Annotated in this window: 58 protein-coding genes, 2 pseudogenes and 1 riboswitch (1 of these 61 running past the window's edge); of the genes and pseudogenes, 24 read left to right on the top strand and 36 right to left on the bottom strand. The window is 64.2% G+C overall.

Annotated elements, in window-relative coordinates:
• The 3 genes from A5791_RS23590 to A5791_RS23580 form a co-directional block, all read right to left on the bottom strand.
• Positions 1-503: the 5' portion of a glutathione S-transferase family protein gene (locus A5791_RS23590; protein ID WP_067242343.1), read on the bottom strand. The gene continues 502 nt to the left of window position 1, outside the view; the window shows 503 of its 1005 coding nt (coding positions 1-503); the start codon lies at positions 501-503; its stop codon lies beyond the left edge, outside the window.
• 27 nt (positions 504-530) lie between these two features.
• Positions 531-2480, bottom strand: coding sequence for an acyl-CoA dehydrogenase family protein (locus A5791_RS23585; protein WP_067242119.1), 1950 nt, complete (start codon positions 2478-2480; stop codon positions 531-533).
• 126 nt (positions 2481-2606) lie between these two features.
• Positions 2607-3014, bottom strand: a complete 408-nt coding sequence (locus tag A5791_RS23580; protein WP_067242116.1) for a cold-shock protein — start codon at positions 3012-3014, stop codon at positions 2607-2609.
• Between the two features lie 164 nt (positions 3015-3178).
• Here A5791_RS23580 and A5791_RS23575 point away from each other — a divergent pair, with 164 nt between their 5' ends.
• The 4 genes from A5791_RS23575 (at position 3179) to A5791_RS23560 (ending at position 6244) form a co-directional block, all read left to right on the top strand.
• Positions 3179-3583, top strand: coding sequence for a YccF domain-containing protein (locus tag A5791_RS23575; protein ID WP_067242112.1), 405 nt, complete (start codon positions 3179-3181; stop codon positions 3581-3583).
• The gene (gene moaA, locus A5791_RS23570) at positions 3580-4662 is read left to right on the top strand and encodes a GTP 3',8-cyclase MoaA (RefSeq protein ID WP_067242109.1); all 1083 of its coding nucleotides are present in this window, start codon (positions 3580-3582) and stop codon (positions 4660-4662) included. The genes A5791_RS23575 and moaA overlap by 4 nt, the downstream gene beginning before the upstream one ends.
• Before the next feature lie 6 nt (positions 4663-4668).
• Entirely contained in the window at positions 4669-4947 is a 279-nt protein-coding gene (locus A5791_RS23565; protein ID WP_067242106.1) for a MoaD/ThiS family protein, read from the top strand.
• A 205-nt stretch (positions 4948-5152) separates the two neighbouring features.
• Positions 5153-5365, top strand: a riboswitch (cyclic di-AMP (ydaO/yuaA leader).
• 6 nt (positions 5366-5371) lie between these two features.
• Complete coding sequence (locus A5791_RS23560; protein WP_067242102.1) at positions 5372-6244, top strand: transglycosylase family protein; 873 nt, start codon at positions 5372-5374, stop codon at positions 6242-6244.
• A 150-nt stretch (positions 6245-6394) separates the two neighbouring features.
• Here A5791_RS23560 and A5791_RS23555 read toward each other — a convergent pair whose 3' ends face one another.
• From A5791_RS23555 to A5791_RS23540, 4 genes are read right to left on the bottom strand one after another with little or no spacing between them, the layout of a single operon-like run.
• On the bottom strand, positions 6395-6823 hold the full coding sequence (locus A5791_RS23555) for a molybdenum cofactor biosynthesis protein MoaE (RefSeq protein WP_067242099.1): 429 nt from the start codon (positions 6821-6823) through the stop codon (positions 6395-6397).
• On the bottom strand, positions 6820-7302 hold the full coding sequence (locus tag A5791_RS23550) for a molybdenum cofactor biosynthesis protein B (RefSeq protein ID WP_067242095.1): 483 nt from the start codon (positions 7300-7302) through the stop codon (positions 6820-6822). The genes A5791_RS23555 and A5791_RS23550 overlap by 4 nt, the downstream gene beginning before the upstream one ends.
• Complete coding sequence (gene moaC, locus A5791_RS23545; RefSeq protein ID WP_082967099.1) at positions 7299-7847, bottom strand: cyclic pyranopterin monophosphate synthase MoaC; 549 nt, start codon at positions 7845-7847, stop codon at positions 7299-7301. Before moaC ends, A5791_RS23550 begins: the two co-directional genes overlap by 4 nt.
• Before the next feature lie 9 nt (positions 7848-7856).
• The gene (locus A5791_RS23540; protein WP_197504765.1) at positions 7857-8057 is read right to left on the bottom strand and encodes a hypothetical protein; all 201 of its coding nucleotides are present in this window, start codon (positions 8055-8057) and stop codon (positions 7857-7859) included.
• Positions 8058-8199: 142 nt separating this feature from the next.
• On the opposite strand from A5791_RS23540, the gene A5791_RS23535 reads away from it, so the two are divergent.
• Together A5791_RS23535 and A5791_RS23530 are read left to right on the top strand one after the other, a co-directional pair.
• Entirely contained in the window at positions 8200-10455 is a 2256-nt protein-coding gene (locus A5791_RS23535; RefSeq protein ID WP_067242085.1) for a helicase-associated domain-containing protein, read from the top strand.
• Positions 10456-10505: 50 nt separating this feature from the next.
• Entirely contained in the window at positions 10506-12155 is a 1650-nt protein-coding gene (locus tag A5791_RS23530) for a DNA repair helicase XPB (RefSeq protein WP_067242082.1), read from the top strand.
• Between the two features lie 500 nt (positions 12156-12655).
• On the opposite strand, the gene A5791_RS23525 is transcribed toward A5791_RS23530, so the two are convergent.
• From A5791_RS23525 to A5791_RS23520, 3 genes and pseudogenes are all read right to left on the bottom strand, one after another.
• Entirely contained in the window at positions 12656-13801 is a 1146-nt protein-coding gene (locus tag A5791_RS23525) for a thiolase family protein (protein ID WP_067242079.1), read from the bottom strand.
• Between the two features lie 23 nt (positions 13802-13824).
• Positions 13825-13923 (bottom strand): annotated as a pseudogene (locus tag A5791_RS27805) (2-isopropylmalate synthase); the annotation flags it as partial.
• On the bottom strand, positions 13923-14336 hold the full coding sequence (locus A5791_RS23520) for a Zn-ribbon domain-containing OB-fold protein (protein ID WP_067242075.1): 414 nt from the start codon (positions 14334-14336) through the stop codon (positions 13923-13925). The pseudogene A5791_RS27805 and the gene A5791_RS23520, both read right to left, overlap by 1 nt.
• A gap of 150 nt (positions 14337-14486) precedes the next feature.
• Here A5791_RS23520 and A5791_RS23515 point away from each other — a divergent pair, with 150 nt between their 5' ends.
• Entirely contained in the window at positions 14487-14780 is a 294-nt protein-coding gene (locus A5791_RS23515) for a putative quinol monooxygenase (RefSeq protein ID WP_067242072.1), read from the top strand.
• Here the strand turns inward: A5791_RS23515 and A5791_RS23510 are convergent.
• Positions 14777-15760, bottom strand: a complete 984-nt coding sequence (locus A5791_RS23510) for an LLM class F420-dependent oxidoreductase (RefSeq protein WP_067242068.1) — start codon at positions 15758-15760, stop codon at positions 14777-14779. The genes A5791_RS23515 and A5791_RS23510 overlap by 4 nt on opposite strands.
• A 202-nt stretch (positions 15761-15962) precedes the next feature.
• Positions 15963-16232 (bottom strand): metal-sensitive transcriptional regulator, encoded by a 270-nt coding sequence (locus tag A5791_RS23505; protein WP_067242065.1) that lies wholly within the window; start codon positions 16230-16232, stop codon positions 15963-15965.
• Positions 16233-16766: 534 nt separating this feature from the next.
• Here A5791_RS23505 and A5791_RS23500 point away from each other — a divergent pair.
• On the top strand, positions 16767-17195 hold the full coding sequence (locus A5791_RS23500) for an MmpS family transport accessory protein (RefSeq protein WP_067242061.1): 429 nt from the start codon (positions 16767-16769) through the stop codon (positions 17193-17195).
• 35 nt (positions 17196-17230) lie between these two features.
• Positions 17231-20166 (top strand): annotated as a pseudogene (locus A5791_RS23495) (RND family transporter).
• Positions 20167-20240: 74 nt separating this feature from the next.
• Here the strand turns inward: A5791_RS23495 and A5791_RS23490 are convergent.
• Positions 20241-20660 (bottom strand): DUF302 domain-containing protein, encoded by a 420-nt coding sequence (locus tag A5791_RS23490; protein ID WP_067242057.1) that lies wholly within the window; start codon positions 20658-20660, stop codon positions 20241-20243.
• A 175-nt stretch (positions 20661-20835) separates the two neighbouring features.
• Between A5791_RS23490 and A5791_RS23485 the strand changes: the two genes are divergently transcribed.
• From A5791_RS23485 to A5791_RS23470, 4 genes are all read left to right on the top strand, one after another.
• On the top strand, positions 20836-21210 hold the full coding sequence (locus A5791_RS23485) for a carboxymuconolactone decarboxylase family protein (protein ID WP_067242054.1): 375 nt from the start codon (positions 20836-20838) through the stop codon (positions 21208-21210).
• Positions 21211-21260: 50 nt separating this feature from the next.
• Entirely contained in the window at positions 21261-21635 is a 375-nt protein-coding gene (gene trxA / locus A5791_RS23480; protein ID WP_067242050.1) for a thioredoxin, read from the top strand.
• Positions 21636-22016: 381 nt separating this feature from the next.
• Positions 22017-22760: a peroxiredoxin gene (locus A5791_RS23475; protein WP_231995992.1), complete on the top strand. Its 744-nt coding sequence runs from the start codon at positions 22017-22019 to the stop codon at positions 22758-22760.
• Complete coding sequence (locus tag A5791_RS23470; protein ID WP_231995994.1) at positions 22747-23490, top strand: PIG-L family deacetylase; 744 nt, start codon at positions 22747-22749, stop codon at positions 23488-23490. Before A5791_RS23475 ends, A5791_RS23470 begins: the two co-directional genes overlap by 14 nt.
• On the opposite strand, the gene A5791_RS23465 is transcribed toward A5791_RS23470, so the two are convergent.
• Positions 23433-23969: a TetR/AcrR family transcriptional regulator gene (locus A5791_RS23465; protein WP_067242040.1), complete on the bottom strand. Its 537-nt coding sequence runs from the start codon at positions 23967-23969 to the stop codon at positions 23433-23435. The two genes, A5791_RS23470 and A5791_RS23465, sit on opposite strands and share 58 nt — an antisense overlap.
• A 79-nt stretch (positions 23970-24048) precedes the next feature.
• On the opposite strand from A5791_RS23465, the gene A5791_RS23460 reads away from it, so the two are divergent.
• Together A5791_RS23460 and A5791_RS23455 are read left to right on the top strand one after the other, a co-directional pair.
• The gene (locus A5791_RS23460; protein WP_067242037.1) at positions 24049-25251 is read left to right on the top strand and encodes an FAD-dependent monooxygenase; all 1203 of its coding nucleotides are present in this window, start codon (positions 24049-24051) and stop codon (positions 25249-25251) included.
• 26 nt (positions 25252-25277) lie between these two features.
• A complete protein-coding gene (locus A5791_RS23455; protein ID WP_067242034.1) occupies positions 25278-25880 on the top strand; it encodes a class I SAM-dependent methyltransferase in 603 nt (200 codons plus the stop codon).
• Positions 25881-25952: 72 nt separating this feature from the next.
• On the opposite strand, the gene A5791_RS23450 is transcribed toward A5791_RS23455, so the two are convergent.
• Both A5791_RS23450 and A5791_RS23445 read right to left on the bottom strand, forming a co-directional pair.
• Complete coding sequence (locus tag A5791_RS23450) at positions 25953-28097, bottom strand: 3-hydroxyacyl-CoA dehydrogenase NAD-binding domain-containing protein (RefSeq protein ID WP_067242031.1); 2145 nt, start codon at positions 28095-28097, stop codon at positions 25953-25955.
• Between the two features lie 4 nt (positions 28098-28101).
• Positions 28102-29313, bottom strand: a complete 1212-nt coding sequence (locus tag A5791_RS23445; RefSeq protein ID WP_067242027.1) for an acetyl-CoA C-acetyltransferase — start codon at positions 29311-29313, stop codon at positions 28102-28104.
• 395 nt (positions 29314-29708) lie between these two features.
• Between A5791_RS23445 and A5791_RS23440 the strand changes: the two genes are divergently transcribed.
• Complete coding sequence (locus A5791_RS23440; RefSeq protein WP_067242024.1) at positions 29709-30917, top strand: pyridoxal phosphate-dependent aminotransferase; 1209 nt, start codon at positions 29709-29711, stop codon at positions 30915-30917.
• On the opposite strand, the gene A5791_RS23435 is transcribed toward A5791_RS23440, so the two are convergent.
• From A5791_RS23435 to A5791_RS23420, 4 genes are read right to left on the bottom strand one after another with little or no spacing between them, the layout of a single operon-like run.
• Positions 30901-31338: an SRPBCC family protein gene (locus A5791_RS23435; protein ID WP_067242021.1), complete on the bottom strand. Its 438-nt coding sequence runs from the start codon at positions 31336-31338 to the stop codon at positions 30901-30903. The genes A5791_RS23440 and A5791_RS23435 overlap by 17 nt on opposite strands.
• A gap of 42 nt (positions 31339-31380) precedes the next feature.
• On the bottom strand, positions 31381-31839 hold the full coding sequence (locus tag A5791_RS23430; RefSeq protein WP_082967098.1) for an SRPBCC family protein: 459 nt from the start codon (positions 31837-31839) through the stop codon (positions 31381-31383).
• Between the two features lie 52 nt (positions 31840-31891).
• Positions 31892-32971 carry a CaiB/BaiF CoA-transferase family protein gene (locus A5791_RS23425; protein ID WP_067242018.1) on the bottom strand — a complete coding sequence of 360 codons (1080 nt, stop codon included), beginning with the start codon at positions 32969-32971 and terminating at the stop codon, positions 31892-31894.
• Between the two features lie 5 nt (positions 32972-32976).
• The gene (locus A5791_RS23420; protein ID WP_067242015.1) at positions 32977-33420 is read right to left on the bottom strand and encodes an SRPBCC family protein; all 444 of its coding nucleotides are present in this window, start codon (positions 33418-33420) and stop codon (positions 32977-32979) included.
• 17 nt (positions 33421-33437) lie between these two features.
• Here A5791_RS23420 and A5791_RS23415 point away from each other — a divergent pair, with 17 nt between their 5' ends.
• Positions 33438-35159 carry an alpha-keto acid decarboxylase family protein gene (locus A5791_RS23415; protein ID WP_082967097.1) on the top strand — a complete coding sequence of 574 codons (1722 nt, stop codon included), beginning with the start codon at positions 33438-33440 and terminating at the stop codon, positions 35157-35159.
• An 8-nt stretch (positions 35160-35167) separates the two neighbouring features.
• Here A5791_RS23415 and A5791_RS23410 read toward each other — a convergent pair whose 3' ends face one another.
• The 5 genes from A5791_RS23410 to A5791_RS23390 form a co-directional block, all read right to left on the bottom strand.
• Entirely contained in the window at positions 35168-35353 is a 186-nt protein-coding gene (locus A5791_RS23410; protein WP_067242330.1) for a bacterioferritin-associated ferredoxin, read from the bottom strand.
• 5 nt (positions 35354-35358) lie between these two features.
• The gene (locus A5791_RS23405; protein ID WP_067242012.1) at positions 35359-35994 is read right to left on the bottom strand and encodes a fatty-acid--CoA ligase; all 636 of its coding nucleotides are present in this window, start codon (positions 35992-35994) and stop codon (positions 35359-35361) included.
• Entirely contained in the window at positions 35991-37394 is a 1404-nt protein-coding gene (locus A5791_RS23400; protein WP_067242327.1) for a FadD3 family acyl-CoA ligase, read from the bottom strand. Before A5791_RS23400 ends, A5791_RS23405 begins: the two co-directional genes overlap by 4 nt.
• Positions 37395-37432: 38 nt before the next feature.
• Positions 37433-38623 carry an amidohydrolase family protein gene (locus tag A5791_RS23395; protein WP_067242009.1) on the bottom strand — a complete coding sequence of 397 codons (1191 nt, stop codon included), beginning with the start codon at positions 38621-38623 and terminating at the stop codon, positions 37433-37435.
• A 78-nt stretch (positions 38624-38701) separates the two neighbouring features.
• On the bottom strand, positions 38702-39118 hold the full coding sequence (locus A5791_RS23390) for a lipoprotein LpqH (protein ID WP_067242006.1): 417 nt from the start codon (positions 39116-39118) through the stop codon (positions 38702-38704).
• A gap of 111 nt (positions 39119-39229) precedes the next feature.
• Between A5791_RS23390 and A5791_RS23385 the strand changes: the two genes are divergently transcribed.
• On the top strand, positions 39230-39964 hold the full coding sequence (locus A5791_RS23385; RefSeq protein ID WP_067242323.1) for an enoyl-CoA hydratase/isomerase family protein: 735 nt from the start codon (positions 39230-39232) through the stop codon (positions 39962-39964).
• Between the two features lie 61 nt (positions 39965-40025).
• On the opposite strand, the gene A5791_RS23380 is transcribed toward A5791_RS23385, so the two are convergent.
• A complete protein-coding gene (locus tag A5791_RS23380; RefSeq protein ID WP_067242003.1) occupies positions 40026-40730 on the bottom strand; it encodes a TetR/AcrR family transcriptional regulator in 705 nt (234 codons plus the stop codon).
• Between the two features lie 212 nt (positions 40731-40942).
• Here A5791_RS23380 and A5791_RS23375 point away from each other — a divergent pair, with 212 nt between their 5' ends.
• Entirely contained in the window at positions 40943-42226 is a 1284-nt protein-coding gene (locus A5791_RS23375; RefSeq protein WP_067241999.1) for a cytochrome P450, read from the top strand.
• A gap of 98 nt (positions 42227-42324) precedes the next feature.
• Here A5791_RS23375 and A5791_RS23370 read toward each other — a convergent pair whose 3' ends face one another.
• From A5791_RS23370 to A5791_RS23355, 4 genes are read right to left on the bottom strand one after another with little or no spacing between them, the layout of a single operon-like run.
• Positions 42325-42606 carry a cytochrome C oxidase subunit IV family protein gene (locus A5791_RS23370; RefSeq protein ID WP_067242320.1) on the bottom strand — a complete coding sequence of 94 codons (282 nt, stop codon included), beginning with the start codon at positions 42604-42606 and terminating at the stop codon, positions 42325-42327.
• A gap of 6 nt (positions 42607-42612) precedes the next feature.
• A complete protein-coding gene (locus A5791_RS23365; protein WP_067241997.1) occupies positions 42613-43191 on the bottom strand; it encodes a cytochrome c oxidase subunit 3 family protein in 579 nt (192 codons plus the stop codon).
• Complete coding sequence (locus A5791_RS23360) at positions 43191-44027, bottom strand: hypothetical protein (RefSeq protein WP_067241994.1); 837 nt, start codon at positions 44025-44027, stop codon at positions 43191-43193. Before A5791_RS23360 ends, A5791_RS23365 begins: the two co-directional genes overlap by 1 nt.
• Complete coding sequence (locus tag A5791_RS23355) at positions 44024-44818, bottom strand: hypothetical protein (RefSeq protein ID WP_067241992.1); 795 nt, start codon at positions 44816-44818, stop codon at positions 44024-44026. Before A5791_RS23355 ends, A5791_RS23360 begins: the two co-directional genes overlap by 4 nt.
• Positions 44819-44933: 115 nt before the next feature.
• On the opposite strand from A5791_RS23355, the gene A5791_RS23350 reads away from it, so the two are divergent.
• Both A5791_RS23350 and A5791_RS26920 read left to right on the top strand, forming a co-directional pair.
• Entirely contained in the window at positions 44934-45536 is a 603-nt protein-coding gene (locus A5791_RS23350) for a TetR/AcrR family transcriptional regulator (RefSeq protein WP_067241990.1), read from the top strand.
• A 256-nt stretch (positions 45537-45792) separates the two neighbouring features.
• Complete coding sequence (locus A5791_RS26920; RefSeq protein WP_067242317.1) at positions 45793-46143, top strand: hypothetical protein; 351 nt, start codon at positions 45793-45795, stop codon at positions 46141-46143.
• 30 nt (positions 46144-46173) lie between these two features.
• On the opposite strand, the gene A5791_RS23340 is transcribed toward A5791_RS26920, so the two are convergent.
• Positions 46174-46575, bottom strand: coding sequence for a hypothetical protein (locus A5791_RS23340; RefSeq protein ID WP_067241988.1), 402 nt, complete (start codon positions 46573-46575; stop codon positions 46174-46176).
• Positions 46576-46820: 245 nt separating this feature from the next.
• Between A5791_RS23340 and A5791_RS23335 the strand changes: the two genes are divergently transcribed.
• The 3 genes from A5791_RS23335 to A5791_RS23325 all read left to right on the top strand — a co-directional run bounded on the left by A5791_RS23335 (position 46821) and on the right by A5791_RS23325 (position 48917).
• Positions 46821-47636, top strand: a complete 816-nt coding sequence (locus tag A5791_RS23335; RefSeq protein WP_067242314.1) for a hypothetical protein — start codon at positions 46821-46823, stop codon at positions 47634-47636.
• Entirely contained in the window at positions 47633-48265 is a 633-nt protein-coding gene (locus A5791_RS23330; RefSeq protein WP_067241985.1) for a hypothetical protein, read from the top strand. The genes A5791_RS23335 and A5791_RS23330 overlap by 4 nt, the downstream gene beginning before the upstream one ends.
• Before the next feature lie 130 nt (positions 48266-48395).
• Positions 48396-48917 (top strand): hypothetical protein, encoded by a 522-nt coding sequence (locus A5791_RS23325; RefSeq protein ID WP_067242310.1) that lies wholly within the window; start codon positions 48396-48398, stop codon positions 48915-48917.
• Between the two features lie 54 nt (positions 48918-48971).
• Here the strand turns inward: A5791_RS23325 and A5791_RS23320 are convergent, their stop codons facing one another.
• The 5 genes from A5791_RS23320 to A5791_RS23300 form a co-directional block, all read right to left on the bottom strand.
• Entirely contained in the window at positions 48972-50723 is a 1752-nt protein-coding gene (locus A5791_RS23320; protein WP_067241982.1) for an MCE family protein, read from the bottom strand.
• On the bottom strand, positions 50724-52004 hold the full coding sequence (locus tag A5791_RS23315; RefSeq protein WP_067241980.1) for an MCE family protein: 1281 nt from the start codon (positions 52002-52004) through the stop codon (positions 50724-50726).
• Entirely contained in the window at positions 52001-53431 is a 1431-nt protein-coding gene (locus A5791_RS23310; protein ID WP_067241978.1) for an MCE family protein, read from the bottom strand. The genes A5791_RS23315 and A5791_RS23310 overlap by 4 nt, the downstream gene beginning before the upstream one ends.
• Positions 53428-54546, bottom strand: coding sequence for an MCE family protein (locus A5791_RS23305; protein WP_067241976.1), 1119 nt, complete (start codon positions 54544-54546; stop codon positions 53428-53430). Before A5791_RS23305 ends, A5791_RS23310 begins: the two co-directional genes overlap by 4 nt.
• A partial coding sequence (locus tag A5791_RS23300; RefSeq protein ID WP_231995991.1) for an MCE family protein occupies positions 54546-55169 on the bottom strand: 624 nt, incomplete at its 5' end. The genes A5791_RS23305 and A5791_RS23300, both read right to left, overlap by 1 nt.

The raw sequence follows: 55169 nt of genomic DNA, 5'->3' as shown, positions 1-55169 counted from the left end.
TAGATCCTCTTGCTCACCTCGTCGATCTCGGCCCGCAACTCCGGCGGGTACAACTGCGGTGCTCCCTCGCGGTGGTAGGCGGTCCATTCGGTGGAAAAGTCCAGGGTGATCTGAGCGAAGTCGTTGGTGACCACCGCTCCGGTAGGGATGTCGACGATCGCCGGGACGGTAATGCCCTTCGGATAGTCCGGAAAGCGCTTGAAGTAGGCGTCTTGCAGCCGCGGGATCTTGAGCACCGGGTCCACACCACCCGGGTCGAGGTCGAAAGTCCAACTGCGCTCGTCGTGAGTAGGCCCGCAGAAGCCAATGGAGATAACGCTTTCCAGACCCAGCAGCCGTCTGACAATGATGGTGCGGTTCGCCCAAGGACACGCCCGGGCAACGACGAGCCGGTACCGGCCCGGCTCTACCGGGTAGCCGTCGCGTCCGTCGGCGGTGATGCGAGTGGTGATGTAGTTGGTGTCGCGGGTGAATTCACCTGTCCCGGCAGTGTAAGTGGCCATGACCACCATCCTGCCGCACGCGGCGATTCACAGGGTGGCGTCCGTCGGCGACACCGTCAGGAAGCGGCGCGCCACGTTTTCTTCGGTGGACGGAGCGGGTTCCCAGTGCGTGATCCATGGGCCGGTGCCCGCCGACTGGTCGATGATCCCCTCCTCGAGCCACGTGTAGCGGCCCTCCAGCACCGCGTCGGTGAGCCGAACGTCGCTGCTGTCGGTGTTGGCCCACAACGCATGGAACAACGCCTCGACCCGAAGAGTCGCCTGCTCGCAGAACGTTTCGGCCAGTTCGTAGGCCTGCCGCCCGGCGGCCGGGTCTGCGGCGCGCGTAGCCTCGGCTCGCACGCATGCCGCCGACATGGCGAACAGTTCGGCGCCGATGTCGACGATGCGGCCCAAGAATCCCTGCTTTTCCTCGAGCTTGGCCTGCCAGCGCGCCATCCCGTAGAAGGTATTGCGGGCCAGCTTGCGTGAGGACCGCTCGACGAATCTGAGATGCGACGCCAACGGCCCGAACTCGCTGAACGCCCTTGGGCGTTGACCTTCACCAAACACCAACTGCGGCAACCACTTTGCATAGAATCCGCTGGCACCCACCGCAGCCGAGGCCTTCTGCCGCAGGTCGGCTTTCGGGTTCGCCAGATCACCGGCGGCGCTCAGGTGCGCATCGACGGCCTCGCGCGCGATCAGCAGCCGCATGATCTCGCTGGAACCTTCGAAGATGCGGTTGATCCGCAGGTCGCGCACCGACTGCTCCACCGGCACCGCACGTTCCCCGCGCGCAGCCAGGGATTCGGCGGTCTCGTAGCCACGCCCACCGCGGATCTGCATCAGCTCGTCGCTGATCAGACAAGCCATCTCGCTGGACCACAATTTGGCCAACGCGGCTTCGATCCGGATGTCGTTGCGGCCTTCGTCGGCCATTTGAGCGGACAGTTCGAGCACCGCGTCGAGCGCATAGGTGGTGGCGGCGATAAACGAAATCTTGCTGGCAACCGCTTCATGCTGGCCCAGCGGCTTACCCCACTGCACCCGCTCCTGCGACCATTCCCGCGCAATCTTCAGCGACCACTTGGCGGCCCCCGTCGCGACGGCGGGTATCGACAGCCGTCCGGCGTTCAGGGTGGTCAGCGCAATCTTCAGGCCGTCGCCCTCTCGGCCGATGAGGTTCTCGCGAGGCACCCGAACGCGGTGCAGCCTGGTGACGCCGTTTTCGATGCCGCGCAGACCCATGAACTTGTTGCGGCGCTCGACAGTGATCCCGGGCGAGTCGGCCTCGACCACAAACGCGCTGATGCCGCCTCGGTGTCCTTCGCTTCGCGGCACCCGGGCCATGATCACCAGCAGGTCGGCGACGACGCCGTTGGTGGTCCACAACTTCACGCCCTCGAGTTCGTAGGCCTGCCCGTCCTCGACCGGTGTCGCCGTCGACGCCAGGCGCGCCGGATCGGAGCCCACGTCGGGCTCGGTAAGCAAAAATGCCGAGATGGCGCCGGCGGCACAGCGCGGCAGGAATTTCCGCTTCTGCTCTTCGGTGCCGGCCAGCTTGAGCGGTTCGGGCACGCCGATCGACTGATGAGCCGACAGCAGCGCGCCGAGACTGGGATGGACGGACGACACCATCATCAGCGCGCGGTTGTAGGCAACCTGCGACATCGCCAGGCCGCCGTACTCCGACGGGATCTTCATGCCGAAGCAGCCCAACTCGGCCAGGCCCTTCACGTACTCGTCGGGGATCTGGGCATCGCGCTCGATGACGGAGCCGTCCAGGGTGTCGAGAAATTCTCGGAGCTGCTCAAGGAACGCCCGGATCCGGGCTTCTTGGTCGTCGGACGGCCTCGGGAATGGGTGTATCAGATCCAACGGAAAACGACCGAGGAACAGCTCCTTGGCGAAAGATGGTTTGTCCCAACCACTTTCGCGGGATTCTTCGGCGAGCGCTCGCGCTTGCTCCGCGGTGACCTGGGCTTGCTGCGCCATCGACGCCTCCTCGCTGACGAATCACATTTAGGCATGGGTACCCCGTACCTGCCCGAATGTTACGCGCCAGTAGCTTCGGAGTGCACGCATCGCTGGGGCGCGCCGAATGAGGCGGTCTACTGCCCGTTAAGCCTCGAACTCCCGAGCCACCGCCTTGACCACTTCGGAGACGCGACGAGCCGTCTTGCGATCCGGGTAGCGGCCCTTGCGCAACTCGGGCTGCACCGTGCTCTCCAGCAACGTGATCATGTCCTCGACCATGCCGTGCAGCTCGTCGGGGCTGTGCTTGTGCTCAGCAGGCGTCTCGCGGCGCGTTCTGGAAAGGGTGGGCGGCGGGTCGATCAGCTTCAGACTCAGCGCCTGCGGTCCGCGGCGTCCGGACGCAACTCCGAATTCCACCCGCTGGCCCGTCTTGAGACCTTCGACACCCGCGGGCAGCGCCGACGAGCGCACATAGACGTCCTCGCCGTCCTCCTGCGACAAGAAGCCGAACCCCTTCTCGGGGTCGTACCACTTCACCTTGCCGGTCGGCACTGCTCTCACCTGCTTTGTCTGACGGATCGTTATTATGGGCAACAGAATGAAGCGTCCCGCTTGCGCAGGACGCAATGTGGTTTCCGATCCTACTCGGATGGCCGCGCGCGGAGCACCCCTGTTTACCCCGTACTCGGTAGGGTGGCAGTACCGCTGGAGGAAAGATGCACCTGATCCTGAACGTTATCTGGCTGGTTTTCGGTGGCCTCTGGATGGCCCTCGGCTACCTGATCGCGGCGATCGTCAGCTTCCTGCTCATCGTCACCATCCCGTTCGGCTTCGCGTCGCTGCGCATCGCCTCGTACGCCTTGTGGCCGTTCGGCCGCACGATCGTCGACAAGCCGAGCGCGGGAACACTGACACTGATCGGCAACGTCATCTGGGTGCTGTTGTTCGGCCTGTGGCTGGCGATCGGCCATTTGGTGAGCGCCGCGGCGATGGCGGTCACGGTCGTCGGCATCCCACTGGCGCTGGCTCAGCTCAAGCTCATCCCGGTGTCGCTGTTGCCGCTGGGCAAGGAGATCGTTCCCGTCGGCGCATCGGCTCGAAACGAGCGGGTGCCCGCATGACGTTGACCGCCTTGGGTGTCCCGACGGTCCGCCGCGGGTCAGACCAGCACTCCGCCGGGCTGGAGATGCCCACTTCGGGGCCTTTGCTGGACACATTCGGCAGGGCCGCCACCGACCTGCGGGTGTCACTGACCGACCGCTGCAACCTGCGTTGCAGTTACTGCATGCCGGCAGAGGGGTTGGACTGGTTGCCCCGCGAGCAGTTGCTGCAAACCGACGAGTTGACGCGGCTGATGAATATCGCCGTCACCCGGTTCGGTGTCACCAGCGTGCGCTTCACCGGTGGCGAGCCGCTGCTGGCCCGCCACTTGGAGGAAGTAGTGGCGGCAGCGGCCAGTCTGCGGCCGCGCCCCGAGATCTCGCTGACCACCAACGGCGTCGGATTGGCGGGGCGAGCCGCCGCCCTCGTTGCAGCGGGTCTGGACCGGGTCAACGTGTCACTGGACAGCGTCAACCGCGACCATTTCACCGCCATCACGCGCCGGGATCGGCTCGCCGACGTACTGGCCGGCCTTGCCGCCGCCGGCGCCGCCGGCCTCACGCCGGTCAAGGTGAACGCCGTTCTGGATCCCCACACCGGCCGCGAGGACGTCGTCGAGTTGTTGCGGTTCTGCCTGGACCACGGTTACCAGTTGCGTGTCATCGAGCAGATGCCGCTGGACGCCGGACATCAGTGGCGCCGCGGCGCCGCGCTCAGCGCCGACGACGTGCTGGCCGCGCTGCGGCCGCACTTTCGGCTGCGTCCGGACCCTGCGCCGCGTGGATCTGCTCCGGCCGAACTCTGGCTCGTCGACTCGGGCCCGGGCACTGCGGCCGGGAAGTTCGGTGTCATCGCCTCGGTGTCGCACGCCTTCTGCTCCACCTGTGACCGCACCCGGCTGACGGCAGACGGGCAAATCCGCAGCTGTCTGTTCTCCGCCGAGGAGACCGACCTGCGCAGTCTGTTGCGCAGCGGCGCGGACGATGACGCGGTCGAGGCGGCCTGGCGCGCGGCGATGTGGGCCAAGCCGGCCGGCCACGGCATCAACGACCCCGACTTCATCCAGCCGAAACGCCCGATGAGCGCAATCGGGGGCTAGCCAGCAATGGGTCACGCCCCAGAGGAACCTGCCGGAATACAGGTGACCGTCCGATTCTTCGCGGCCGCGCAGGCTGCCGCCGGTTTCGACTCGGAGACAATGCGGCTGAGTCCTGGCGCCACAGTCGCCGAGCTGATCGACGGCCTGGCCGCGCGGGACGCCGGGCTGGCGACGGTGCTGCGGCGGTGCTCATACCTGTGCGACGGGATCGCCGTGCGGGATGAGACCACAACGTTGCGATCCGGCGACACGATCGATGTACTCCCGCCCTTCGCCGGCGGATGAAAATGTGAAATATCTCACGTAACGGAACGATAACGGCGCGGACACGCTCCGATGTCGGGCGTCAGTGACCTGCGCAAATCGGAAGCGTTCCAGGCGATTTATCAGATGTAATCGCGGAAAACGCCGGGTTTCACAAAAAGTGACGGGACAAACAGAACCCGCTACCGTCTCCCGTGGCTCGCCAAGCTGACCCGTGGCGATCCCCCTGCCTATCGCGCCAAGCTCCATCCAATAGGCAGGGATACCGACCGTGGATGGAGGCGGGGGACCCACCGGTTCACCGTGATCGGACCGGAGCCGACTACCGGCTCCTTGGGGTGAAGCCTGCGTGGTGTCACTTGCGGATACCACGTTGGCCGGGTGGCCTCTCCAACCCGAACCCGACAGCTGACCTCGCAGGCGCGTAGCGAGAGGAATACCCGTTTTGAGTGGACGTCATCGCAAACCCACTACTTCAGGCGTCAGCGTCGCCAAAATCGCCGTCACCGGTGCTGTAATCGGTGGCGGCGGCATTGCATTAGCCGCCCAGGCGGGCGCAGCCACCGACAGCGAATGGGACCGAGTCGCCAGCTGCGAGTCGGGTGGCAACTGGGCGATCAACACCGGCAATGGCTTCCACGGCGGCCTGCAGTTCACCCAGGGCACCTGGGCATCGCACGGCGGCACGCAGTACGCCCCGTCGGCGCAGCTGGCCAGTCGGGAACAGCAGATCGCGATCGCTGAGCGAGTGCTGGCCAGTCAGGGCCGAGGTGCCTGGCCGGTGTGCGGTCACGGCCTGTCGGGCCCGACCCCCCGCAATGTCCTCCCGGAGCCGGCTGGGCTGAACGCTCCGCTCGACGCGCCGGGCCTCAACGGCGAGCCCGCAGCGCAGGCCCCCCAGCCTGCGGCTCCGCCGCCGCCCGCCGAGCCGGCACCGGTGGTGCAGCTGGCCAGCAACGACCAAATCGCACCGCCTCCGGACGCACCGCCGCCGGCCGACGCTCCGCCCCCGGACGCACCACCTCCGGCTGACGTCGCACCCGCGCCGCCTGCGGATGCGCCGCCGCCTGTGGACGCGCCGCCGGCGGACGCGCCGCCTGTGGACGCCGCGGCACCCGCTCCTGCCGACGCACCGCCTCCGGCGGACCCTGCGCCGGCCGACGCACCCGTCACGGCGGATGTGCCCAAGGCGGTCAGCGGTGAGCCAAGGGGAGCCGAAACCGTCGCCTACACCAAGAGGCTGTGGGAGGCGATCCGGGGTCAGGACGTGCACGGAAACGACGCGCTCGACGCGCTTGCTGCGCCGTCGATGGTCTGACGCTCCCTCGCGCTACGAGGACGCTGTCGAACAGCCGCGGAATCGCCCTAACAGCACTTGCTTTAGGGCGATTTTGCGTCTGTTCGCGACCGGCTTAGGCCGATGGTGGCGACCCCGCTTCGCCCGGCTACGCCGCGCTCGCGATCGCCACTACGCCGAGCCCACCCACTCTTCGGTCCCGTCGTCGAAGAACTGGTGTTTCCACACCGGTAGCCGTGCCTTGATCGTGTCCACCAGCTGGGCGCAGGTGGTGAACGCCGCTTGTCGATGGTCAGCTGCAACGGCAACCACCAGGGCCGCGTCGCCGACCTGCAGGACACCGATCCGGTGGCTGGCCGCCACTGCCCGCACGCCGCTGGAGTGCTCGGCCACCTCGGTCACCGTTTCGGCCAGTACCTGCGCGGCCGACGGGTGCGCGGAATACTCCAGCTTGGTCACCCCGCGTCCACCGTCGTGGTCGCGGACCATTCCGTCGAAGCCGACGATGGCTCCGGCCGATTGATGGCTCACCAGGTCCTCGTGTTCGGCCAGTGAGATGGGCTGGTCGGTCAGGGCAGCGCGCAGGACCAGCGGCGTCATTGCTGGTGATCTCCGCCCGCGAGTTGATCCAGCGCGTGGTCCAACACGCCGTCGAGCACGCCCAGGCCGTCGCGGACCCCGCCTGACGAGCCGGGCAGATTGACGATCAAAGTGCGACCGGCCACTCCGCACACCCCGCGCGAGAGCACCGACGTCGGCACTTTCGGCAGGCCGGCGCGACGGATCGCATCAGCCAGGCCGGGGATCATGTAATCCAGCACCGCCACCGTCTGATCCGGTGTGCTGTCCGTGGGCGAAATCCCGGTGCCCCCGGAGGTGATGATCAGGTCGACAGCGGCGCCAAGCGCATCGTTCAGCGCCTCCCCGACCGGGTTGCCGTCAGCCACAACCTGCGGCTCGGTCGGCGAAAACCCACGCTGGCCAAGCCATTCCGCGATGATCGGCCCGCACTTGTCGGTGTACACACCGGCTGACGCGCGGGTCGAGGCAATGATGATCCGCGCGGTTCGCTCGCTCATGACGGTGTCCAGGTTCCGCTGCGGCCGCCTTCCTTGCGGAGCACGCGAATGTCGTCGATGCGCGCGGCCGAGTCAACCGCTTTGATCATGTCGTAAAGCGTGAGCGCCGCTACGCTGACCGCGGTCAGCGCTTCCATCTCCACACCCGTGCGGTCGGTGCTGCGCACCGTCGCGGTGATCTCGATGTCCGCCTCGCCCACGGTGAAGTCGACGTCGACGCCCGTGAGCGCCAACTGGTGGCACAGCGGGATCAGGTCGCTGGTGCGTTTGGCCGCCAGAATGCCCGCCACCCTCGCAGTAGCCAGCGCATCACCCTTGGGCAGCCCGCCGCTGGAGATCAGCGCCACCACATGCGCCGTGGTGCGCAAGGCGCCCGCAGCGATCGCGGTTCGCCGGGTTGCCCCCTTCTCGGTGACGTCGACCATGTGCGCCGCCCCCCGCTCATCCAGGTGCGAGAGCGCGTCGAAGCGGGATTCGCCTGAGCCGTGGGCCCCCGAGACCCCCGGGGGGCCAACCGCACCGGAGGAACCAGCGGCCCGAGCCATCCCGACGACCTACCGGTTGACGACGGTGACCGGGTGAAGATAGGGCAGGTCGTCGGAGGGCAACGGAAACGCCAGCTCGCCAAAGGGTGATAACGCGCCGGTCCGATCCGTCACCAGTTCGCTCACCGCGTGGTCGTCCGGATCCGTCGTCGGCCAGCCGTTGTCGACGTACTTGGTTTTCCGCGCCTTGCCATCAGCAGTGTCAGCCACGAGGTCCATTCTGACAGGTCACTTGCGGGCACAGTACGAGAAGGGCGATTCGGACCGCCGTCGCCGCGATCCGCACCGGTGATCGCGGGCCGTCCCGGCGACCGACTTTTCAGGTTCCAAGACTCAATTACGCTGGTCGGCAATGACTGACAACAGCCCGCATATCCCGCTGGGATCTTGGCTGGCCGAACTGCCCGACGACCGGCTGATCCGGCTCTTGGAGCTACGGCCGGATCTTGCCCAGCCGCCACCCGGGAGCATCGCCGCGCTGGCCGCGCGCGCTCAGGCGCGGCAGTCGATCAAGGCCGCCACCGACGAGCTCGACTTCTTGCGACTGGCGGTGCTGGACGCGTTGCTGGTGCTGCACGCCGACAGCACGCCGGTGCCGACCACCAAGCTGCTGGCGTTGATCGGCGACCGCGCTCCGGAATCCGAGGTCACCGCCGCACTGGACGACCTCCGGCTTCGTGCCCTGGTCTGGGGCGACAGCGCGGTCCGGGTAGCCGGCGATGCCGGCACGGGATTGCCGTGGCATCCGGGGCAGGTCACGCTCGAGGACACCTCGCAGACCGAACAGCAGATGGTCGACCTGATCGCCGGTCTCGACGAGGCACAAACCGACGTGCTGGAGAAACTGCTCGAGGGCTCCCCGATGGGGCGTACCCGCGACGCCGCGCCCGGTGCACCCGCGGATCGACCGGTGCCGAGGCTGCTGGCGATGGGCCTGCTAAGGCGGGTGGACGCCGACACGGTGATCCTGCCCCGCCATGTCGGACAGGTGCTGCGCGGCGAGCAGCCCGGGCCGATGCAGCTGACCGCACCCGATCCGGTGGTGTCCAGCACGACGCCCGAAGACGTCGACGCCACGGCGGCCGGAGCCGTCATCGATTTGCTCCGGGAGCTCGACGTTCTCCTCGAAACACTCAGTGCCGCACCCGTTTCCGAGTTGCGCACCGGAGGGATGGGCATCCGCGAAGTCAAGCGGCTGGCCAAAACGACTGGGATCGACGAGCCGCGGCTGGGCCTGATCCTCGAGATCGCGGCGGTTGCCGGACTGATCGCCAGCGGCATGCCGGATCCGGAACCAAACCATGGTGATCCGCCATATTGGGCGCCGACGGTGGCCGCCGACCGGCTCGCCGCGATGTCGCCGGCCCAGCGGTGGCACCTGCTTGCCAGCACCTGGCTGGACCTGCCGGGCCGGCCGGCGCTGATCGGCAGCCGCGGTCCAGACGCCAAACCATATGGCGCCCTGTCGCATTCGTTGTACTCGACAGCGGCCCCGCTGGACCGTCGGCTGTTGCTGGGCATGCTTGCGGAATTGCCGGAGGGTGCCGGAGTCGACGCAGCCACGGCGGCGGAGGCCTTGGTCTGGCGGCGTCCTCGGTGGGCCAGGCGGCTGCAACCGGGGCCCGTCGCAGACCTGCTAACCGAGGCGCACGCGCTGGGCCTGGTCGGGCGCGGAGCGATCAGCGCGCCTGGGCGTGCACTGCTGGAGGACGTCGCCGATCCCGGAGCCGCGATCGATGCGATGACGCGGGCAATGCCCAAACCGATCGACCACTTTCTGGTCCAGGCCGACCTCACCGTGGTGGTGCCCGGACCGCTGCAGCGCGATCTGGCTGACGACCTGGCCAGCGTCGCCAAGGTCGAATCCGCCGGCGCGGCAATGGTGTACCGGGTCAGCGAGCAGTCGATCCGGCATGCCCTCGACATCGGCAAGACTCGCGACTGGATGCATGCGCTTTTCGCCGACCACTCGAAAACACCTGTGCCGCAGGGGCTGACGTATCTCATCGACGATGTCGCGCGACGGCATGGCCAGCTGCGCATCGGAATGGCCGCGTCGTTTGTGCGGTGCGAGGATCCGGCGCTGCTGGCGCAGGCGGTGGCCGCGCCCGGCGCTGAAGAGCTGCAACTGCGTGCGCTGGCACCGACGGTCGCGGTTTCGCCCGCACCGATAGCCGAGGTGCTGGCCGTGTTGCGCGGTGCGGGATTCGCGCCGGCCGCCGAAGACTCCACCGGCGCCATCGTCGACGTCCGGCCCCGGGGGGCGCGCGTCCCCGTGCCTCAGCACCGTCGCTCGTACCGCCCGGCGCCGCGCCCCGGCAGCGACACACTGAGCGCCGTCGTCGCGGTATTGCGGAAGGTGACCGCCGCGCCGTTCGGCAATACCCGAATGGACCCCGCCGTGACCATGTCGCTTCTGCAGGGGGCGGCGCGCGATCAGGAGACGCTGCTGATCGGCTATCTCGACGCGGCGGGTGTGGCCACTCAACGGGTGGTGTCGCCGATCACCATCCGCGGCGGTCAGTTGGTGGCCTTCGATCCGGCGTCCGGGCGGCTGCGCGACTTCGCCATCCACCGCATCACATCGGTGATGTCGGTCGACGACTGAATAATGGGCGCATGACCCGCGCCGACGACGATAAAGAGGAGTGGCGCTAAATGCCCGACGGGCCGTTGATCGTGCAGTCCGACAAGACGGTGCTGCTCGAAGTCGACCACGAGCTGGCCGGCGCGGCGCGCGCCGCCATCGCGCCGTTCGCCGAGCTGGAACGCGCCCCCGAACACGTGCACACCTATCGGATCACGCCGCTGGCGCTGTGGAACGCCCGCGCCGCGGGCCATGACGCTGAGCAGGTCGTCGACGCGCTGGTCAGTTTCTCCCGCTACGCGGTTCCGCAGCCGTTGCTGGTGGACATCGTCGACACCATGGCGCGCTACGGCCGCCTGCAGCTGGTCAAGAATCCCGCACACGGCCTGACGCTGGTAAGCCTGGATCGCGCGGTGCTCGAGGAAGTGTTGCGCAACAAGAAGATCGCACCGATGCTGGGCGCCCGGATCGACGACGACACGGTCGTCGTGCACGCCAGCGAACGCGGCCGCGTCAAACAGATGTTGCTCAAGATCGGTTGGCCCGCTGAGGATCTCGCCGGCTACGTCGACGGTGAGGCACATCCGATCAGCCTGCACGAGGATGGCTGGAAACTGCGCGACTATCAACAGCTGGCCACGGACTCGTTCTGGTCGGGCGGCTCGGGCGTGGTGGTTCTTCCGTGCGGTGCAGGCAAGACGCTGGTCGGCGCGGCCGCGATGGCGAAAGCGCAAGCGACGACGTTGATTCTGGTCACCAACATCGTGGCGGCCCGGCAATGGAAACGCGAGCTGATAGCGCGTACCTCGTTGACCGACGACGAGATCGGCGAATACTCCGGAGAGCGCAAGGAGATTCGGCCCGTCACCATTTCGACCTACCAGATGGTCACCCGCCGAACCAAGGGCGAATACCGTCATCTGGAACTGTTCGACAGCCGCGACTGGGGCCTGATCATTTACGACGAGGTGCATCTGCTGCCGGCACCGGTGTTCCGGATGACCGCCGACCTGCAATCCAAACGGCGCCTGGGCCTGACCGCCACGCTGATCCGCGAAGACGGCCGCGAAGGCGACGTGTTCTCGCTGATCGGCCCGAAACGCTACGACGCACCGTGGAAAGACATTGAGGCGCAAGGCTGGATCGCGCCGGCTGAGTGCGTAGAAGTCCGGGTCACCATGACCGACAACGAACGGATGATGTATGCCACCGCCGAGCCCGAGGAGCGTTACCGGCTGTGCTCGACGGTGCATACCAAAATCGCAGTGGTCAAGTCGATTCTGGAGAAGCACCCAGGCGAGCAAACCCTGGTGATCGGCGCCTATCTGGACCAGCTCGACGAGCTCGGCGCCGAGCTGGACGCTCCGGTGATCCAGGGTTCGACGAGGACGCGCGAACGCGAAGCACTGTTCGACGCCTTCCGCCGCGGCGAGGTCTCCAGACTGGTGGTGTCCAAGGTCGCCAACTTCTCCATCGACCTACCGGAAGCCTCAGTGGCGGTACAGGTTTCGGGTACCTTCGGGTCGCGCCAAGAGGAGGCGCAACGGCTGGGCCGATTGCTGCGGCCCAAGGCCGACGGCGGCGGCGCCGTCTTCTACTCCGTGGTGGCCCGCGACAGCCTTGATGCCGAGTACGCCGCGCACCGGCAGCGGTTTCTAGCCGAGCAGGGCTACGGCTACATCATCCGCGACGCTGACGACCTGCTGGGCCCGGCCATTTAGGGCGAGCAGACGCAAAAGCCCGTGAAACGGGCTGCTTCCGGGGGCTTTTGCGTCTGCTCGGCGCGGCCCATAGCGAGGGGACGGTCGCCGATGCCGTGCTGGCCGCATCGCCGACATTCCGTGTGAACGGACGGCTTTCGCTGTGAATCCTTGGCTTTGGTTGTGAATCCTTGGCTTTCAGCGTGAACTGACGGCTTTCGGTGTGAATCCTTGGCTTTCAGTGTGCGCGTAGGGCGAGAATCGGCGCGAACTTCCGCCCAGGCTGCACACTCAAAGCCCAGGATTCACAACCAAAGTCAACGATTCACACCCGATGGCAGAGAAAACGACTTCTACGCCGCAAATACCCTCACGAGTACATATACCTTCGCCTCTCAGCGACAAATCAATTGCTGCGCAAGCGCTGTCGCTATGAGTCGGACAATACACACGCGAAGGCGCTGTGACCCCGGGACTAACGATGAACGCTCGAGCTACGAGTCCGCGTCTGCTCGCCGTAACTACAGCGAGAGGATCGTCGCCGACGCCGTGCCCGGTGCGCCGTACACCTGCGCCAGGCCCACGCGCGGGTTGCCGGGTACCTGTCGTTCACCGGCCTCACCACGCAGCTGTCGCACCAGCTCGTGCACCTGTCGCAACCCCGACGCGCCGATCGGCTCACCGTTGGCGATCAGCCCGCCATCGGTGTTGATCGGCAGCTCCCCGCCGATCGCGGTGGCGCCATCGGCCACCAGCTTCTCCTGCTCGCCGTCGGCGCACAGGCCCGTCTCGGCCATGTGGATGACCTCGGCACCGGCGTCGGTGTCCTGCAGTTGCGCGATGTCGACGTCCTCGGGGCCTATGCCCGCGGCCTCGTAGGCCGCTTTGGCGGCATAGACCGTTGGCGAAGCGTCCTCATCCAACGGAGCGAACGTCGCGTGAACTTCATAGGCGCCATAGCGGCGGGTGCGAATTTCGCTGGCGCGCACATACACCGGCTTATCAGTGAACTTCTGCGCCAGGTCGGCACGGCACATGACGACCGCGGCCGCACCCTCGTCGGGCGCACAGAACATGTATTGCGTCAGCGGGTAGTTGAGCACGGTCGAGTTGAGGATCTCTTCCTCGGGAAGTGCCTTGCGACGGAACGCATTCGGGTTCAACGAGCCGTTGCGGTAGTTCTTGGCGGCGACCTTGGCCAGCGTTGCCTGGGAGATGTGGTGATCGTGCAGGTACTTATTGGCCTTCATCCCGAAGAACTTCGTCGTCACGAACTGCCCGTTCTGCGCATACCACTGCGGCAGCGCCAGTTTGGCGGGGTCATCGGTGAAGGCGCCGCGCGGATGCTTGTCGAGCCCGATCGCGATGCCGATGTCGTACTTGCCCAACCGGATGGTGTCCGCGGTCTGCTGAATGGCGCTGGCCGCGGTGGCGCAGGCATTGAAGACGTTGGTGAACGTGATGCCGGTCAGTCCGACCAGACGAGTCACGGCGTCGGGATTGGAGACCTCGTGGCTGCCGCCGAAGCCGAACTGGATGTCCTTCCACTCGACACCGGCGTCACTCAGCGCTGATTGGATAGCCTCGGCGCCCATTTGCATCGCGGTTTTCTCGAACCTGCCGAATGGATGCAGGCCCACGCCGATGATGGCCACGTCGTTACTCATCGCAGACTCCTCTGGGGTAGATGGTGGCGACCCGCTTCACCCGGCTCCGCCGCGCTCGCGATCACCACGGGTAGATGGTGGCGACCCGCTTCACCCGGCTCCGCCGCGCTCGCGATCGCCATTAGACCGGCTGGAAAGCGTAGGTGAGGATCTCGTTGCCATCGCCGTCGGTGGTCAACGGCACCATGGTGAGCTCGACCTCCTGGCCGAATTGCAGTTTGGCCGGGTCGTTCTCCGTCAGCCTGCCCTCCACGCGGATCACGTCCCCGAGCTGGATCAGGCCGATGCCGAACGGCACGAAATCCTTTCCGGTCGGACCAGCGTACGGCGGTCCGGGTGGGAAACCCTGGGTGGTCCAGGCGATGACGGTGCCACGGCGCGGCAACAACACCTCGCTCATCTGCCCGCCGCTGCAACGTGGACACCACTGCTGCACGGGGAAAGCGGTGGCACCGCAGGCGCCGCAGCGACTGCCGATCAGCTGCGGGTTCTCGTCGGGCCAGGTCGAGATTTCGGGGGCGAGTGCCTTCTGCATCGAGCGATCCTCCAGCGATCCTTCACAGCCTGCCAAACCAGATGGGCTCCCCAAAAGGTACAACAGCATTCCATAAAAGTGGAAATCCCGTTCTCGCAGCTGTGTGCCCGATGCTAGGTTTGCCTCCGGACAAGATTCGAGGAGAAAACTATGCCGGTAACGGTCATGCTTGAGCTCAGACTGAAGCCCGACTCCGTGCAAGCGGCCCGCGAGCTCATGCACCGCACGCTCCAAGACACTCGGGCGTTCGACGGGAACCTGCGCACCGACGTGCTCGTCGACGACGACGACGAAGCGCACTGGCTTATCTACGAGCTCTGGCAGACCCTCGAGCACGACGAGGCTTATCGCGCCTTTCGTGCCGGCGAAGGCAAAGTTACCGAACTCCCTCCGCTGCTGGCGGCGCCTCCCGTCAAGACGCGGTATACCACCAGCGATATCTAACTCAGGGCGGGAATCACTTCGCGTTCGAACAATTCGATGCCCGAGCGGTCGTAGGCCGCCTCCGGGAAGTAACAGATCGCATATTCACACCCGAGGTCGCGGATCTTGGCAAGCCGCTCGATCACCTGTTCCGTCGTGCCGGTCGTCGAATCCGGAACACCCGAGGCCATCGAATCAGCAACCGCCTCAGGCACATAACCGGCCAGCCGGTCGCGCACCCGTTTCAGACGATCGTGGACATCGGCCTCAGACGAGCCGACGACGGCGGTGAAGTTGGCCGAGCGCACGATCGCGCCGAAGTCGGTGCCCAGCTTGCTGCAGTGCTGCGCCAGCACCTCCGACTTGTGCGCGAATGCGTCGGGCTCCGGTGTGAAGTTGGTGTATTGCGCGTACTTCGCGGCGATTCGCAGCGTCACCTTCTCTCCACCGCCGGCGATCCACAACGGAATCCCATTATTCTGCAACGGCTTCGGAGCAACAATCGCGCCGTCGACCTGATAGTGCTGACCCTGGAAGGTGACTTTGCCGTCACGCCAGGCGTCACGCATGATCTGCACACCTTCGTCCAGCCGGCCCAACCGAACGCCGGCCGACGGGAAGCCGTAACCGTAAGCGCGCCATTCATGTTCGTACCAGCCGCCGCCGATACCCATCTGGATGCGGCCACCGGAAATGATGTCCGTCGTGGCCGCCACCTTGGCCAGGTAAACGGGATTGCGGTAGCTCATCGCCGTACACATCTGGCCGAGCTTGATTCGCGACGTGGTGGCCGCGTAGGCCGCCATCAAAGACCACGCCTCGTGTGTGGCTTCGTCGCTGGGCAGTGGCACGGTGTGGAAGTGGTCGTAGACCCACAGGGAGTCCCATGCGCCGCCGTCGGCGTAGGTCGCCAGATCCCGCATCACCGCCCAATGCTGCTCCGGTTCGATGCCGACCAGATCCATTCGCCAACCCTGCGGAATGAAGAGACCAAAGCGCATACCTTGGGATTCTAGCCCGGCGGGGATCACTGAACCGCACCGGCCGACTGATCAATGAAGTTATTCGCTTCGATGCGCCAATGCTGGCCCGTTTCCGCCCGGCGCGGATGCAGCCCGGCGCGTCATCACCGCACCGGACCCGAACCACACACGGAGCGGCCACGTTTCGAACTATTGGTGTGCGCGGCTCAGATCCGGCGAGTCAGGCAAGAGCGAGGAAAAGTTTCTCCAGCTCCGCCTCGGTCATCGGCTGGGCTCCCTTTGCCCTTTTCCCTGTAGCGCATTCGCGCAGCCCGGTGGCAACAATCTTGAATCCCGCCCGGTCCAGCGCGCGCGAGACCGCGGCGAGTTGTGTGACGACGTCTTTGCAGTCGCGGCCCTGCTCGATCATTGAGATCACGCCCGCTAGTTGGCCCTGCGCGCGACGCAGCCGATTCAGGACCGCGGCAATGCTGTCTTCGTCACCGACCATCGTGGAACCCCTTCGTAAGTTGTCTCCACATCATATCCCGGGGGGTATGTGAGCGAACCTGCTTGGAGTCCTGCCGAATGCGCCGAACCGCGACCCGCTCGCCGCATCGGTCCGGGACCCGGTTGACGCGCAGCGAATCATTTAACGCCCATCGATCGCCTGTCGAAACTCGCATTGCGTCGAGCCGGCCGGTCCGGCAGACACGGGCGCACAGACAAGCCTTTCCCGGTTCTAATGCCGTACGGGGTAGGGTATATTCGATGGTCGTCACCCCTAGCAATTCGATCCAAAATGACGGAGTTAGCAGTGCGAGCAGCAAAAGATCCTTGGCTGGTCGTCGTAACCCCATCTAGTCCGTTCCGCATGTTTCGGCGCGAAGTCTCGTGGGTTGATGTCCGCAGGCGCGGCCGTAGTACCAAGCCCGCCCTGCGTACCGAAGGCCCTGTTGTCGTGTGCCGAACGGACCTATACGGCTTGGCTGCAACCGGGTGAAAACTACGTACCGACTACAACGAGCCACCAGGAAAAACTTCGATGATCACCTTTCTCAAGCGGGCTTGGGTGCCATTGGTCGTAGTGGTGGCTTTTGCCATCGGTGCGATAGCCGTCGACCGCCTACGCGGCGTCTTCGGCTCCGACGAAATTTTTTCTTCGACCGGCAGTGCTGAAACCATCAGGCCCTTCAATCCCAAGCGCGTGACCTACGAGGTCTTCGGGCCCACCGGCACAGCGGGAAGCGTGAGCTATCTGAACAAGAATGCCGAGCCGGAACAAGCGAACTTCACCAGCCTGCCTTGGACGTACACCCTCACGACGACGATTCCAGCCGTGATCGCCAACGTAGTAGCACAAGGCAATAGTGACAGCATCGGATGTCGCATCACCGTGAACGGCGATGTCCGCGATGAGCAATCCTCCAATGGACACCATGCCCAGACCTTCTGCTTGGTGAAGGCCGCATGAACATCAAGGAAGACAACGACAGCCGTCCGCTTTTCATGCGTATCGTCCGAACGCTTGCGGTGCCGATCATCCTGGCATGGCTGGTGTTAACGATCTCCCTGAACGTTTTCGTGCCGTGGATAGAATTTGTCGCGAGATCGCATGCCGTAACGATGTCGCCGCAAGATGCGCCGGCAATGATCGCCGCGAAGCGCATCGGCGCGAAGTTCCAGGAGTCCGATTCGGACAGCATGGTCATGGTCGTCCTGGAAAGCAATAGAGAACTCGGCCAGGAAGCGCACGCGTACTACGACGGCCTGGTGAAGAAGCTGATGGCCGACACCGAACATGTTCAGCATGTCCACAATTTGTGGGGAGACCGCATCACTGCGGCCGGGTCGCAGAGCGGGGACGGTAAAGCCGCTTACGTCCAACTCAATGTCGCCGGCAACCAAGGCAGCACTTTGGGAAACCAGTCCGTCGACGCGGTTCGCAAAATCGTCGATTCTTCACCCCCACCTGCCGGGATCAAGGCATATGTCACGGGTCCGGCAGCGCTCACGACGGACATGACCGAAGCGGCCGACAAAAGCATGTTCAAAATGATGGGGGTGACGGGCATGGTCATCATGATCATGCTCGCTATCGTCTATCGTTCCGTCAGCACTGTGCTTCTCGTTCTGTTCATGGTCTTCCTCGAGATGCTCACGGCCAGGGGGGTCGTCGCGATTCTCGGCAATTACGACCTACTGGGATTTTCGACGTTCGTCGTTGCCATGCTGTCGTCCCTGGCCATCGCGGCCGGGACGGACTACGCCATATTCCTCATTGGGCGTTACCAAGAAGCACGCCAGGCGGGCCAAGACCGAGAAACCGCCTATTACACGATGTTTCGCGGAACTTATCACGTCATCTTGGGCTCCGGATTGACGATTGCCGGAGCATCGTTCTGCCTTCACTTCGCGCGGTTGTCGTATTTCAAGGCACTAGGCATTCCTTCCGCGCTGGGCCTTCTCATCGTGATCGCGGGAGCGCTGACTGTGGCGCCGGCCGTCGTCGCTGTGGCCAGCCGTTTCGGCCTGCTCGATCCGAAACGGATGATCAAGACGCGCGGGTGGCGGCGCATCGGTACCGCTACCGTCCGCTGGCCGGGGCCGATCTTCGTGGCGTCGCTGCTCATCGCCCTGGTCGGCTTGCTCGTCGTGCCCAGCATGAAGATCAGCTACAACGACCGCTATTACATTCCTTCAAAGCTCCCATCGAATGTCGGATACGTCGCGGCAGAACGGCATTTCAGCGCCGCCCGGCTCAACCCCGACGTCCTCATGCTCGAGGCTGACCACGATATGCGGAATTCGAGTGACATGATCATCCTCGACCGAGTCGCCAAGGATATCTTCCGTACCCCGGGCATCGCGAGAGTCCAGAACATCACCAGACCCTTGGGCGGACCGATCGAGCACAGCTCGATACCCTTCCAGGTCAGCATGCAAGCGCTTCCCATACAGGAGAACTTGCAATTCATGAAAGACCGAATGACCGACATGCTCAAGATGAGCGACGATCTCGGGGTCATGATCAGTTCGATGCAGCGGATGTACGGCTTGATGGGCCAACTGAGCAGCACAACTCACCACATGGTGGGCGACATGACAGACATGAAGATCACGCTGGATGAGATGAGGGACCATCTGGCGGACTTCGACGATTTCGTCAGACCGCTCCGCAGCTATTCCTATTGGGAACAACATTGTTTCAACATTCCCGCCTGCTGGGCGGCCAGGTCGGTGTTCGAAGCGATCGACGGCGTGGACAAGTTCAGCGAGAACATGAGCACCCTTATCAAAGACATGAACAATGTCGACGCGCTACTGCCGCAAATGCTGGCGCAGTTCCCGCCGATCATCGCTGTCGCACAGTCCATGCAAGGAACCCTGTTGACCCTGCACAGCAGCTTCTCGGGGCTAGTGACGCAGATGTCTCGGATGACGGAGACCGCCAGCGCGATGGGCCAGGCCTTCGACTCATCAAAGGCCGACGACTATACTACTTGCCGCCAGAAGCATTCGACAACCCTGACTTCCAACGCGGCCTGAAACTCTTCGTGTCACCGGACGGCAAGGCCGCGCGCTTCATCATCACCCACGATGCGGACCCGGCGACGCCCGAAGGCATCTCGACCGTCATCCCGGAGCTCAAGGCCGCGCACGCTGCCGTGAAGGGAACACCCCTGGCCAATGCGAAGTTCTATCTGACCGGCACTGCGGCGGTCTACAACGACATACAAACCGGTTCGAAGTACGACCTGCTGATTGTCGGAATCGCCGCGCTGACATTGATTTTCGCTGTCATGGTGATTATTACGCGAGCGCTGGTCGCGTCGCTGGTGATCGTCGGCACCGTCTTGCTGTCGCTCGGCGCTGCCTTCGGGTTGTCGGTGCTGGTTTGGCAACACATGCTGGGCCTGGAATTGAACTGGATCGCGCCCGTGTTCGGATTGATCATTCTTCTGGCCGTGGGATCCGACTACAACCTGCTGCTCGTCTCGCGATTCCGGGAGGAAATCGGCGCGGGACTGAGAACGGGGATCATCCGCTCCATGGGCGAAACGGGCGGCGTCGTCACCGCGGCGGGTCTGGTATTCGCCTTCACCATGATGTCCATGGCCGCAAGTGATTTGCGATCGATTGGCCAGGCAGGCAGCACAATTGGTCTGGGCCTGCTGTTCGACACCCTGGTCGTGCGCTCGCTCATGACGCCATCGGTCGCGGCGCTGCTCGGACGGTGGTTCTGGTGGCCGCAGAAGGTGCGGCCCCGTCCGGCCAGTTACATGCTTCGCCCCTTCGGACCGCGCCGGCTGGTGCGTTCGCTACTGCTCGGCGAGGATGCGGATGGCGTAGCCGGCAAGCCGAAGAATCCGTCGGGTGACGGGCAGACAGACTTGCACGGACAACAGCCTGTCGCTGACGAGATTCACTCCGGACGACGCTAGGGCCGAATTCGTCGGCGGCTTGCCTGCGGTCTCACGTTGGTCCCCAGGGCACCGGTCCCGGCACTCCGCGCCGACTAACCTGCTTGAGCAGTCTGGCCGAGTGCGCTCATGGCGGCTTTCAGCTTTGCGCCCGCTTCGTCGGCAACTGCCTGCAACTCTCCCGGCTGGCCGGCGACTTGAACCATAATTTGCGGGTCCATCGCCTCGACCAGCACCGCGTCGCCCGGGCTCTCTGGGTCGGTTCGCACAACAACGTTGCACGGCAACAGCTGGCCGATCTGCCGGTCAATGTCGAGGGCGCGGTGCGCCAAAGTCGGGTTGCAGGCACCGAGGATCAGGTAGTCCTCCATGTCCTTGTCGAGTTTCTTCTTCAGCGTGCCCTTGACGTCGATCGTGGTCAGCACACCGAAGCCCTGGTCTGCCAGAGCTGCGGTGATCCGTTCGACCGCGTCCTCGAACGTGGTGTTCAGCTTGGTGGTCAAACCCAAGGTCATCGGTAATCCTCCCTACTCGGTGAGTTGAGCCTCGGCAACGTTTACGCGTCGAAGGGCTCCTTGTTTCCTTCAACTAGGCCTTGACGTTACCCCCCAGGGTATACCGGTCGCGCGCCGCCGGGATCAGATTGTCGGCTATGGGAATACCCATGGGGGTATTGGGATTGTATAAGGCATGAGCGAACACGGCCATTACCACGACGTCCTGAACGACCTCAATCCGAAGCATCGCGCTTTGCGCCAGATGATCCCTGACGTGTACCGGGGATTCGCGGAGATGAGCAACGGCGCGCTGACGTCCGGAGCTTTGGAGAAGAAATTCAAGGAACTCATCGCGATGACCATCGGAGTCGTTGCCGGATGCGACGGCTGCATCGCGTCCCACGCCCAAGGCGCAGTTCGCGCCGGAGCCACCAAGGCGGAAGCCGCCGAAGCCATCGGCGTGAGCATTCTCATGCACGGCGGGCCGGCAACAATCTACGGCGCGCGCGCTTATGACGCGTTCTGCGAATTCGCCGACGAGGCCGCCGGCACTGGATCGCGCCAATAGTCACTCACCGCTGCTCACTTCCCGCTGCAAGTACCGAAAGGAAAAATAACGTGACAGTAAAGTCCGTTACCGCAACCGATTTCGAATCGACGATCCTGGCGAATCCGATCGTGCTCGTCGACTTCTGGGCGTCTTGGTGCGGCCCATGCCAGGCCTTTGCACCCGTCTTCGAACGCTCCGCTCAGGATCACCCCGACATCGTGCACGTCAAGGTCGACACCGAGGCCGAGCGCGCGCTGGCGGCAACAGTCGGCATCCGATCGATTCCCACCATCATGGCGTTTCGCGACGGGGTCCTTGTATACAGCCAACCCGGTGTGATGCCCCCGGCGATGCTCAAGGACTTGATTGAACAGATCAAGGGTCTTGACATGGCAAAGGTGCGCGCTCAAATCGCCGGGCGCAACGCGGCCGCAAAGGTCTAGCGCTCAATCGCTTCGACTCACAGCTGAAGCGCCAACATGTGCTATCCCGTGCGCTGCCTTCGTTACGCCAAGACCACGTGGGCCGGCTGCGGCCAGCACGCCGACCGTGTCATGAGCTCAGTGCCGGCGAGCCAGCGATGCACTTGCGGTGACGACTCCGCGAAATAGCGGGTCCATACTTCGCACCGGGCCCGCAGAGATACCAGGAGGGACTACAAAAATGTTGCCCGACATCACGAGAGACTTGACCTTCGGCCCTACACACCGCTGCGGTGCCGGGCGCATGCTGCAAGGCAGGCGACGATATGACGCGCCACGACTTTGGCCAGCCCCAGGCCGGTATAGGCGACCTGAGTACCGCCAGAGAAAGGACGGATCACGATGACCACCACTATAGAAGGCCGCTCCACGACGACATCGATGCCACGTATCGGTGACGCGGCGCCGGCGTTCACCGCTCTGACCACCCAGGGCGAGATCAACTTTCCCGGCGACTATGAAGGCAAATGGGTGATCCTTTTCTCGCACCCGGCCGACTTCACTCCGGTCTGCACAACCGAGCTCATGACGTTTGCGTCGATGCGCGATCAGTTCGCGGCCTACAACACCGAACTGGTTGGACTTTCGGTTGACGGGCTCTACAGCCACATTGCTTGGCTACGAACAATCAAGGACAAGATCGTCTTCCGTGACCTCAAGGACGTCGAAATCGACTACCCCGTAATCGAAGACGTCTCCATGGATGTCGCCGGGAAGTACGGGATGATCATGCCCGGTGAAGATTCGAGCAAGGCGGTGCGAGCGGTTTTCGTCGTGGACCCGAAGGGAATCATCCGCGCGATCATCTACTACCCGCTGAGCCTGGGGCGCAACTTCGAGGAATTGCTGCGTGTGGTCAAGGCGCTGCAGACAGCCGACCATTTCGGGGTCGCAACGCCAGCCGACTGGCGGCCCGGTGAACCGGTAATCCTGCCCGCTCCCGGCTCCTGCGGCACCGCACGAGAGCGGATGGAAGGACACGTTGACAGCGCGCACTGCGAGGACTGGTTCTTCTGCACCAAAGAGCTCCCGGTCGACGAAGTCGAATCCGCCATCCGGGTTTCCAAGGACTCTGATGGTCGCTGACCGGCTTCCCGCATGGCGCTCTGTCCTCGCCGTCGTCGCCCACCCCGATGACGAGTCGTTTGGTTTAGGCGCAATCCTTTCCGCGTTCGCCGAACAGGGCGCAGAGCTTGCCGTGTTGTGCCTGTCCCAGGGCGAGGCATCGACGCTGCAGGGTGTTGCCGGCGACCTCAGCGAAATCCGCGCCCAGGAGCTGGCGGCCGCAGCCACCGAGCTCGGTGTTGGCACGGTGGAGCTTTTGAGCTACCCAGACGGGCGGTTGGCCGATACGCCCGCCGACGAATTAGCCGACCCGGTCGTCGATCTCGCGAAGCGATTGGGTGCGGACGGCCTGCTGGTCTTCGATCCCACCGGCGTCACGGGGCACCCCGACCACCGGCAGGCAACTGCGGCAGCGCAATCCGCCGCAGCCAGGACCGGGCTGCAGGTGCTGGGATGGACGTTGCCCGCCGGCGTCGCGGACTCACTCAACACCGAATACCACGCAGAGTTCAGCGGACATGCGGCCGCCGATATCGACCTGGTCGTGTCCGTGGACCGGCGTCGGCAATGTCAGGCGGTACGTCGGCATCGCAGCCAGGCACTGCCAACCAGCGTGCTTTGGCGACGCCTGGAAATGCTCGGCCCCCACGAGCATCTGCGCTGGCTGCCCGGCACTGACGCTAACTCCCCGCCTCACACACCCAGCGCGGCGAGCGCTGCCTCCACCGACGAGGCGCGCAACGCCTCGTAAGGAGTGTCGGGAAACTGGAGGCAGCAGTCCTGCAGTCCGCCGAAAGCGACCACCGCGCGAGTGGACTCGGCGAGCGTTGGCCGCGGACCGAAGACCAGTTTGCCTAGCCGATCACGCCACGCCAGCACCTTGTCGATGAGGCCGAGGTCTGCCAGCATCGTCAACTCAGCCAGCACCAGCACCATGTCCTGACGGTGCCTGTAGTGGAAATCGAAATACCCTTCCAGCAATTCACGGGCATCGGTGTCGGCGCGGCTTTCCTGGCCTTCCACGAATCGTTCACCCTCGTCGATCAACGGAACAAGGATGCTGCGCACCAACTCTTCTCGCGACGCGAAGTGGTAGTACAACGCGGGTTTGGTGATTCCCAGCTTATCGGCGATGTCCTGCAGGCTGGTGCGCTGAACACCCTGTTGCACGAACAGGTCGCGGGCGACCTCTTGGATTCGCTGCCTGGTGTCCGACCGGGGCCCAGTCACCCCACGAGCTTAACTGACTTACCGATAGGTAAGCAGCAGTGCTATGCTTACCGAACGTTAAGTAAGCCAGGAGGCCGTCATGCGGATTCTGATCTCAGGCGCCAGCATCTCCGGCCCCGTACTGGCCTACTGGCTCACCCGGTACGGATTCGACGTGACCGTCGTCGAACGCGCACCCGAGTTGCGGAAGACCGGCGGCCACGCCGTCGACCTGTTCCGGCCCGCGATGGAGATCTCCGAAAAGATGGGCGTGCTCTCGCAGATCGAAGCCCTGGCTACCGGGACGACCGAGCTGACTATCTATCGCCGAGGCGCCCGTCGACCGGCACGCATCGATCTCACCAAGGTCACCGGCGCCGCATCCGATCGGCACGTGGAGATCATGCGCGACGATCTCAGCGAGGTCTACTTCAACGTCGGTCGTGACGATGTCGAGTATTTGTTCGGCGACTCCATCACAGCGATATCCCCCGACGGGGAAGTAACTTTCGAGCAGGCCGCTCCACGCCCCTTCGATGTGGTGATCGGCGCCGACGGGCTGCACTCAAACGTTCGCCGCCTGGTGTTCGGCGACGACGCCGGACGCACGCAGTTTCTCGGCGGGTACTTGGCCGTGCAGTCAGTACCGAAAGCGCTTGCGCACGACGGTGAGATGGTGGTCCACCTGGGCGTCGGGCGTCTTGCCGGGATCTACACCGCGCAGCCTCTTGACGACGCGCGTGCGCTGTTCATGTTCCGCAGCAAGCAGGAGCTGCAGTACCACCATCGAGATGCCTTGCGGCAAAAGGAAATACTACGTAAAGCGTTCGCCGGGATGCATGCGCAAGTAGAGCGGTGGCTCGCCGAGCTCGACGACACGCCGTCTTTTTACTTCGACTCGATCACCCAACTGAATTTGGAGACGTGGTCGCGGGGGCGGGTCACCCTGGCCGGCGATGCCGGGTACTGTCCAGGACCCGCGGTCGGCGGCAGCACCAGCATCGCGGTGCTCGGCGCCTACATATTGGCCGGCGAATTGGCACAGGCCGGCGGGGATTACCCGCGCGCGTTCGCGGCGTACGAACAGCAGATGGGCGAGGCGGTGCGCCGCAGTCGCGCGTTTGCCCGCGGTGTGGCCAAAAGCATCGTTCCGAACTCCACGGCGGGTGTATGGGCGCTGACCCGTGGCGCGCAACTGGTTTCGCTGCTGCCCGCCGGGCTGACCAAGACCGTGGCGAAGCTGAACACCAAGGGTGTGCGGCTCTACGACTCCATGCAGTTCAAGGAGTACTCACCCACTTAGGGCGAGCAGACGTTTACGGTTAGGGCATGGCGTCCAAGCACACTCTCTTTCGAATCTTCTACCGCATCGGGTTCACCCCATGGGACGGTCACCCTATCGCCCAGACACTGCGGAACCTGGTCGAGGGAACCGGTGACACACCTCCGTTGCCCGCGGGAACGGCAGTGGACATCGGATGCGGCACCGGCGACTCGTCGATTTACCTTGCGCGACACGGCTGGAAAGTGACCGGCGTCGACTTTGTACCCAAGGCGCTCGACAAGGCCCGCGCCAAAGCAGCGGGCGCCGGTGTGCCGGTCGACTTCGTCCATACCGACGTCACCAAGCTCAGCCAGGCCGGGATCGGTTCGGACTTCCAGTTGATCGTCGACAACGGCTGCCTGCACAACATGGCCGACGGCGATCGCGACGCGTACGTCCGCGAGGTCAGCGCCGTGGCTTCGCCCGACGCCAGGCTGTTGATCGTGGCGTTCCTGCCCGGCGGGAGGTTCGGCGTGCGGGGAATCGAACCCGACGAGATGGAACGGAGATTCGCCTCCGGCTGGAAGCTGTTGTCCGCCGGCGAGGAGCGGGAGATGGACCGCGAGAAGACGCCCGCGCGGCACTACCTCTTTCAGCGCGCCGCCTAGGCTCGCGAGCAGACGCAAAAGCACCCGCACGCACGGCGTGTCGGGTGCTTTTGCGTCTGCTCGCGGCAGAACTTACGTCAGCGACTCAGGCGGGAGGAAACGGTCGCCGTACTTCTCCGCCAGCTCGCGGGCGCGGGCCACGAAGGCTTCCTTGCCCGTGCCGAGCGGACCCTGGTAGCCCACGATGAACTGCGCGCTACCACCGGTCCACGGCGGGAACCCGATACCCATGATCGAGCCGATGTTGGCGTCGGCCGTCGACGTCAGCACCTCCTCGTCCAGACACTTCTGCGTTTCCAGTGCCTCGGCGAACAGCATCCGATCGATCATGTCCTGCAGCGGCGGTTCCGACGAGCCGGACTTGAACGCGTCCCGCAGGCCCGGCCACAAACCGGACCGCTTGCCGTCGGGGTACTCGTAGAAACCGGCGCCCTTCAAACGCCCCGACCGGCCGAGCTCAATCATCTTCTCCACCACGGCTTCTGCCGGGTGCGGCTGGTACGTGCCGCCGGCATCCTCGACACCCTTGCGGGTTGCCACCGCGATCTTGTGCATCAGCTCCAGGTTGAGCTCGTCGGACAACTGCAATGGCGGCGCGGGGTAACCGGCTTGCGAACCGGCCTGCTCGATGCTGGCGGGTTCGACACCCTCGCCGAGCATCGCCAGCGCCTCGTTGACGAAGGTGCCGATGACCCGCGAGGTGAAGAAGCCACGGCTGTCGTTGACCACGATCGGGGTCTTGCCGATGGCCAGCGTGTAGTCGAACACGCGGGCCAGGGCCTCGTCAGAAGTCTTCTCGCCCTTGATGATTTCCACCAGCGGCATCTTGTCGACCGGCGAGAAGAAGTGGATCCCGATGAAGTCCTCCTGCCGCTTGACGCCAGTGGCCAAACCGGTGATCGGCAGCGTGGAAGTGTTGGACCCCAGTACCGCGTTGGGCTCGACGATGTCTTCGATCTCCTGGAACACCTTGTGCTTGAGTTCCTGGTTTTCGAAAACGGCTTCGATGACGAAGTCGACGCCCTTGAGGTCGGCGGCATCGGCCGTCGGCGTGATGCGTCCCAGCAGGGCGTCGCTCTTCTCCTGCGTGGTGCGGCCCCGCTCCAGCGCCTTGGCCTCCAGCTTCTCGGAGTAGCCCTTGCCCTTTTGCGCAGCCTCCAGGCTGACGTCCTTGAGCACCACGTCGTAGCCCGCCTTGGCCGAGACGTAGGCGATGCCGGCGCCCATCATCCCGGCGCCCAGCACACCGATCTTGTTGATCTTGACCGATTCGATGCCGTCCGGTCTCGAGCCGCCGCCGTTGATGGTCTGCAGGTCGAAGAAGAACGCCTGGATCATGTTCTTGGCGACCTGGCCGGTGACGAGCGAGGTGAAGTAACGGCTTTCGATGCGGCTGGCGGTGTCGAAGTCGACCTGCGCGCCCTCGACCGCGGCGGCCAGGATGGCCTTCGGCGCCGGCATCGGCGCACCCTTGATCTGCTTGCGCAGCAACGCCGGGAACGACGGCAGGATCGACGCCAATGCCGGTGACGACGGTGTCCCGCCGGGCATCTTGTAACCCTTCTTGTCCCACGGCTGCTCGTGCGCGTCCGGGTTGGCCTTGATCCACGCCTTGGCGGCGGGTACCAGCTCTTCGACCGTCGGCAGCACCTCGTCGATCAGACCGAGTTCCTTGGCCTTGGCCGGCTTGAACCGGGTGCCCTGCGACAGCACGGTGACGAAGGCGTTCTGAATTCCCAACATTCGCACCGTGCGCGTGACACCGCCGGCACCGGGCAGCAGGCCCAACGTCGCCTCGGGGAATCCGAACTGTGCGCCTTTGACATCGGCCGCGATGCGGTGATGGCAGGCCAACGCGATCTCGAGGCCGCCGCCGAGCGCAGCGCCGTTCAGCGCCGCCACAACCGGCTTGCCCAAGGTCTCGATGGTGCGCAGTTGCCTCTTGACGGTCTCGACCAAATCGAAAGCCTCACCGGCGTTTTCGGGACCGATCTGGATCATGCTCTTGACATCGCCACCGGCGAAGAAGGTCTTCTTCGCGCTGGTGATCACCACTCCGGTGATCGAATCCTTCTCGGCGACAAGGCGATCCACCGCCTTGCCCATCGACTCGATGTACGCCTCGTTCATGACGTTGGCCGAGCCTGACGGGTCGTCCAGAGTCAGCGTGACGATGCCGTCGGCATCTTTATCCCACTGGATTGTGTTGTCGGCCATGTACTTAAACCCTCTCGATGATCGTCGCGACACCCATGCCGCCGCCAATACACAAAGTCACCAAGGCGCGCTGGGCATTACGTCGCTCCAGCTCGTCGACCATGGTGCCCAGAATCATTGCGCCGGTGGCACCCAGCGGGTGGCCCATGGCGATGGCACCACCGTTGACGTTCAGCTTCTCGTCAGGGATGTTCAGGTCCTTCTGGAACTTCAGCACGACCGACGCGAACGCCTCGTTGAGCTCGAACAGATCGATGTCGTCGACGGTCAGCCCGGCGCGGTCGAGCACCTTGCGGGTCGCCGGGGTAGGGCCGGTGAGCATGATCACCGGGTCGGCGCCGCTGGTCGCGGTGGCCACGATGCGGGCCCGCGGGGTAAGGCCCTGCGACTTGCCGGCGGCCTCGTTGCCGATCATCACCAGCGCGGCACCGTCGACGATGCCGGAGCTGTTGCCGCCGGTGTGGACGTGGTTGATCTTCTCGACCCAGTGATACTTCTGCAGCGCGACGTCGTCGAACCCGCCCATCGCGGCGAGGCCCTCGAACGCGGGCTTCAGCTTGGCCAGGCCGTCCATGGTGGTGTCGGGCCGCATGTGCTCGTCGTGGTCGAGGATCAGCAGGCCGTTCTGGTCGCGGACCGGCACCACCGACTTGGCGAAGTAGCCGCCTGACCATGCCTCGGCGGCCTTCTCCTGGCTGCGCAACGCGTAGGCGTCTACGTCTTCGCGGGAGAAGCCCTCGATGGTGGCGATCAGGTCGGCCCCGATGCCCTGCGGGACGAACATGACGTCGTAGTTGGTGGCCGGGTCCAGCCCCATCGCGCCGCCGTCGGATCCCATCGGCACCCGGCTCATCGACTCGACGCCGCCGGCCAGCACCAGGTCATCCCAGCCGGAACGCACCTTCTGGGCTGCGGTGTTCACGGCCTCCAGACCGGATGCGCAGAAGCGGTTGAGCTGCACACCGCCAGAGGTCACCGGCATGCCCGAGGCCAGCACCGCGGCACGGGCGATGTCGCCGCCTTGGTCACCGACGGGTGAGACGCACCCGAGGATGACGTCGCTGATGAGGTTCTCGTCGAGGTCGGGATTGCGCTTGCGCAGCTCCTCGATCAGGCCGACGACCAGGCTCAATGGCTTGACCTCGTGCAACGAGCCGTTCTTTTGCTTGCCACGCGGCGTACGGATGGCCTCGTAGATGAAGGCTTCTTCGGACATGGGGGCTTCCTATTCGCAACAGGGATTTCAGATCTGTCTTAAGACAAGGTCCAGTACACGCACCCTAACAGGGGCCTCGGCCAACCTGTTGGTTGGGCGGGATTTCGCAGGTCACGGCTGCGGCCCTCGTGGCTGGCGACGGCATTGCCGCCCGAGTGAACTGACGGCTCCGAGCGTGAACTGACGGCTTTCGGTGTGAACGTGGGGTGGGAGCGCGGCGCGGATCGCCGCCCAGGCTGCACACCCGACGCCCACGATTCACGCCCAAAGCATCGATGCCGCGCAAAGGCAGACAAATCAACGTACGCTTGCGGCCAGATTGGAATGTGACGGGTGTGACGACAGCCGTCCGACTACCGCCCGCAAGCGCGCGCCGCACCTTAAGCTCGACGACCATGACGGTGTCGCGGCTGCGGCCCTACGCCACGACGGTGTTCGCCGAGATGTCGGCCCTGGCCGCGCGCATCGGCGCGGTGAACCTCGGACAGGGCTTTCCCGACGAGGACGGACCGCCGGAGATGCTCCGGGCCGCCCAAGACGCCATCGCCGACGGCGTCAACCAGTACCCACCGGGCCTCGGCATCCTGCCGCTGCGCGAGGCGATCGCCGCACAGCGTAAAAGGCACTTCGGCATCGACTACGACCCCGAGACCGAAGTGCTCGTGACGGTCGGAGCCACCGAAGCCATCGCGTCAGCAGTGCTCGGGCTGGTCGAACCCGGCTCGGAGGTGCTGCTGATCGAGCCGTTCTACGACTCCTACTCGCCGGTGGTGGCGATGGCCGGTGCCCAGCGGGTGCCCGTACCGCTGGTCCCCAATGGTCGCGGCTTTGCTCTGGACCCCGACGCAATACGGAACGCGCTGACGCCGCGAACCCGCGCACTGATCGTCAACTCCCCACACAACCCGACGGGTGCGGTGTACAACGCCACCGAGCTGGCGGCCATTGCCGAGATCGCAGTGACCGCAGACCTTTTGGTGATCACCGACGAGGTATACGAGCACCTGGTGTACCCCTCTCCTCAAGGCCAGGAAAGCCCCCGACACCTTCCGCTGGCGGGTTTCGACGGCATGGCCGAACGAACAGTCACCATCTCGAGCGCGGCCAAGATGTTCAACTGCACCGGCTGGAAGATCGGATGGGCCTGCGGCCCAAGACAACTCATCGCCGGACTGCGCGCGGCCAAACAATATTTGAGTTACGTGGGCGGCGCGCCGCTGCAGCCCGCGGTGGCTTTGGCGCTCGACACCCAGGACGCGTGGGTGACCGCCCTGAGAACACGCTTGCAAGCCAGACGCGACCGGCTGGCGGCGGGGCTGGCCGATATCGGCTTCGCGGTCCACGACAGCTACGGCACCTACTTTCTGTGCGCCGACCCACGCCCGCTGGGCTACGCCGACAGCACCGCGTTCTGCGCGGCGCTGCCGCAGAAGGTTGGAGTGGCGGCCATCCCGATGTCGGCGTTCTGCGATCCGGACGCGGCCTATGCCGAGATCTGGAATCACCTGGTACGCTTCACCTTTTGCAAGACCGATGACACCCTCGACGAGGCGATCAGGCGTCTGGGCAAGCTCCGTGAAGAATCGATTACTTCCGGTTCATGACGAAATCGCGCAGCCCCTCGGTTGCGGAACTCAACACCTTCTTGCGCGCTCGGTTCACCAGAAACTCCGGCAACGGCGCCGACGGCTCCAAGGTGATCTCGAAACGCACCCGGGTGCGGTCCACTCCCTCGCGTTGCATCGTGTACTCGACGTGCTGGCCGTGCTGGTGCACGGTCTTCTCGGCGTCCCACACCATCCAGTCCGGCCCCCAATGGAATTCGATCACTTCATGATCGACTATGCCGATCACCTTGACCGTGACCTTGGCGTGGTGTGGACGCCCGTCGGGATAGGTGTCGATGACCTCCGCCCGCTTGTGTACCGAAGACCACACCGGAACCGAGCCGATATCGGCGAGCGCGTCCAGGATCACTTCCGGCGGCGCATCGATGACGATCTCTCGCGATGCCTGTACAGCCACTGGTCCGAAATTAGCAATCCAACTGCTGCACCGACACCGCGATCAGTCCTCGCTGCCCCGGACAGCTCCCTTGTTCGCAACCCAATTGCGCAGCCCCTCGGTCGCGGCGTCGAGAACCACCTTGGTCGCACGCTTGACAATGAAACCCGGAATTGGACCCGACGGTTCGACGGTGATATCGAAACACACCCGGCTCTTGTCCAAGCCTTCTGGCTGGACCCGGTACTCGATGTGTTGACCACGCTGCTGGAAAGTCTCCTTGACGTCGTATACCACCCAGTCCGGACCCCAGTGATATTCCAAGACCTCGTTGTCGACGAGCCCCATGATTTTGACGGTGGCCTTGACGTGGTGCGGCCTACCGTCTGGATAGCGATCGAGCACTTCGACTCGCTTGTGCAACGGAGACCACTGCGACAAGACATCAACCTCGCCCAACGCCTGCATGATCACGTCCGGCGGCGCGTCAATCACAATTTCCCGCGATGCTTGTACAGCCACTGATGCCAACCTAGCAACCCTGTCCCCGCTGGTGGAGTGTTTGACGCAATGATTACCAGTGGATTTCAGTGATGGGCGTGGTGTCGGCCGGGGGCGGCCCGACCGGTCCGGCCGGTGTTCGGGAAAACCGCGGCGCGGGCGCGGCCTGCGCTACGCCGTGGGCGGTGATCACCGTGGACCGCGCATTCAAGTGGTCGTTGGCGGCGGCTTCGCTCCACGTCAACACCGGCGTGACGCACGCGTCGGTTCCGGCGAAAACCTGTGTCCACTCGTCACGGGTCCGGCTGGCGAACCGCTGCGCGAACAGGTCGTGCATTTGCGGGTAGGACCCGATGTCGAGCTGGCTGGGCACCTTGTCGGCCGCAAGCCCGAGCCCGGCCAGCAACGCCGCGAAAAATTGCGGCTCAATGGCGCCGACGGCCATGTACTTGCCGTCGGAGGTCTCGTAGCAGCGGTAGAACGGGGCGCCGCCGTCGAGCAGAAACGACTCGCGCTCGTCGCGCAGCGCCCCGGTCGACTTCATGGTCCACATCATCTGGGCGAGCACACTGACCCCGTCAACCATCGCGGCGTCGACGACCTGACCCTTGCCCGATCGTTCGCGTTCGTACAGCGCGGAAACGATGCCCAGCAGCACCAGCATCGAGCCGCCGCCGAAGTCGGCGACCAGGTTCAGCGGTGGCATCGGCGGCCGGTCGCGGTAGCCCAGCGCCGACAGCGCCCCGGTCTGCGACAAATAGTTGATGTCGTGGCCTGCGGTCGGGGCCAGCGGCCCGTCCTGTCCCCAACCGGTGATGCGGGCATAGATCAGTCGCGGGTTCACCGCCGCGCAGTCGTCGGGCCCAATCCCGAGACGCTCGCAGGTGCCGGGCCGGAAGCAGTCCAGCAGCACGTCGGCCTTGGCGGCCAGCCCCAGTAGCTCCTGAGGCTGCGTCTTGACGTCCAGGTCGACGATCCGCTTCCCGCGGTGCAGCAGGTCGCGATCTTCAGACGGCATCTGCAGCCCGCCGGGCCGGCGCACCCGCACCACATCGGCCCCCAAGTCGGCGAGCACCATTCCCGCGTGTGGCCCGGGCCCGATCCCGCCGAGTTCGATGACGCGCACGCCGGCCAGGGGCCCACCGTTGGTCACCTGAGCTACTTACCCTTCTTGACCTTCAGCACCCGGTTGCGCAACTCCTTAGTGGCGGAGTCGATCGTTCCCTTGACGGCACGCTTGAGCACGAAGCCGGGCAGCGGCACGTTCGGGTCGACGCTGATTTCCATCTTGACCAAGGTCCCGTCGTCCTGCGGCACCAAGGTGTATTTGCCGTCCTGCGACTTTTGCTGGCCGGAACTGACCAGGGTCCACGTCACCTCGTCGCCGCTCCAGGTGTAGGCCACCACCTGCTCGTCGGTGATACCCGCCGTCCTGACCTTCATCTTGACTCTGCTGGGCCGGCCGTCGGCTCCCGTCTCGAGGATCTCGGCGCTCTGGTGGGGCTCGGACCACTCGGGCATCGCTTCGAAGTCGGCGATGACGTCCAGGATCTCCTCGGGACTGGCTTCGATGACGATGTCGCGGGATTCTTTGATTGCCATGCCCGCACCATAGCGAAATGGCGTCCCAAGGGGCGCGGTTTCGGCGGCGTACCGTCGTGGTCGTGAGTGATCCCACCAGCGATGCCGGCTACACCGTCGGCGACTATCTTCTGGACCGCCTCGCCGAACTCGGCGTGACGGAGATCTTCGGTGTCCCCGGCGACTACAACCTGGAATTCCTCGACCACGTCGTCGCCCATCCGGCCATTCGCTGGGTGGGCAGCACCAACGAACTCAACGCCGGATATGCCGCGGACGGATATGGACGCCTGCGCGGAATGTCAGCTGTCGTAACGACATTCGGAGTGGGCGAACTGTCGCTGGCCAACGCGATCGCCGGAAGTTACGCCGAGCACGTGCCGGTGGTGCATATCGTCGGCGGCCCGTCCAAGGACGCCCAGGGCACCCGACGGGCGCTGCACCACTCGCTCGGCGACGGCGACTTTGAGCACTTCTTCCGGATCAGTCGCGAAATCACCTGCGCGCAAACCAATCTCATGCCGGCAACGGCTTGCCGGGAAATCGACCGGGTACTCATCGAGGTGCGCGAGCAGAAGCGGCCCGGATACATCTTGCTGTCCACCGACGTCGCGCGCTTCCCCACCGAACCGCCCGGCGCCCCTCTACCCCACCCCGCGGGCGGCACCAGCCCGCGTGCGCTGGCGCTGTTCACCGAGGCCGCCGCAACGATGATCGACGACCATCAATTGACAGTGCTCGCCGACTTGCTGGTGCATCGGTTGCAGGCGGTCGACGAGCTCGAAGCGCTGCTGGCCGCCGACGTGGTCCCGCACGCCACGCTGATGTGGGGCAAGAGTCTGCTCGACGAGAGCTCACCCAACTTTTTGGGAATCTACGCGGGGGCGGCCAGTGCCGAACGGGTCCGCACCGCGATCGAGGAGGCGCCCGTGCTGGTGACGGCCGGGGTGGTGTTCACCGACATGGTCAGCGGCTTCTTCAGCCAGCGGATCGACCCCGCCCGCACGATCGATGTCGGGCAGTACCAGAGCAGCGTGGCCGACGAAGTGTTCGCACCGCTGGAAATGGGTGCGGCACTTCGGGCGCTGACCACGATCCTGACCCGACGAGAGATAACCTCGCCGCCCGTGGTGGCACCGCCCGCGAGTCCGCCGGCGCCGACGCCGGCGCGGGACGAGCCGCTCACGCAACAGATGGTGTGGGACCGGCTCTGCTACGCGCTCACACCGGGAAACGTGGTGCTGGCCGATCAGGGTACGTCGTTCTACGGCATGGCTGACCACCGGTTGCCGCAGGGCGTCACCTTCATCGGTCAACCCTTGTGGGGCTCAATCGGTTACACGCTGCCTGCCGCGGTCGGGGCCGCGGTGGCGCATCCGGAGCGCAGGGCGGTGCTGCTGATCGGTGACGGCGCCGCGCAGCTGACCGTGCAAGAGCTGAGCACTTTCTCCCGCGAAGGGCTGAATCCGGTGATCGTCGTGGTCAACAACGACGGCTATACGGTCGAGCGAGCGATCCACGGAAAGACCGCGCCGTACAACGACATTGCCGGCTGGAATTGGACGGAGATCCCCCAAGCCCTCGGTGTTGCCAGGCACTTGGCATTTCGCGCGCAAAATTATGGCGAACTCGACGACGCGCTGACCGCGGCTGCGGAGCATCAGGACTGCATGGTGCTGGTCGAGGTGGTCCTGCCGCGGCTTGAAATCCCTCCTCTGCTGGCCCAACTCGTCGGGCCCATGTCGCCGCCAACGCGGTAGCGCGGCCTCTACACCGAGTGCGCCGGTCGGTCGGTGCTTGTCGAGGCGATCATCGCCCGTACGGTCCGTCGGCAGCGTCCGCAATCGGCGCCGGCCCCGCAGGCTTGGGCGACGTCCTTCGTCGTCGAGGCGCCCGCCGCAACCGCGTCGGTCACCATCTGGCTGGTGATTCCGTTACACAGGCACACCCACATCGAGCTCACTCCGGTTGGATGCGCATCATGTCGGAGAACCGGCCGACGAACAGCGGCGGGTAGGCACCCACTCCCGCGCCGGTCATCCATTGGGCGGCGGCATCGGGGTGCTCGATCCACTCCCGCGCGCTGTCCTCGTCGGGAAACTCCTGCAGGATCAATACCTCGTCGTGGTCGTCAAAAGCCTGGAAAATCCAGGTCTTTCGGATTCCGGCCGCGATGAACCGGTCCATCGCCGAATGCACCCCGGCGATCAGCGTCCCGACGTTGTCGACAGACGCCATCGCGGCCACCACGACGCCGGGCGCAGCCGGTGCCGAACGCGTCGGCTGCGGCCCCGCAACGATCTTGTCGACGATCGCACCCGCGAAGACCGCGGGAATGTCGTCGACGCCGACGGCATCGAACCAGTCGAAGAACACTCGGGAGCGCAGCAGCTCCACTATCGGCTCAGGGCTGTGCACTCCGATCATCACCAGCACGCGGCCATAGTCATGCGTCGAGGTGTAGACCATCACGTAATGAGCGCCGATGTCGGCCAAAGCAGCTTTGTTGTTCTCGAGCAGCGGCCACACCCGGCTCGGGTCCGGCACGCGGTAGTCAGATGCGATCACCATCGACTGAATGATGCCGGTGCTCAACGGAGTTGGTCCTTCATCACTTTCCCCGTGGCGTTCAGCGGCAGTTCGTCGCGAAACTCGATGGATCTCGGCACTTTGAATCCCGCCATCCGTTCTCGGCACCACGCGAGCAAGTCCTCTGCAGACACTTTAGACTTCGCCACGACGAAAGCCTTACCCACCTGGCCGAGCCGGTCGTCGGGAATGCCGATCACGGCTGCTTGCGCCACCACGGGGTGCTCCAGCAGAAAGCCCTCGATCTCGGCGGGGTAGGCGTTGAAGCCGCCCACGATGAACATGTCCTTCTTGCGCCCGACAACGCGCAGGCGCCCGGCCGCGTCGAAGTTGCCCAGGTCGCCGGTGTGCAGCCAGCCATCGGCATCGATCGCCTCGGCGGTGCCGACCGGATCGTCGAGATAGCCCTGCATGACGTTGTACCCGCGGACCAGGATCTCCCCGTCGTCGCCAATGCGCACTTCGACACCGTCGCAGGGCAGGCCCGCGGTGGTGGCCACGTCCTCGAAGGAATCGCCTGGCCGGGACAGGGTCACGTTGCCGGCCTCGGTGAGCCCGTAACCGGTCATCAGCGTCTGGAACGGCAGTTCGCCATGGATGCGGCGGACCAGTTCGACCGGGATGTCGGCGGCCCCGGTCACGCCGGCCCGCAAGGTCGACAGTTTGGACTTGTCGCGCACCGTCAGCAACGAGTGATACAGGGTCGGCGGCCCGGGAAGCATCGTGATGCGTTCGCGTTCAACAAGTTCCACGACTCTGTCGACGTCGAAGACCGGGACTGGCAGCATGGTGGCGCCGCGCAGGAAGGACGCGACGAGTCCCGCCTTCAATCCGAACGTGTGGAAGAAGGGGTTGATCATCAAATAGCGGTCACCCTCGCGCAGGTCCGCAAGCGTCGCCCACTCCTCGTACATTCGCAGCGTTTGGCGATGATTCAACATCGCGCCCTTCGGGCGGCCGGTCGTGCCCGAGGTGAAGATGATGTCGGAGACGTCGGTGCCGTTCACTGCCCGTTCGAACGGGGAGCCGCCGGCGAGGAAATCGGATTTCAGATCGATGACGGGTATTCCCGCGGGCGCGGTGTAGTCCTGGCCCAGAAAGCCCTTCTGCACCAGGACGGCCTTCGCTTGGGTGCGGAGGATGATGTCGCCCGCTTCTTCGGCCTTGAACCGGGTATTGACGGGCACGAGCACGCCGCCCGCGGTGAGCAGCCCGAACGCCGCGATGATCCATTCAGCCGAGTTGGGCGCCCAGATGGCGACCCGGTCGCCCTTGTCGATCCCAAATGACGCGAAAGCGCCTGCAGCACAACGGATCCGGTCTACGAGCTGGGCAAAGCTCAGTCGCAGCGGTCCGTCGACGACGGCTTCGGCGTCGCCGAAGCGGGCGGCCGCGCTCAGGACCATCTCGGGGATGGTCTGCCAGCTGCCGATTGGCCCGCCTGTCACACCGTGACGAGCCGACCGAGGTTACCGCCCATAATCTTTGCCTGGTCGTCAACGGACAGGTGCGACAGCGCGTTGACGTAGAACGTCGGCTCCGCCAGCCCTTCCGGGTGCGGCCAATCCGAGCCGTACAGCACCTGGTCCACGCCGACGAGGTTGACCAGATCGTCGATGCCGTCCTCGAAGAACGGGCTGACGTGGATCCGGTTCTTCACCATCTCGACCGGGTCGCTCGGGAAAACCTCCGGGGCCTTCCGGAAGACCTCGGCCAGACCGTCCAGCAATGGGGTCATCCACTTCGAACCGGCCTCGACGATCGCGACCTTCAGCTTCGGGTGGCGGTAGAGCGCCCCGTGGATCACCCACGAACCCACCGCATCCTGGATGGGCCGCCACTCGTTGAGGATGCCCATCGCATTGGTTTGGAAGGGCAGCATCTCCTGTTCGGCGCCGTCCCACTCGGAGGTGTATCGAGAGTAGCCGCTGTCGCTCGAGTGCATGCCGACCAGCACGTCGTGCTCGACGACCCGCTCCCAGAAGGGGTCGAACTCGGGCACCGCGAACGACCGCGGGCCACGGAAGCCGGGAACGGGAGCCGGGCGCACCAGGATCGCGCGGGCACCGCGCTTCACCGCCCACTCCAGTTCCTCGATCGCCTTCTCGACAATCGGCAGGGTGATGACCGGGGTGGTGAAGATCCGGTTCTGGTAGTTGAAGCCCCAGACCTCGTCGAGCCATTCGTTCAGCGCGTGGATCAGGACGTGGACCGCGACCGGGTCGTCGCGCAGCCTCTCCTCGAGCAGGCTTGCCAGCGTCGGGAACATCAGTGTGCGGTCCAGGCCCAGCTCGTTCATCTTCTCCAGGCGCGGGCCCGGCTCGAAGAACGCCGGGATCGCGCGCATCGGCTCACCGAACAGCTCGCGCTTGCTCTTGCCGTCCGGGTTGCCGTACTTGAAGTACTCCTCCCAGGCACCCGGCCGGGCGACGACCTCGAAGGTCGGGTTGGGGATGTAGTTGCTGATCTGGCCGCGGATCGCGATCTTCGTCCGCCCGTTGATCTGCACGTACTGGACGAAGTCCTTGTACTGCTTGGGCAGGTACTTGGTCAGCGCCTCCGGCGGCTCGTAGAGATGGTTATCCGCGTCAAAGATCGGGAACGGGACGTCCTCCCGATGCGACAACTGCCCCATGAAATCCTCCTTCGCAATTTACGAGAATACTATTCTCAAGAGCACCGGACCGCAACGTCGCCCTCGGCCGGTACCGGGTCAACACGTGACGACGATCTTGAAGGTGGCGGTAGCCGGTTCACTCGATTTGTCTGTCTTGAACCCGTGGGCCGTGCCGGCGATTGTGAATCTGCCGCCGCTGAGATTCGTGTTGGCGGCATCGCTTCCGTCGCCTTGCGAGTACACGCCCGTGAATCCACCCACATTCTGGATGCGCACGGACTGGGTGGTGACGGGCTCGCGGCGTCCGTCGACCTGCACCTTGGCTCCGGAGAAGTCACCGCCGATCTCGATCATCCGGTACCACTCCACCTGACTGCACTTGACCTGGTTGAACTTCTTTTCTTTGCCGTCGACGGTGACCGCTGCCGTGTTGGCGATCGGGGCCGACGGACCTGTGCTGCATGCCCCGAGGAGAGCGGCGGCCAGCGCCGCCACCACGATCCGGATCCACATTGGGCCGCCTCCATCCTCGCAACGGAACGTTCTGGACCTGCGGCGATGATGTTATTCTCCATCAGAGAGAATGCCAATATCACCCCGTTCTCGTCCAAGGAGCAATGGCCCATGGTGGACCTCGAGGGCGACGATCTCGTGCCGGGCCTGATGGTGCTCACGATCGATCGCCCACACGCGCGTAACGCGATCGCGATGGACACCATGCATCAGTTGGAAAAGGCGCTCGACGCGGCAACCGGCGCGCGGGCCCTGGTCATCAAGGGCGCCGGCGAACGGGCTTTCGTATCGGGCGGCGACCTCAAGGAATTGAGCGCCCTGCGCACCGAAGAAGACGCCGCGGCAATGGCCAAGCGGATGCGGTCGATCTGCGACCAGCTTGCGCGCTTCCCGGCACCGGTGATCGCCGCCTTGAACGGCCACGCCTTCGGTGGCGGCGCCGAAGTCGCTGTCGCCGCCGACATTCGGCTGGCGGCCGACGACATCAAGATTGCTTTCAATCAGGTGGAGCTGGAAATCATGCCGGCCTGGGGCGGCGCCGAGCGATTGGCCGCGCTCGTCGGCAAGGGCAAAGCGCTTTTTCTGGCCGGCACCGGGCGGGCCCTCACCGCGGCCGAGGCCGAGCGCTTCGGCCTGGTCGACGTGGTGTTTCCCCGCTCATCGTTCGACGAGGGCTGGCGATCGGTCGCCAGGTTGCTGGCCCGCCACCCGGCGACCGAGATAAAGCGCGTCATCAGCGGAGTCTCACCGGACGAGGCCATAGCGTCCTTCGCACGGCTGTGGGTCGCCGACGCGCACTGGCGGGCCGCAGAGCGGGTAATGAACCGCAGCGCGAATCCGCGCTAGGCGGCAGGCGAAGCGACATGACAGGCGCGTACGAGTGTCGGCCGGCGGCTCGCCGATCGCATTACTGCCCGTGGGTGGAGGGGGCCGTGTCCAAGGACGCAGCCAAGGGTGCGCCCTGTTCGCTGGTGAACTGGTGAACGACCCAGGCCTGCGGCACACCGGCAATCGGCTGTGGCTCACCTTCCAGGCGGCGCAGATAGTTCTCAACCAGCTCCATGGTCTCGGCGTGTCCGCCCGACATGCCGATCGATTGCTCGAGCACCAGCATTCGCGACAAGCTGGTCATGAGTACCGTCCACACCACCGGTGGCATATCGTTGCCGTCGACCCCGTAGCGCTGCAGCGCAGTGGTTACCGCTTGCCGTTGCACCTCACGGAAACGTTCTGCATAGTAAGCGATTTCAGCTCGAAGCTCCTTGCGATGATTGGCCAGCGCCATGAATTCCATCGAAATCCGGGTGAATGCCGGATCGGTGCCGAACCTCCAGAGCGCCCACAATGGCTGCGGGGATTGCAGTGCCTGCGCTTGCACCCGAAGACCTTCTTCGGCGCGGCGTCGAAAGACTTCGAGGAACAAATCCTCCATCGTGCGGAAGTAGTAGTGCACCAGCTGAGGTTTCAGCCCGGCCTTGTTCGCGAGACGTCGCGATGTCACCGCGGCATAGCCCTCTTCAAGCATCAGCTGTTCGGCCGAGTCGAGCAGCAACCCGCGATTCTTCGCGTCCGGCGCCCCGATCCTGCGGGCCCCGGAAGAAGAAGATGTCATTCCTTGACTCCATACTTTCGGCGCCGTCACATTCCAGCATCGACCATGCCAGATCGTAGCCAGCTGGTGCCGACACCCCGGCTTGGTGATCTTGACCCTGACATTACAGGCATGCTAAGCAGGTGCTCAGCACATTTCGATCTCGCGATTGGGCGGCCGCACCCTTTGCCGCCGAACACCACCGGTAACCGAGCCCAGGGGGACGCAATTCGATGAGCGACTACGACTCGATCGACTTCTTCACCGATCCGTCCCTGGTCCCCGATCCGCACCCCTACTTCGACTATTTGCGCAGCAAAAATCCTGTGCTGCGGCTACCGCACCACGGCGTCGTCGCCGTCACCGGATACGAAGAAGCCACCGAGATCTATAAGGACCCCGACACGTTCTCGAACATCGTTGCGCTCGGCGGCCCGTTTCCCCCGCTGCCCTTCGAACCTGAGGGCGACGACATCAGCCCCCAGATCGATCAGCACCGTAGTTACTTTCCGATGTTCGAGCACATGGTCACCATGGACCCGCCCGACCACACTCGTGCCCGATCTGTGTTGAGCAAACTGCTGACCCCGAGCCGGCTGAAGCAGAACGAGGAGTTCATGTGGCGCCTCGCCGACCGTCAGCTCGACGAGTTCCTCGCCAACGGTGAGTGCGAGTTCATCGCCGAATACTCGAAGCCGTTCGCCACGTTGGTGATCGCGGACCTACTCGGCGTCCCGGAGAACGACCATAAGGACTTTCGCGTCGCCTTGGGTGCCGGCCGTGTGGGCGCCCTGGACCACGAATTCATCGGCATCAATCCGCTGGAATGGCTCGACGACAAGTTCTGCTCCTACATCGAGGACCGGCGCCGCGAACCGCGCGGCGACGTGCTGACCTTCCTGGCGGAAGCGAAGTATCCGGACGGATCGACGCCACCGGTGATCGAGGTCGTCCGCTCGGCGACGTTCCTCTTCGCCGCCGGACAGGAAACCACGGCCAAGCTGCTGAGCGCCGCCCTGCAGGTACTCGGCGACCGGCCGGACATCCAGCAACAATTGCGTGAGGACCGCAGCCTGATTCCCGGGTTCATCGAGGAGTCGCTACGGATGGACAGCCCCGTCAAGAGCGACTCGCGGCTGGCGCGCAAGGCAACCACCATCGGCGGTGTCGACATCCCCGCGGGCACTGTGGTGATGATCTTGCCGGGCGCCGCTAACCGCGACCCCCGCCGATTCGAGAACCCGCACGAGTTCGACTTGCGCCGCAGGAACGTTCGCGAACACATGGCGTTTGCCCGAGGCGTGCATTCATGCCCCGGCGGTCCGCTCGCCCGCGTCGAGGGGCGTGTCTCGATCGAGCGGATCCTGGACCGGATGCCACACATCGAAATCAACGAAGCCCATCACGGGCCGGCCGCCAAGCGTCGTTACACGTACGAGCCGACGTACATCCTGCGGGGCCTAAGTGAATTGCACCTGACATTCACCACCGCCGATTCAGTAGCGACCGTGGGCTGAACGTACTGTTGCGAGCGATCGAGATCGGCGCCAGCGCGAAGAAGTGCGAGTGACTTGCGCGCTACCGTCGATCTCCCTGCCGATAACAACTCAGTGAACTAACCGACGTGCATGCCGATGAAGTAGCAGCCGAGCAGGCTTGCCGCGATGAGGACGACCCAGGCGTCGGTCAACCGGCACAGCAAGGCTGGAGCCTGCCTGACTTCCATGAACTCTCGAAAGATGATGCGTACCTTGATGACTGCGATCACGATCACGCTTGACGTGACCACCACGCTGGCGGTGTTCGACCGATCGACGGAGTGATCTATCCAGAGATAGGCCAGCGTGAGCGATGCCAGCACCACCCAAACGATCAGCAGTCTCTTGTTGAACTTGATCACCGATCACCTCACCACGTACAGCAACGCGAAGATGAGCACCCAGAGGAAGTCGACGGTGTGCCAATAGGTGGCGCACGTTTCGACCATTTCCTGTGATCGCCTCGTCCGACTGCGAAGTTGGTAGACCACAACGCCCAGGACGACGAAGCCGATCAGCAAGTGTACGAAGTGGATTCCGGTGAGGAAGAAGTAGTAGGTGAAGAAGTCGCTGCTGTCTAAGCCGTTTCCCATGCGGACCAACCGGGCCCACTCAAACACCTTGAAGATCAGGAAGATTACGGCGAACGCGGCGGTGATATAGACGTCCCTGAGCGCCGCCCGGTACGCGCCCGCACGAGACGACTGGACGCACCGCGCCACCGACCAGGAACTCAGCAGCAACACCAACGTGTTGAAAACCCCGATCCGTATGTCCAGCTGCGCCTGGGAGTGCAGGAAAAGCTCAGGACTTCGGGCCCGGTAGAACAGGTAAAAGCCGAAATACCCTGTGAAGACCAGCGTCTCGAACAAAACGAACGCCCACATGTCCGGCTGGCCCGGCACGAATTTGGCCCGTTTGCTCGCTTCGGCGACTTCGGACATCAGGCCGCCGCTTTCATGTCTGATCGGTTCGCCTTCTGCTTCCGCGGCAGCTCGGGTAACGGGCCAGTACCGAAGTCTTCGCGCCGGATCATCTGAAACAACATGACGATGAAAGTGACTTGGTAGATGCCGAACACGACCATGTCCAGCCACCAGGCGATCTGACCATTCCAGGCCAGCACGCCCCGCCGGAAGATCCAGCAGGGCGCGACGACCACCTCGGTAAGCGCGTTGCACAGGTTGAGATAGCCGAACCATTTGGGGAACACCCGATTCTTGTCAAGCAGGATCGCGAGCATCCAGATCAGCGAGCCGATCAGGAACACTCCCATGGTTCCGTCGAACGACAAGAACGCAAAGTCGTAGAGCCAACCGATCGCCTCGGGATCTCGCTCTGGTCGCAGCGTTCCGACGATCAGCGCGATACAGAGCAGCAGCAGGCCGGGAACCGCGCTGAGCGAGTAGATAAGCAGATACGAATACCCGAACGCGCGGCTGACCGACATGCGTCGCATCGAGTACGCGATGAGGGCGTTGTTGATGGCGGTCATGCCGCAGATGGCGAAGATGATGCCGAAGCCGATGGGTATCCCGAGCTGGCGTTCATGGAACCAATGGACCTGCGTCGCGAGGTTCCAGGTGGGCTGCGGAGGGGGTTGGACCTGCGCCACTATGAAGAACACCGGGAAGAAGATGTTGTAAAAGACGAGGAGCGTCCACCAAGCCAACCAGAGTTCGCGCTTGGGGTTGTGCCGCAAGTGCCACGCGATTCGGCGATGCAGCGGGCCCGGGGGCGGTGTGGCCGTGGATGCCTGCGGTGTGAGCACCGCGCTCATGCGCTGACCAGTTCTTCTCCGCGCTGGCGATATTCGGCGCGCTCGCGATAGACGGCTTGCCCCAGAACAACGCCCATCACGACGATCCAGACTGCAATGGCAACGTTTTTCACCCAAAAGGACAGGAACCCGTCCCATGCCAGCGGGCCGGTCAGGGCTACGCCGACGAAGGCCGCGGGCACCAGCGCGAGCGCCACGAGCACGTTGAAGTGGGCCACCCAACGCTTGAATATCGGATGCGGTTGATCGTCGAAATAGATTGCCAGTGCGAGGATCACGCTTTGCCCTATCAGAAAGGGAACCAGAATCGTGAAGGTGATCCAGCCGAAATCGTTGAGCAGCTGAGTCAGCTCCGGACTCCGTTCCGGCCGAAAAGCGGCCAGCAGCCAACAGACGTTGGCGATGAGAAACAAAGTCGGACCACCGGCCACGCAACCCAGCATGGCGTAGGAGAAGATCGGCGTCCGATGTGCCATTCGGCGGATCTGCATCACGATCAGAGTCAGAACCGGGACCAGGCACACGCCGAACCAGTTGAAAACGATCATGCTGTACCGGATTTGCGGAAGGTGGGCCGGATCGCGATAAAACTCGGCAACCTGCTTCGCCGGCATACTGGGCGACATCGGCGGGTTAAAGCCGGGAAAGAGGAAAAAGCAAGCGATCCAAAGGATTACCGTTACAGGCAATGTCCAGAGCAGAATGATCTCACCGTCGACACGTCGCAGCCCGGCTCCCGGAGGTCTCCGCGATCGTCGGCCTTCTGCGTCGTCCTCGCCGATGTCGGACATCCCAGACATCCCAGACTCCTTCCGGCGAGAAATTGCGCGGCTCCATTTGGGCCAGTGGAGCCGAAACTAGCCGATCGGCTAGCCATGGTCAATACCGATCGTCTACTCTCGTCGTGTGGCAACAGCACGACAGCCAATCGCGGACGGCGAGCTGCGGGTCGTACAGCACAGCGCGGCCCGGACACGTGTCCTTGATGCCGCGCTGGATCTGTTCGCCGAGCACGGCGTTAGCGGTACCTCGCTGCAGATGATCGCCGATGCGGTAGGGATCACGAAAGCCGCTGTGTACCACCAATTCCGAACCAAGGAGCAGATCGTCCTCGCGGTCACCGAGCGCGAACTGGGCCGGCTGGGTCCGGCGCTCGAGGAAGCCGAGGCGCATGAAGACGGGCTGGAAGCCCGAGATGGGCTGTTGGTACGGGTAGTCGAGATGGCGGTACGCGACCGCCGACTGGTGCGGACCCTGCAATTCGATCCCGTCGTGGTCCGATTGCTGGCCGAACACAAACCTTTTCAACGTTTCATGGAGCGCCTGTATCGAGTGCTGCTGAGCGACGCGGGTCTGGACGGGCAGATCGAGGCGGCGATGTTCTCGGGCGCGATCAGCAGCGCGGTCATACACCCACTGGTCGCCGATATCGACGACGAGACATTGTTGGCCCGGCTTACCGACCTGAGCCGGCGCCTGCTCGGCCTGCATCACACGTCCCACCAATGAGGCGGTGTCATCCGGCCAAACTCCCCGGCTAGTCCCGCTGGTGCGTCTCCGGCGAACGGTGCCGCGGGAAGGTTGCCCACGGGGTGAGACTGTGAGCCTCAACGTTCGGGTCTTGAGAACGCAACGGCGGTGCTACTCTCCGCTAAAGAGAATTCCAATATCGTGCAATGGAGATCGGCGCATGATTACTACGAAGACGGTGCTGGGCGCGGCGGCGGTGGTGCTGTCGGCGGCGACAAGCCTGACCCCGCCGCCAATGTCGCGCGCAGACGACAACCCGGTCATGCACCACGTGAAATACACGGTCTCGGTAGACCATCCGATTTACGCCGATATCTACTACCTCGACCAGGAACCAGCGCAGTTCTCCGACTACAGCCACAACCCGTACCAGTTCGTGCCGAATATCCATGCCGACCTCGCCCCGGGCAAAGCATGGAGTTACGAACTCGATCTGGCCAGACCCGAAGTGTGGGCGGTGGTCACGGCCAGCACCGGTACTGAACCCGGCACGCCGCAGTTCCACTGCAATCTCACCGTCGACGGAAAGGTCGTCGTGTCCAAAGACGGCGCCAAGGGCGTGCTTTGCTCGTTGCGTAACTGGTGAGCGGGCTGCGGTTCACCCTCGTGGGCCGGGCTAGGTGTCGGCACGGACCCAGCTTGTATGACCACTGTTGGCCATGCAGATCAAGAAGAGGCCATCGGGCGCCTGCGCGACGTAATTCTGGAACTGGGTGCACTCGGCGCCCTCGTCCTTGACACCAGCCATCGGAGGTGACCGGAACCATCGCGGCTCGTATCTCCTGGGCGAGCCGCAGAACATCAGCCGTCCCGGCTGCGAGGCGAAGGACACGTTGTAGTCCGCTGTCCCGAAGACGTAATAAGTGGTGTTGTCACATGGCGCACCGAGCACCTGATGCGGCATGATGCCGGGGGTGCAGGCCGGGTAGTCGCACACGGTCGGCCCGGCGAAGGCCGGCGGCGCCGCCAGCACACTAGCGCCGAGCAACGCGGCAGCCGATGCCACGATGAATCGCACTCCACTACTTTGCCACACCCAAAAAGAAACTGAAAAGAAAATTCTCTTAATCCGAGAAGATCAACTGAGCCACATAGCCGTCGGCGCGGACGGCATTGGAAGAGCACCCCGCGCGGTTGCCTCACACGAGGCATTCGCGCATCTTAAAAGCCACAGAAGCGGGTGCCGGATTACAGCGGAAAGCCTTTGCCGGAAAGTGATAAGCTGCTTCTCCGTGCACGATGCGGACCGGCCAGGAGGTCACCATGCGATCGCGGAAGCGTTCGCCGGAGGCACCTGAGGCCGACCATAGTGATGACCGGGGGGACGTAACCGATCTCGACGGCCCACAGTCGCGCCCAGAGCTCGACTCCGGCGCCGAAAGGCCCATTTCGGAATTGGACGTAGAAGACGAAGTCGCCCAGGCTGAAGCGCGCGCTGAGGCGGCGCGGGCACGCCTTCTACGGCTGCGCGAGGCAGTCGATATTCCGGACGCGGATGACGACCTCTCCCAAGACGACGAGCCGCGGCCCGCAAAGCGAATCCGGACGCGCCTGCGGCGCTTGCGCCGTCCCCGGCGGCCGCGGTGGCTGCGCCGTCCGGGGCGGAAAGCGGTAGCTGTTGGTGGCGGCATCCTGCTCGCCTCCGCGTCACTCGGCGCGAGCGGCTACATGGTGTGGCAGCACCGCACGATCACGCACCACCGGCAACTCGTCGCCGAGTACTCTGACGCAGCGCGACAACGCGTCACAACGCTGATGTCGATTGACGCCAACCATGCCAAGGAGGACTTCCAGCGCATCCTCGACGTCTCTACGGGCGATCTCAAGAGTCAAATGTCGGTGATGGCGGGCCTGATGGCCAAGCAGGCGGAGGACTCAAAGGTCAGCAGCACGGTTGCCGTGCAAGCCGTCGCCGTCGAGTCGGTGAGCGATAATTCGGGAGTCGTGCTTGTCACGGCGAAATCCGATGCCACGGGGCCGGATAACGCAAAACTGCCGGCGGCCTTATGGCGGCTCAGCGTCCAGCTCACCCGGGACGACGGTCAACTCAAGCTGTCGAAAGTTGACTTCCTGCAATGAATGTCAAGCATGACGCGTCGCCGGACTGCACCGAAACAGCCAGTGACGGCACGGAGACGCCGACCGCCGGCCAGGACGCGGGACCACCCGCTCGTAAGAGCGCCAGCGCGCTGGCCTCCATACGCCGCTGGGGCCGCCGGTTGCTGGCGAGGTGGCGTTCGATAGTCGCGACGGCCTTCGTCCTTGCGGCTGTGGCAGTCGCTGCCGGCTTGTTTGTCACCATGTACCTTCCGGATCGCCAGATCGACGATGCGGCGGCACACCGCGCGATCCAGGCCGCGTCAGACGGCGCCGTAGATTTGCTGTCCTATTCCTACACCTCTCTGGACCGTGATTTCGCCAAGGCGAGGTCACATCTCACGGGCGACTTTCTGGCCTACTACGGCAAATTCAGCGAAGCGCTCGTCGCACCGGCTGCGCAGCAAGGCCAACTTACGACCACCACCAAGGTGATTCGGGCCGCCGTTTCGGAGCTGCATCCCGATTCCGCTGTCGTGCTGGTGTTCGTCGACCAGACCACGGCAAGCAAGCAGAAACCGGATCGCGCCAAGGCCGACAGTAGCGTGCTGGTCACGCTGAAAAAGGTCAACGGTTCGTGGCTGATCGCGAAGTTCGACCCGGTCGCATGAGCGCCAAATCTTTGGTTGAACAGCTATCTGGGTCGGCTGATGCGGTGTAACGTGATCGCTCGAGAACGCTGCAACCGACACCCAAAAGGGCGATAAGCGCTGTCGGATTATGCGAGTCGAGGAGTATCTGATGCGTTCAGTTGGACCACTCACCACCGCAACGCTGTTGTCTGCCATGGTAATCGGCGGCTTGGCCGCCGCGCCCGCGGCACAGGCAACAACCAAGGAAGACGTGGCCATCAACGGGACGTACCGCGCAACGTCCATCGGTGATTGGGCCAAGACCAATGATCAGTACAACGGCGAGGCGACGGTCATCCAAACATTGACGATCAGCTCGTCATGCGTCACATTTCAGGAATGCCACGGCACGGTGACGAGCGACCAAGGATGGACCGCGCCAATGTACATGATTGACGGCACCATGTGGTATGTGAAACGCGATGTGCCGAACTGGGAGCGGTGCGAGGACGGTACCGCATACAACGGGCAGCAGACCTTGTACTTCTATCCGGTGAACTCGTATGGCGAATTCACCCTTGGGTCACCAACTTTCGCCGGAAAGGACAAGACCATAGGCCCAAGCGGTGCTTGCGGGCTCAACAAGCCGCTTGATGTGGACATGCCGTTACGCCTGGACAAGCTGTCCTGACCGGAGGCCCAGTTCAAATGGCCCGCAGGCGGATTGCGGCCTTCTAGAGCCGACTCACTTGGGAAGCATGTCCCGCCAGGTCTTGGGCGCTGTCGGAGTCACGAGATCCGACTGCTGGTACAACTTTCCATCCGGACCGACATAACGACCGGTATGCGAGTCGTACCGGGCGAACGCAACCGACGGGCCCGGTCGGCTGGCCCCCCCACTACCACCGAACGAGCTAGGGGCAGCCTTCGGCCCGCCACCGTTGGCCGGGTTGGGTGGTGCGGGATCGGGAGCAGGAGGCGCTGCCGCCGGCGTAGGTGGTGCGGGAAGTTCCCCCGGTGCCGGCACGTCAAGTGGCGCTATCGGTATGGGCGGGAGATCGTCAAACATTGGCGACATGGGCGCCAGCGGGGGTCCCGAGGAGGGCAGCGGCGGTGCAGCGTATCCCGGCCCGGGCGGTCCATATGCGCCCCGCGGCCCCGGCGGTGTACCACGCGGCACCGCGCCCGGCGGCAGTGGGGTTCCCTCGATTGGCCCAAAGATCCTTTCGTTGACGGTAACTCGGTCATCGGGCGGGATGCCCTGGGCGAGCAAGTTGGGATCCAGTGGGGAGGGGCCGAGAACATGCTGACGCATCGACAGCGGCATGTACGGCTGGTCGCTGTTGCAGATTTCGACGGTGGGAGCGCGCTTGCCCGGGTGACCCATACACGGATAGTTGCGGGCTCCGCGAACCGAAAGCGGTGAGTCCTGCGGGAGTTTGCAATACAACCCGTCCGGTGTGTCGATGTCGCTGGTGTCGTCCGGGGATCGCCATTGGCTGGGTGGCAGAAAGCCGACGGTGCAAATGGGCGGATCGTCGATCGTGAGTGCAAAGTCGCCCTGGGCCATACCGTCCGTATTGTGCATGGGGCCGGCAGCTTGCTCGATAGCTACCGCCGAGGGCAGCAACACCAGCAGCTGCTCCAGCGAGGGGTGGTAGGTGACGCCGATCTGCCCGATGGTAGTCAGGTTGGCAAGCAGGACCGGCAGCGTCGGCTTGATTTGTTCGAGAAGCCGGGACGCTTCGTTCGCCGCCTCAGGACCGTTGCGCAGCAAGGTGCGAATGCGGGGATCGTCGTTGGCGAGCACTTCCGAGATGCCGGCGAGGCTACGTGCCCACGTTCTGATCGAATTCGTGGTGCGTGCTTGCGAATCCAGTAGCGGCCCAGTGTCTTCGGTGAGGGTCCGAGTACGGTCGACGACGCTCTTGGAGTCACGGGATATTGTCTCCGTGGAGTCGATCAGTGACCCCAGGTCGTAACCGGATCCGTTGAAGGCCTGGAAAGACTCGTCGAGCAATTGGCCGAGTTTGGTCTTCGGGATGCTGTTGACCAAGGCACTGACCTGATCGAGCATCGGCCCGACCGCCTGCGGAATCGTCGTGTCGCGCATGGCGATCACCGATCCGTCGTGCAAGTAGGGCGGCGAATCGGTTCTGGGCCGCAAGTCCACGTACTGTTCGCCCACCGCGGACACGCTGAGCACCTCCGCTTTGAGGTTCGCTGGGACCTTGGGTGAAGTGCTAAGCGACAGCGTGGCTTTCGCGCCGCTCGGCGTCAAACCAACCGAGGTGACCTTACCGATTTGCACTCCGCGATAGGTCACGTTGGAGAAGCGGTACAGGCCGCCGGTGGCCGGTAGCTCCAGCGTGACCGTCATCCGGCCGATGCCGAGCAGTGTCGGCGCTTGGATGTAGAACAGGACCATCGCGATCACGCCGATGATCCCGACGACCGCGAAGATCGCCAGCTGGATCCGGACGAAGCGGGTGAGCATCTATCCGCCGCCTTCTGTCGGTGTCGTTGCGGGCGGCGGGGATTGACCAAGGCCAGCCGCAGGCGCAGGTGCCGAAGGTGGCGGCGGCCCGGGTAGCGGGGCAGCCGGCGATGGCCCGGGCGCCGGGGCGCCTGACGGCGGAGGGCCGGGCAGGGGCGGCAGCCATGGCGGCCGCACTGCGGAATGCAACGGATCAAGAGTGTAATTCAGGTAATACGGGTCCCCGGGCGCCGGTACCAACGGCTGGTCCAGCTGGCCCCAGTGGGTGCCCAACATCAGTCCCCGCTTGAGCCGTGGAATGGTCAGGTCCAAATCGACATGCAGGTTGAAGTAGTCGCCCCGGACGGCTCGGTCGACGAAGTTCTGCGTGAAGGGGAACACGAACGCGGACGAGAGCGCCGTGTCGAGTTCCGGTCCGACGTCGGCAAGCGCGCCAATGGTCGGCTCCAAGTTCTTCAGATTCTTGACCAGGTCAGCCTGGGAGTCGTTGATCAGCCGGGTCGCGGTGTTGCTGAAGACCCGAAGTCTGTCAAGGGCGGTCGTCAACCGCGGCCGCTCCCGGATCAGCACATCGAGCGCGGGCGGTATCTTGCGCAGCGCCTGGGTGACAACGTCGCGTTGTGCGGCGAATGTGGCGGAAAGCCGGTTCAGCGCCTGGATCGAGGCGACGATGTTGTCCCGCTGTTCGTCGAGCGTTCCCACGAACGTGTCGAGGCGAGTGAGCAGGTCGCGTATGGCGCCCTCGCGCCCGGACAGGGCCGCGCTGAAGTTGTGGATTATCTCACCGATCTGTCCAAGTCCCCCGCCATTGACGACCGCCCCCAGCGACGACAGCGTCTGCTCCGTCGACGGGTAAGCCGATGACCGGCTCAGCGGGATGGTGGCACCCGGTTGCAGCCGTCCGCTCCCCGCTTGGCCGAGCGGGGTGTTGAGCTCCAGATGCATCGAGCCCAGCAGACTGGTCTGACCGACGGTGGCCTCCACGTTGGCCGGGACGACGACGTCGCGCTTGACTGAGATCTCGACGTCGGCGTGCCACCCCTTCACGCTCATCGTGCTGACACTGCCGACCACGACGTCGTTGATCATTACCGGCGAATTGGGTTCCATCGTACCGACATTCGGGATTTCGACGTGGTAGATGTTGGCTCCCGGCCCGCGTCCTTCCGCGCCGGGCAAGGGTAATGAGTTCAAGCCATGGAAGGCGCATCCAGTCAGCGTCAACGTGGCGCAGGAGGCAATGGCGATTATCCGCCGTCCCGCCGACCCCCGCGCGGTCATGGTTGCGGCCCTTCGGCCGGCAGCAGCATGCTCGGCACGCTCGACGGCCCCGGCGGTGGTGGCGGCGGCGCTTCCATCGGCGTCGACGGTGGGGGCGGCAGCGGCATCGCCGCGCCCGGTATCCGCGCCGGCGGCACCGCTCCCGGGGGCCCTACGGGGTCACCCGGCAGGCCGGTGTAGGCCGACACTGCCGGCGGGATCTCGGGTGGTCCGGGTTTCGGGCCCTCGCCTCCAGGGGCGAGGCGGGGTTCGGTGTACAGGATCTTGGACGGGTCTACCGACTTCTGCAGGAATATATTGATCGGAAACGGCAGATTGTTGAAGTTGAGCAGCCGCAACCCAGGCCCGAGGAACAGGGCGCACAGCTTGGCCGCTTCGGTCGAGGTGACCGTCTCGAGGGCGGCGGTTTGCGAGCAGCCCGGAACGGGCAACGGAACAAACAGGCCCCCAAACGTGGGGTTCGCGAAGTCCATTATCCCGAAGCCTCCCACGATTGTTCCGGTGTCGGCGTTGTAGTCGTTGAAGAAGTTGCCGAGCGCATTCGGCGCCCCGTGCAAGATGTTCTCCAGAGCCATGTGCTTGTCGACCAGGATCTGCGTGACATCGGCCAACCGGGCAATCTGCTCACTGGTCTGGTCGCGGGTACCGGCGATGAACCGCTGCACCTCACCGACCGCCGTCGACAAATCGGTCAACGCCGCGTCCAGGTCGGATTTGCTGTCGTTGACCACGCTGGTGAGCGTGGCCAGGCGGTCGTTGAACTGGACGATCTGGGTGTTGCTGTCACGGAGCGCGGTGACGAAGGTCTGCAGATTTTTGATGATGTCGACGATGTTGCCGCTGCCGTTGGCGAGGATGCGGCCCACGCCCGACAATTGAGCGAGTGTTTGCCGCAGCTTGTCGCCCTTGCCGTCGAGCGCATTGGCGGCGCTGTCGATGAACCGCCCCACCGACGTGCCGGATACACCACTCTGAGGTCCCAAATCCGTTGCCAGCCGCATCAATTGGGTTTTGACCTCGTCCCACTCCACGGGTACGGCGGTGCGTTCGACCGGTATCACCGCGCCGTCCGCCATGGTCGGCCCGCTGCTCCGGTAGGCGGGAGTGAGTTGAACATAGCGGGCAGCTACCAGGTTGGAGGCGACGATGACGGCTTTGGCGTTCGCCGGAACAGGCACGTCCCGATCGACGTTGAGAGTCATCTTGGCCACGGTGCCCTGAGGTTGAATTGACTTGACGCTACCGACTTTTACGCCGGACACCCGCACCTCGTCACCCGGATAGATCGCGGTGGTGGTCCTGAAGTAGGCGGTAATGCTCTTCGGCCGGAAGAACGTATGGTGGATGACCACGCCCGCGCCGACGAGGACAAGGACTATAAGTACGACCGCGATTATGAGTCGACTGCGCGGGCTTCGCGGGCTCATTGCGAGCCTCCGACTCTTCCGCCCAACGTACAATTCGGGCACACCGGAATACCGTTGTACGGCCAGGGGATCAGCGTTCGCGGTACCGGCGAAGGGTAGCCCGGGCCGCGAGCGGTGTCGAAGTTGCGGAATCCCCAGAGGTAGTCGAGGAACGGCTGGAAGAGTTGCGGGATAGCGAGGTTTGGGACGAACGCTGAGTAGGCGTACATGCTGGAGATAGCCTCGCCGACGGTGATCTGGAATTTGGCGAGACCCGGCAGTGCTTTGGAGATGTTGTCGCGGTTCTTCTCCAGCATCGCGGTCACCGAATTCAGCTTTTTGAGTGTCGGCGCCAATTTGCTTTCGTTGTCGTGCACCAATCCCGTCAGCTGTTTGGCCACCGCCGACGTGTTGGCCAACAGGTCCACGATCTCTTGCCGGCGCGCCACCAGGACCCGGAGCAGATCGTCGGAGTTGAGGATGAGTTTGTTGACCTGCTGGCTGCGTTCGGATAGGACCCCGGTGACGTCGCTGGCACTCTTGAACAGCTCGCCCAGGGTCTTGTTGCGGCCGTTGAGGGTTCGTGACAACCGAGTGAGTTGGTCGAACGTCGGCCCCAATTGGGGTGCGATCTGGTTGAGCGTCGCCGACAGCGTGTCCAACGACTGATTGAGCGTCGCGGTGCTGGTGTCGGCGGCGCTCGCCGTGAAGTCACTGACCGCTTCGGTCAACGAGTAGGGCGAGGAGGTGCGCGAGACGGGGATAAGGGCCATCGGATGCATCGTGCTGCTCCCGGCGGACTCCAACGTCAGCATCCGCTCGCCCAGCAGTGTGCCGGTGCGGATATGCGCGGTGGTCTCCGACCCAAGCGGAATGTTTGCCTTGATCGTGAACGTCACCAGCGCATCGCCGTTGCGCAGCGCCACATTCGACACGGAGCCGACTTTCATACCCGACACCGTCACGGGGTTGCCTGCCGCAAGGCCGCCGGCTTCGGAAAACAGCGCCTGGTATCGAACCGCTGTCGCCATGGAGATCAACCGCTCCGGCGACAGCCCCACCAGGATGACCAGCACGATCAGGACAGCGCCGATGAATCCGGCTTTGAAGAGCCCAGCTCCGTGATACTTCCGCATTAGGGTTCCGTGCACCTTCCGGCATCTGACCTGAACCAGGGGGCTTTCACCGTCTTGCCCTGGAGATCCGTACCGCGGAGCGTTATCTCGCAGACGTAGTACGGGATGGTGGCGCCGAACACGCCGAGTCGGGTCAGCTTGCGATAGTTCTTCGGCGCCTTTGCGATTGCGGCGTCGAGGCGGTCCTTGTCCTGATCGAGTATCGGTGCCAGCCGACTCAACCGATCTATGGTGCCGGACAGCGGCGGCCGTGCGCTGGTCAGCAGATCTGCCAGCGAGGCGGTTCCCCGGTCCAGGGATTCGATTGCGGCGCCAATGGTGTCGCGGTCGTCCGACAACCCGCTGACAAGCCGTTCGAGACGATCGATTGCGTCGGAGAACTTGGTGCCGTCCTTCGACAGCGTGGAGACCACGACGTTCAGGTTGTCGATCAGTTGCTGCACGGTTTGATCGTTGTCGGCCAGGGCGTTCGAGAACGACGTCGTCTTGGCGAACAGCGACTCCAGCGTCGCGCCTTGACCCTGGAAGACCTGCAACAGTGCGGAGGTCAGCGCGTTGACATCCTGCGCATTCAGGCCCTGGACAACGGGTTTCAGTCCGCCGAGCAGCAGATCGAGGTCAAG

It is taken from the genome of Mycobacterium sp. 852002-51163_SCH5372311 (assembly GCF_001667115.1).
Lineage (GTDB): Bacteria > Actinomycetota > Actinomycetes > Mycobacteriales > Mycobacteriaceae > Mycobacterium.
The sequence above is the reverse complement of the archived record's forward strand: the minus strand, read 5'-3'. Positions and strand labels throughout refer to the sequence as shown.

What these genes read in the sequence shown, in the direction of transcription:
- A5791_RS23585 (WP_067242119.1), bottom strand. Translation starts at nt 2,480, where the DNA reads ATGGCGCAGCAAGCCCAGGTCACCGCGGAGCAAGCGCGAGCGCTCGCC.
- A5791_RS23575 (WP_067242112.1), top strand. Translation starts at nt 3,179, where the DNA reads ATGCACCTGATCCTGAACGTTATCTGGCTGGTTTTCGGTGGCCTCTGG.
- moaA (WP_067242109.1), top strand. Translation starts at nt 3,580, where the DNA reads ATGACGTTGACCGCCTTGGGTGTCCCGACGGTCCGCCGCGGGTCAGAC.
- A5791_RS23565 (WP_067242106.1), top strand. Translation starts at nt 4,669, where the DNA reads ATGGGTCACGCCCCAGAGGAACCTGCCGGAATACAGGTGACCGTCCGA.
- A5791_RS23555 (WP_067242099.1), bottom strand. Translation starts at nt 6,823, where the DNA reads ATGACGCCGCTGGTCCTGCGCGCTGCCCTGACCGACCAGCCCATCTCA.
- A5791_RS23550 (WP_067242095.1), bottom strand. Translation starts at nt 7,302, where the DNA reads ATGAGCGAGCGAACCGCGCGGATCATCATTGCCTCGACCCGCGCGTCA.
- moaC (WP_082967099.1), bottom strand. Translation starts at nt 7,847, where the DNA reads ATGGCTCGGGCCGCTGGTTCCTCCGGTGCGGTTGGCCCCCCGGGGGTC.
- A5791_RS23535 (WP_067242085.1), top strand. Translation starts at nt 8,200, where the DNA reads ATGACTGACAACAGCCCGCATATCCCGCTGGGATCTTGGCTGGCCGAA.
- A5791_RS23530 (WP_067242082.1), top strand. Translation starts at nt 10,506, where the DNA reads ATGCCCGACGGGCCGTTGATCGTGCAGTCCGACAAGACGGTGCTGCTC.
- A5791_RS23525 (WP_067242079.1), bottom strand. Translation starts at nt 13,801, where the DNA reads ATGAGTAACGACGTGGCCATCATCGGCGTGGGCCTGCATCCATTCGGC.
- A5791_RS23520 (WP_067242075.1), bottom strand. Translation starts at nt 14,336, where the DNA reads ATGCAGAAGGCACTCGCCCCCGAAATCTCGACCTGGCCCGACGAGAAC.
- A5791_RS23515 (WP_067242072.1), top strand. Translation starts at nt 14,487, where the DNA reads ATGCCGGTAACGGTCATGCTTGAGCTCAGACTGAAGCCCGACTCCGTG.
- A5791_RS23510 (WP_067242068.1), bottom strand. Translation starts at nt 15,760, where the DNA reads ATGCGCTTTGGTCTCTTCATTCCGCAGGGTTGGCGAATGGATCTGGTC.
- A5791_RS23505 (WP_067242065.1), bottom strand. Translation starts at nt 16,232, where the DNA reads ATGGTCGGTGACGAAGACAGCATTGCCGCGGTCCTGAATCGGCTGCGT.
- A5791_RS23500 (WP_067242061.1), top strand. Translation starts at nt 16,767, where the DNA reads ATGATCACCTTTCTCAAGCGGGCTTGGGTGCCATTGGTCGTAGTGGTG.
- A5791_RS23490 (WP_067242057.1), bottom strand. Translation starts at nt 20,660, where the DNA reads ATGACCTTGGGTTTGACCACCAAGCTGAACACCACGTTCGAGGACGCG.
- A5791_RS23485 (WP_067242054.1), top strand. Translation starts at nt 20,836, where the DNA reads ATGAGCGAACACGGCCATTACCACGACGTCCTGAACGACCTCAATCCG.
- A5791_RS23475 (WP_231995992.1), top strand. Translation starts at nt 22,017, where the DNA reads ATGACCACCACTATAGAAGGCCGCTCCACGACGACATCGATGCCACGT.
- A5791_RS23460 (WP_067242037.1), top strand. Translation starts at nt 24,049, where the DNA reads ATGCGGATTCTGATCTCAGGCGCCAGCATCTCCGGCCCCGTACTGGCC.
- A5791_RS23455 (WP_067242034.1), top strand. Translation starts at nt 25,278, where the DNA reads ATGGCGTCCAAGCACACTCTCTTTCGAATCTTCTACCGCATCGGGTTC.
- A5791_RS23450 (WP_067242031.1), bottom strand. Translation starts at nt 28,097, where the DNA reads ATGGCCGACAACACAATCCAGTGGGATAAAGATGCCGACGGCATCGTC.
- A5791_RS23445 (WP_067242027.1), bottom strand. Translation starts at nt 29,313, where the DNA reads ATGTCCGAAGAAGCCTTCATCTACGAGGCCATCCGTACGCCGCGTGGC.
- A5791_RS23440 (WP_067242024.1), top strand. Translation starts at nt 29,709, where the DNA reads ATGACGGTGTCGCGGCTGCGGCCCTACGCCACGACGGTGTTCGCCGAG.
- A5791_RS23420 (WP_067242015.1), bottom strand. Translation starts at nt 33,420, where the DNA reads ATGGCAATCAAAGAATCCCGCGACATCGTCATCGAAGCCAGTCCCGAG.
- A5791_RS23415 (WP_082967097.1), top strand. Translation starts at nt 33,438, where the DNA reads ATGGCGTCCCAAGGGGCGCGGTTTCGGCGGCGTACCGTCGTGGTCGTG.
- A5791_RS23410 (WP_067242330.1), bottom strand. Translation starts at nt 35,353, where the DNA reads ATGTGGGTGTGCCTGTGTAACGGAATCACCAGCCAGATGGTGACCGAC.
- A5791_RS23400 (WP_067242327.1), bottom strand. Translation starts at nt 37,394, where the DNA reads ATGGTCCTGAGCGCGGCCGCCCGCTTCGGCGACGCCGAAGCCGTCGTC.
- A5791_RS23395 (WP_067242009.1), bottom strand. Translation starts at nt 38,623, where the DNA reads ATGGGGCAGTTGTCGCATCGGGAGGACGTCCCGTTCCCGATCTTTGAC.
- A5791_RS23390 (WP_067242006.1), bottom strand. Translation starts at nt 39,118, where the DNA reads ATGTGGATCCGGATCGTGGTGGCGGCGCTGGCCGCCGCTCTCCTCGGG.
- A5791_RS23385 (WP_067242323.1), top strand. Translation starts at nt 39,230, where the DNA reads ATGGTGGACCTCGAGGGCGACGATCTCGTGCCGGGCCTGATGGTGCTC.
- A5791_RS23380 (WP_067242003.1), bottom strand. Translation starts at nt 40,730, where the DNA reads ATGACATCTTCTTCTTCCGGGGCCCGCAGGATCGGGGCGCCGGACGCG.
- A5791_RS23375 (WP_067241999.1), top strand. Translation starts at nt 40,943, where the DNA reads ATGAGCGACTACGACTCGATCGACTTCTTCACCGATCCGTCCCTGGTC.
- A5791_RS23365 (WP_067241997.1), bottom strand. Translation starts at nt 43,191, where the DNA reads ATGTCCGAAGTCGCCGAAGCGAGCAAACGGGCCAAATTCGTGCCGGGC.
- A5791_RS23360 (WP_067241994.1), bottom strand. Translation starts at nt 44,027, where the DNA reads ATGAGCGCGGTGCTCACACCGCAGGCATCCACGGCCACACCGCCCCCG.
- A5791_RS23355 (WP_067241992.1), bottom strand. Translation starts at nt 44,818, where the DNA reads ATGTCCGACATCGGCGAGGACGACGCAGAAGGCCGACGATCGCGGAGA.
- A5791_RS26920 (WP_067242317.1), top strand. Translation starts at nt 45,793, where the DNA reads ATGTCGCGCGCAGACGACAACCCGGTCATGCACCACGTGAAATACACG.
- A5791_RS23335 (WP_067242314.1), top strand. Translation starts at nt 46,821, where the DNA reads ATGCGATCGCGGAAGCGTTCGCCGGAGGCACCTGAGGCCGACCATAGT.
- A5791_RS23330 (WP_067241985.1), top strand. Translation starts at nt 47,633, where the DNA reads ATGAATGTCAAGCATGACGCGTCGCCGGACTGCACCGAAACAGCCAGT.
- A5791_RS23325 (WP_067242310.1), top strand. Translation starts at nt 48,396, where the DNA reads ATGCGTTCAGTTGGACCACTCACCACCGCAACGCTGTTGTCTGCCATG.
- A5791_RS23320 (WP_067241982.1), bottom strand. Translation starts at nt 50,723, where the DNA reads ATGCTCACCCGCTTCGTCCGGATCCAGCTGGCGATCTTCGCGGTCGTC.
- A5791_RS23315 (WP_067241980.1), bottom strand. Translation starts at nt 52,004, where the DNA reads ATGACCGCGCGGGGGTCGGCGGGACGGCGGATAATCGCCATTGCCTCC.
- A5791_RS23310 (WP_067241978.1), bottom strand. Translation starts at nt 53,431, where the DNA reads ATGAGCCCGCGAAGCCCGCGCAGTCGACTCATAATCGCGGTCGTACTT.
- A5791_RS23305 (WP_067241976.1), bottom strand. Translation starts at nt 54,546, where the DNA reads ATGCGGAAGTATCACGGAGCTGGGCTCTTCAAAGCCGGATTCATCGGC.